The organism is Occultella gossypii (genome assembly GCF_019947135.1).
GTDB classification, from domain to species: domain Bacteria; phylum Actinomycetota; class Actinomycetes; order Actinomycetales; family Beutenbergiaceae; genus Occultella; species Occultella gossypii.
This window is the reverse complement of the sequence record NZ_JAGSHT010000017.1, coordinates 1-57,671: the sequence shown is the minus strand read 5'-3', so window position 1 is coordinate 57,671 and position 57,671 is coordinate 1. Positions and strand designations below refer to the sequence as shown.

The following is a 57,671-nucleotide window of genomic DNA, read 5'->3' as shown; positions in this document are numbered from 1 at the left end:
CGCCCTGGCCGCCGAAGGGCTCCGCAAGGCGCTGGACGGCGCCGGTGCGGCAGCGCTCCCCGGTGGTCGCCTGACCCTCGAGGACGCCTACGCCTGGTCCAAGTTCACCCGCGTGGCGCTGGGCACCAACGACGTCGACTTCCGGGCCCGGGTGCACTCGGCGGAGGAGGCGGACTTCCTTGCCAGCCGCGTCGCCGGCGCCGGCATGGACGTGATCTTCGGCGACCTCGAGCGCGCGCCCCGGGTGCTGCTCGTCGGGCTCGAGCCCGAGGAGGAGGCCGGCACGATCTTCCTGCGGCTGCGCAAGGGCATGCTGGCCGGCCGCGTGCGGGTCACCACGATCGCGCCGCTCGCGACCCGCGGCTCCACCAAGCTGCGCGCCGAGGTCGTCCGCACCGCACCGGGTGACGAGCCCGCCGTCCTGGACGCCCTCGCCGGCCTGACCGACGCTGCCGGTACGTCCTCCGGTGACCTCTCTGAACTCAAGGCTGCGCTGGCCGAGCCCGGCACCGTGGTGCTTGCGGGTGAACGGCTCGCGGGTGTGCCCGGGGCCCTGTCCGCGTTGGACCGGCTGCTCACCGCGACCGGCGCCCGGTTCGCCTGGGTGCCGCGCCGCGCCGGCGACCGCGGCGCCGTCGAGGTCGGTCTCCTCCCGGGCCTGCTGCCCGGCGGACGCCCGACGGCGGAGGCTGAGGCCCGCGTCGACGTCGCCGGAGTCTGGGGTGTGGGCACGCTGCCCGCCGCACCGGGCCGTGACCTGACCGGGATCCTGGACGCCACCACGAGCGGAGAGATCGACGCCCTCCTCGTGGGTGGCATCGACCTCGCGGACCTGCCCTCGCCGGCGGACGCCGAGGTGGCGCTCGCCGCGGCCGGCTTCGTGGTCCAGTTGGAGGTGCGCCGGTCCGCGGTGACCCAGCACGCCGATGTGGTGCTGCCGATCGCGCCGTCCGCGCACAAGTCGGGCACCTTCCTGAACTGGGAGGGCCGTCCGCGCCCGTTCGGCCAGGTGTTCACCACCAGCGCGCTCACCGACTCACGGGTGCTCGGCATGCTCGCCGACGCCCTCGAGGTCGACCTGGGCACCCGCACCCTCGAGGAGATCCACCGCGAGCTCGCCGAGTTCGACGGCTGGGAGGGCCCGCGCACCGCCGCCCCGTCGGTCCCCGCGGCGCCCGCTCCAGCGCTCGAGGCCGGCCAGGCGCGGCTTGCGACCTGGCGCCTGATGCTCGACTCGGGTCGCGGCCAGGACGGCGAGCCCCACCTCGCCGGGACCGCGTACCGTCCCGTCGCGCTGCTCTCGCCGGCCACGGCCACCGCGCTCGGCATCGCCGAGGGCGGTCGGGTGCGGGTCAGCGGAGCAGAGGGTGACATCGTCCTGCCGGTCCTGCCGACGCCGATGGGCGACGACGTGGTCTGGTTGCCGCAGCACTCCCCGGGTTCGTCCGTGTACCGGACGCTCGGGGTCACGGCCGGTGCCGCGGTGCGCCTGGCCGCCGTCGACGCGGAGGTCGCCCGATGAACACCAACCTCGCTCCCATCCTGGCCCGGAGCACCGGGGCCGCGGACTTCAGCAACGACACGATCTGGGTGTCGGTGCTCAAGGCCGTCGCGATCCTGCTGTTCCTGCTGCTGTCGGTGCTGTTCGCGCTGTGGTTCGAGCGCCGCATCATCGCCCGGTTCCAGCAGCGCCTCGGCCCGAACGTGCGCGGCCCGTTCGGGCTGGTGCAGTCCATCCCGGACGCCTTGAAGCTGATCCTCAAGGAGGACATCACCGTCAAGGCCGCGGACAAGGTGATCTACGTGATCGCCCCGGTCATCTCGGTGTTCTGCGCGTTCATGATCTATGCGGTCATCCCGTTCGGCCCGGAGGTGACGATCCCGTTCACGGACTTCGTCACCCCGCTGCAGCTGACCGACCTGCCCGTCTCGATCCTCTACATCCTCGGGATCACCGGGCTCGGCGTGTACGGCATCGTGCTCGGTGGCTGGTCCTCGGGCTCGACCTATCCGCTGCTCGGCGCGGTGCGTTCCACGGCTCAGATCATCTCCTACGAGCTCGGGATGAGCCTGGCCCTGGTCAGCGTGCTGCTGGTGGCCGGCTCGATGTCCACCTCCGAGATCGTGAACTCCCAGGAGAACCTGTGGTGGGCGTTCGCGCTGCTGCCGGCGTTCGTGGTCTATCTGATCTCCGCGTTCGGTGAGGTGAACCGGCTGCCGTTCGACCTCCCGGAGGCCGAGGGCGAGCTCGTCGCCGGCTACCAGACCGAGTACTCCTCGATGAAGTTCGCCTGGTTCTACCTGGCCGAGTACATCAACATGCTGAACGTGGCCGCCGTCGCGACCACCGTCTTCCTGGGTGGTTGGCGGGCACCTTGGCCGCTCGTGACGCTGTTCGGCGAGGGCGTCGACCAGGGCTGGTGGGGCTTCCTCTGGTTCATCCTGAAGATCTGGCTGTTCATGTTCCTGTTCGTCTGGGTGCGCGCCACGCTGCTGCGCTTCCGTTACGACCAGTTCATGGCGTTCGGCTGGAAGGTGCTGATCCCGGTCGCGCTGGTCTGGCTCGGCCTGGTCGCCGCCTTCCAGGGCGTGCGTCACTTCACCTCCTTCGACCCCACTGCGATCGACGTCGGCGGGCTGTCCCTGCGCACCGTGCTGTTCGGCATAGCCGGGATACTCATCATCGTCACGATCGTCATGTACCTGATCCCGGACCGGGAGGCCAAGCCCGCCGTGGAAGGCAAGGCGGCCACGGGCACGGCCGGCACCGACACCACGACCGACGAGCCGTTCGACGCGTTCGCCGGCGGCTTCCCGGTGCCGCCGCTGCCGGGTCAGAAGCTGCCACCGTCCAAGCGGCGCGCCCGGGTGACCACCCCGGCCGCGCCCGCCGAGGACGAGACCACCGACGAGGAGAAGACCGATGGCTGAGCAGGGCAAGGGCAAGAAGCCCGCGCCGGGCAAGGGCCGTGGACAGGGTCGGCCGGCCCAGCCGAAGCGACCCGCCGCCGGCCGCACGCCCGCGCGGACAGCTGGGACCAGTACCGGCAAGGCGCCGGCGAAGGCCGCCCGGCCCCGCGTCGAGAAGTTCGACGTGGATTCCGATGTCTCCAAGAGTGGCCTCGCGCAGTTCTTCGCCCCGGTGGCGGGCTTCGGCGTGACGATGTCCACGCTGTTCCGCCCGGTCGTGACCGAGCAGTACCCGTTCGAGAAGAAGCCGACCGCGCCGCGCTACCACGGCCGTCACCAGCTCAACCGGCACCCGGACGGGCTGGAGAGGTGCATCGGCTGTGAGCTGTGCGCGTGGGCCTGCCCCGCGGACGCCATCTACGTCGAGGCCGGCAACAACACCCCGGAGGCGCAGTACTCGCCGGGGGAGCGGTACGGCAAGGTGTACCAGATCAACTACCTGCGTTGTATCTTCTGCGGGCTCTGCATCGAGGCCTGCCCCACCCGGGCGCTGACGATGACGAACGACTTCGAGCTCGCGGGCACCACGCGGGAGGGGATGATCTTCGACAAGGACACCCTCCTGGCCCCGATCCGGTCGGGGATGCTCGCTGCCCCGCACCCGATGGTCGCCGGTCTGAGCGACGCCGACTACTACCGAGGTGACGTGACCGGACCCACCACCGAGCAGGTGGCCTGGGTCTCCGACCGTCGCCCCGACGACGAGAGCCTCGAGTCGGCCGCAGCCGCAGCGGCGCGAGGTGCCACGGGAGACGGGAAATGAGCCCCTTGGAGATCTCGACCGGTGAGGCGGTCCTGTTCTGGGTGCTGGCACCGCTGATGGTGGCGGGTGCGCTGAGCCTGCTGTTCGCCAAGCGTCCCGTGCACATCGCGGTGAGCATGGCCGGGGTGATGATCGGCCTCGCGATCATGTACATCATGTTGGAGGCGCCGTTCCTCGGCGTCGCCCAGATCGTCGTCTACACCGGCGCCGTCATGATGCTGTTCCTGTTCGTGATCATGCTTGCCGGTGTCGACTCCTCCGAGTCCCTGGTCGAGACGATCAAGGGGCAGCGCTGGATCGCGGTGGTCGGAATGCTGGGCCTGTTGGTCCTCGTCATCGCTGTGGTCACCCGGGCCACTCTGCCGCCCGCCGTCGGGCTGGCGGAGGCCAACGCGGACACGAACCCTGTGGGCGTCGCCCGACTCATCTTCGGTGACTACATCTTCGCGTTCGAGCTCACCGCGGCACTGCTGATCACCGCCGCCGTCGGCGCCCTGGTGCTCAGCCACCGCCGCCGGCTCAGCCCGAAGATCGGCCAGAAGGAACTCGCCGAGGCGAAGTTGGCGGCCTACGGCAAGGGTGGTTCGGCCGAGGGTGTCACCCCGCCGGCCGGCCCCGGTGTGTACGCCCGCCACAACAGCGCCGACATGCCCGCCCTCGACGCCGCCGGGATCCCGATCGACAGCTCGGTCGTCACCGTGCTGCGGGTCCGCGGGCAGGAGGCCGAGGCGGCCGACCTGGACTCCGACCGGGTCGCCCGGATCGCCACCGGTGAGCCGATGGTGCCCGAGATCGCACCCGCGACCGAGACCACGAAGGAGAACGAGGAATGAGCCTGGTCAACTACCTGGTGCTCTCGGGGATCCTGTTCTCGATCGGGTCGATCGCGGTGCTGACGCGTCGCAACGCGATCGTCGCGTTCATGGGCGTCGAGCTCATGCTGAACGCCGCGAACCTCACCCTGGTCACCTTCGGGCGGCTGCACGGCGACCTGCACGGCCAGGTGATCGCCTTCTTCGTCATGGTGGTCGCGGCCGCCGAGGTGGTCATCGGGCTCGCCATCATCGTGTCCATCTTCCGAACCCGCGGGTCTGCGTCGATCGATGACGCCAACCTGCTGAAGAGCTGAGGGGCCCACGTGGACACCTTGAACCTGGCATGGCTGCTCATTGCCATCCCGCTGGTGAGCTCAGCAGTCCTGCTCCTGCTCGGCCGCGCCTCCGACTCCTGGGGGCACTGGCTGGGGGTGCTCGCCTCGGCGGCCGCCGCCGTCCTCGCGATCGTCATCCTGGTGCAGCTGCTCGGACTGGCCGCCGATGACCGGGTCGCCAATGTGCACCTCTTCGACTGGATCACGGCCGGGGACCTGACCGTCTCGGCGGGTCTGCTCGTGGACCCGCTCTCGGTGACGTTCGCCCTCCTGATCACGTTCGTGGGCACCCTGATCCACATCTACGCGGTCGCCTACATGTCCCACGACGCCGACCGCCGCCGCTTCTTCGCCTACCTGAACCTGTTCATCGCGGCGATGCTGGTGCTGGTCCTCGCGGACTCCTACGCGCTGCTCTTCCTCGGCTGGGAGGGCGTGGGCCTCGCGTCCTACCTGCTCATCGGGTTCTGGAACCAGAACACGGAGTACGCGGTCGCGGCGAAGAAGGCGTTCGTCATGAACCGGGTCGGTGACATGGGGATGCTGGTCGCGATGATGGCGATGTTCGCCACCTTCGGCGCCGTCGACTTCGAGACCGTCTTCGGTGCCGCGAGCGGCGCCGGCCAGGGTGCGATGACGCTGATCGGCCTGATGCTGGTCCTCGCCGCCTGCGGTAAGTCCGCGCAGTTCCCACTGCAGGCCTGGCTCGGCGACGCGATGGCGGGCCCGACCCCGGTCTCCGCGCTCATCCACGCCGCCACCATGGTCACCGCCGGTGTCTACCTGATCGTCCGCTCCGGTCCGATCTTCGAGCACACCCCGACGGCGCAGCTCGTCGCGGCCATCATCGGTGCGGTCACGCTGTTGTTCGGTGCGATCGTCGGTTGCGCGAAGGACGACATCAAGAAGGTCCTCGCGGCCTCCACGATGTCCCAGATCGGGTACATGATGCTCGCCGCGGGCCTGGGCCCGATCGGCTACGCGTTCGCGATCTTCCACCTCATCACGCACGGCTTCTTCAAGGCCGGCATGTTCCTCGGGGCCGGCTCGGTGATGCACGGCATGGGCGACGAGGTGAACATGCGTGGCTTCGGGAACCTCAGCAAGTACATGAAGGTCACCTGGATCACGTTCATGGCGGGCTGGCTCGCCATCATCGGGATCCCGCCGTTCTCCGGGTTCTGGAGCAAGGACAAGATCATCGAGTCCGCGTTCGTGGGCGAGGGCTGGCAGCCCTGGGTGTTCGGCACGGTCGCCCTCGTCGGCGCCGGGATCACCGCGTTCTACATGTCCCGCCTGTTCTTCATGACGTTCCACGGCAAGGCCCGCTGGAACGACGGCTCGAACGAGGCGCCCGGCCCGGAGCGGCACCCGCACGAGTCGCCGGCGCTGATGACCGTGCCGATGATCGTGCTCGCCGTCGGAGCCATCGCCCTCGGTGGCGTGCTCTCCATCGGGGACACGTTCGTGTCCTGGCTCGAGCCGGTGACCGGTCACGTCGAGCACCACGAGCCGGTGCTGCCGGTGCCCGTGATCATGGCGAGCACGATCGTCCTGGTCCTCATCGGGGCCTTCCTCGCCTGGCGCCAGTACGCGGCCTCCGCGGTCCCGGTGACGCCCCCGGCCGGGACGGTGCTCACCCGCGCCGCCCGCGTGGACCTCTACCAGGACGCGGTCAACGAGGGCGTGTTCATGCGCCCCGGCCAGCACCTGACCCGCACCCTGGTCTACACCGACACCGCCGTCGTCGACGGCGCGGTCAACGGACTCGGGTCCGGAACCCTTGGCTGGGGAGAAAGACTGCGTCGGCTGCAGAACGGCTTCGTCCGTAGTTACGCCGCGGTGATGCTGATCGGTGTCATCGGTGCCCTTGTCGTCGTCCTCGCCTCGCGAGTCTGAGTCGGAGAGAAACTGATGCCTACTCAATTCGCGGACCTGCCCTGGCTGACCATCCTGATCGTGGCGCCGACCGTCGTGGCCGCGCTGATCTGGTTGGTCAAGCCGCTGCGCCGGGCCGCCCGCCCGATCGGGCTCGTCACGAGCGTCCTGGTCCTTATCGGTGTGGCCCTGATGGCTAGCGCGTTCGACGCCTCCGATGCCGCAACCGTCCAGTTCACGCAGACCCACGACTGGATCGCGCCGCTCGGCGCGAGCTACGCCGTCGGGGTCGACGGGATGGGGCTGACCCTGGTCGCCCTCGCCGCGCTCCTGGTGCCGGTGGTGCTGATTGCCGGCTGGAACGAGGTCAAGCTGCCCAGCGGCATCGCCTCGGACCGTGCCGACAACGCGCTCGCCTACCGGCAGGCCGGCTTCGTCGCGCTGATCCTCGTGCTCGAGTCGCTCATGATCGCGGTCTTCGCCGCCCGGGACCTGTTCCTGTTCTACGTGATCTTCGAAGCCATGCTGATCCCGGTGTACTTCCTCATCGGGGTCTACGGCGGGCCGAACCGCCGCGCCGCGGCGCTGAAGTTCCTGCTCTACTCCCTCGCGGGCGGGCTCGTCATGCTGGCCGGCGTCATCGCCGTCTACTTCCAGACCGACGGCGGCCCCGGCACCTACCTGCTGGCGAACCTCACCGACATCGCCGCAGACAACCCCACGCTGCAGATGTGGCTGTTCCTGTCCTTCTTCATCGCGTTCGCGGTGAAGGCGCCGATGTTCCCGGTGCACACCTGGCTGCCGGATGCCGCCGCACAGGCCACGCCCGGGACGTCCACCCTGCTCGTCGGGGTGCTGGACAAGGTCGGTACGTTCGGAATGATCGTGATCTGCCTGCCGCTGTTCCCGGGGGCGGCCGCCGCGGCCGCGCCGGTGATCATCGTGCTGGCGATCATCTCGATCATCTACGGCGGCCTCGTGGCCATCGGCCAGAACGACCTGATGCGGATGATCGCGTTCTCCTCGGTGTCCCACTTCGGGTTCATCGTGATGGGCGTGTTCGTCGGCACGCAGACCGCACTGGTCGGCGCGATGCTGTACATGGTCGCCCACGGGGTCACCATCGCCGCCCTGTTCCTGATCTCCGGGTTCCTCACCCAGCGCGGTGGCAGCCAGGACATGCGCACCTACTCGGGGATGCAGCGCGTCACCCGCGTGCTCGCGGGCACCTGGCTCTTCGCCGGCCTCGCCTCGCTCGCACTGCCGGGCCTGAGCGGCTTCGTGCCGGAGTACCTCGTGCTCCTCGGCAGCTTCGAGGCGCACTGGGCGTACGGCGCGTTCGCCGTGATCGGCGTGGTGCTCTCCGCCCTGTACATCCTCCTTGCCTACCAGCGGGTGTTCACCGGCCCGGTGCCCGAGGCGGGGGCACCGGTCGAGCTGGCCGGTGCGGCCCTCGACGTACCGGAGCGCGCAGGTCTGAAGGACCTGACCGGGCGGGAGAAGTGGGCCGTGGTCCCACTCGCCCTCGCCGTCCTCTTCCTCGGTCTCTACCCGGCCCCCGTGCTGGAACTCCTCTCCGGAGTCGCTGACCAGTTCGCCGCGATCCTTGGGAGCGCCTCATGAACCAGTTCGTCCCGCCCGAGATCGACTGGGCCGCCCTGAGCCCGGTCCTGATCGTGCTCGGCATCGCCGTGATCGGGGTGCTCGTCGAGGCGTTCGTCCCGGCCCGGGTCCGGCGCGCCACCCAGGTCGTGCTCGCCGTGGTGGGTGTGGGTGGCGCCCTGGTGGCCGTGGCGTGGCGCTGGGTGGTCGTCCAGGCGGACGGCCCGACGGCGTTGGTCGCCGGCGCACTCCGGGAGGACGCTCCGGCGCTGCTCGCCCAGGCGATCCTGCTCGTGTGCGCGTTCGTGGGTCTGCTCGTGATCGCGGACCGGTCCTCCGGTGAGGACGCGTTCGCGCCATCGGGGGCCGCGATCCCCGGCTCGGCCTACGAGGCGGAGGCCCGCAGGGCCGGCCTGGTACAGACCGAGGTCTTCCCGCTGACCATGTTCGCCATCGGCGGCATGCTCGTGTTCCCGGCCGCCGCGGACCTGCTCACCCTGTTCATCGCGCTCGAGGTGCTCTCCCTCCCGCTGTACCTGCTCGCCGGACTGGCCCGCCGCCGTCGGCTCCTCTCGCAGGAGGCGTCGCTGAAGTACTTCCTGCTCGGCGCGTTCTCCTCGGCGTTCTTCCTGATGGGTCTGGCGCTGCTGTACGGGTACTCCGGTTCGGTGCGGTTCGACGCGGTCGCCACCGCGGTTCCGGCCACCTCCGGCATGGACGGCATGCTGCTCGCCGGCGTGCTGCTGGTGATCGTCGGGCTGCTGTTCAAGGTGGGCGCCGTGCCGTTCCACTCCTGGGTGCCGGACGTCTACCAGGGCGCCCCCACCCCGGTCACCGGCTTCATGGCCGCCTGCACGAAGATCGCCGCATTCGCCGCGCTGCTGCGGTTCTTCTACGTGGTCGCCCCAGGGCTGCAATGGGACCTGACCGTGGTGCTCTGGATCGTCGCGATCATCACCATGGTCGTCGGCACCGTGCTCGCGGTGGTGCAGACGGACATGAAGCGGATGCTCGCGTACTCCTCGGTGGCACACGCCGGGTTCGTGCTTCTCGGCGTCATCGCGCTGGTGCCGAGCGGGATCTCCTCGGTCCTGTTCTACCTGCTCGCCTACGGCCTGGCCACGGTCGGTGCGTTCGGCCTGCTCACGCTGGTGCGGGAGCGGGACGCCGACGGCAACGTCACGGGCGAGGCTCTGCACCTGTCCCAGTGGGCCGGTCTGGGCCGGCGCCACCCGGTGCTGGCGGTGAGTTTCACGCTGTTCCTCATCTCGTTCGCCGGTATCCCGCTGACGGGTGGCTTCATCGGGAAGTTCGCGGTCTTCGGCGCGGCCATCGAGGGTGGCGCCTGGCCGCTCGTGGTGGTCGCCGTGCTCGCCAGCGCGGCCGCGGCGTTCTTCTACGTGCGGGTCATCGTGCTCATGTTCTTCACCGAGCCCACCGGCACCGACGCCGACCCCGGCACCACCGTGGTCCGCACCGAGGGCCTGACCGCCGTGGCCGTCGTGGTGTGCGCGATCGGCACCGTTGTGCTGGGTGTGGTGCCCGGCCCGATTCTCGACCTTGCGGCGAATGCCACTAAGTTCATGCTGTGACCTCTTCGATGCTCCCGCTCGGTGACCCCGAGCTGGAGACCCAGATCGCAAGCGAGCTCGACGAGATCGAGCGACGCCTGGTGGCGGCCGCCCGCACCGCGGACGCCTTGGTCTCCGCACCCGCGAACCACCTGCTCGCAGCCGGTGGCAAGCGGCTGCGGCCGGTCCTGGTGCTGCTCACCTCGCAGTTCGGGTCCGGCGTGGACGACGCGGTCCGGCAGGCCGCCGTCGCCACCGAGCTGACGCATCTGGCCACGCTCTACCACGACGACGTGATGGATTCCGCCCCGCTGCGCCGCGGCGCCCCGAGCGCCCACGAGGTGTGGGGCAACTCGGTCGCCATCCTCACCGGGGACCTACTGTTCGCGCGAGCCTCCCAGCTGGTCTCCGAGCTCGGACCGGTGGCCGTGCGGATCCAGGCGGACGCCTTCGAACGGCTGGTCCTCGGTCAGCTGCACGAGACCCTCGGCCCCGCACCGGACGAGGACCCGGTGGCCCACTACATCAGCGTGCTCGCGGACAAGACCGGATCGCTGATCGCCGCCGCCGCGCACTACGGGACCCTCTTCGCCGGGGCGGGCGACGACGTCCGCGCGGCCACCGTCGCCTACGCCGAGAAGGTCGGGGTCGCCTTCCAGCTCGCGGACGACGTCATCGACCTCGCCTCCGATGCCGAGACCACCGGTAAGGCCCCAGGCACGGACCTGCGCGAGGGGGTGCCCACAATGCCGGTGCTGCTGCTCCGGGCGCGTGCCGCGGCGGGCACGCTCGACCCGGAGGGACGGCGCCTGCTCGCCGATCTCGACGGCGACCTCGGCTCCGACGAGGTCCTCGCCGACGTGCTGGCGCGCCTGCGCGCACACGACGTGGTCACGGAGGCCCGCGCGCTTGCCCGGACCTGGTCCGCCGACGCCGTCGCCGAGCTCGATCCGCTGCCCGAGTCCAAGGCCAGGTCCGCGCTCCAGGCGTTCGCCGGCCTCCTGGTCGACCGCCTCGCCTGAGCCCGACGCGGCTCTGTGCCTGGGCCCGACGCGGCTCTGTGCCTGGGCCCGACGTGACGGCTGCCTGGGCCCGACGCGGCCCGTGCCTGCGCCCGCGCCCCTCGTGCCCCGCGTTTGGCCCGACGCTGCGCTGAGCTCGCACCTCCCGACCCTGAGGTAGCACACACCGATGTGCGATTTCGGCACTGCTGGTACGGGGTCGATCACCCGGCGCGCTCAGGTGGTCGGCCTCATCAGGGTCGGTGGGGCGCGCTCAGGTGGTCGACGGGGAGTCGGCCAGCTGCACAACCTGCAGGCCGTGCTCGCGGCTGACGAACTGACCACGCCCGGGCTCGCTCGGGCTCGGCTTCGCGGTTCCGACGAGGGCACCCTCGTCCTTGCTGCCGGACAGCACCAGGCCCGGCGCGGCCAGGTCCCGCAGCGCCTGCAGCACGGGCTCGTACATGGCCCGGCCGGCCCCGCCGGTGCGCCGGGTGATGTTCAGGTGCAACCCGACGTCGCCCGCCTGGGCGAGCAACGGGATCAGCGGGCTGATCGGGTTCCCGGTGGACGTGGCGACCAGGTCGTAGTCGTCGACCAGCACGAACACCTCGGCGCCGCTCCACCAGGACCGAGCCCGCAGCTGCTGCGGGGTCACGTCGGGTCCGGGTAGCCGGCTGCGCAGGTACTCGGCGATGCCCGCGATCTCGCCGGCAGCCTGGTCGGCGGTCGTGAAGTAGCCGGCCAGGTACTCCTCGGGGATCTCGGCCAGCAGGGACCGGCGGTAGTCGACCACGAAGATCTGGGCCTGCTTCGGTGTGTACAGGCGCTGCACCTCGCGGGCGATCCCGCGCAGCAGCCCGGACTTGCCGGAGCCGGAGTCACCGAACGCGTAGAAGTGCGCGTCCTGGCGGGGGTTGAGGCCCACCGGACCCAGCGCGGACTCGTTGATGCCGAGCAGGATCTGGTCGGCGACGGGCGTGCCAGCCGCCAGGTCGCGGACCTCCTCGAGGGTGATCAGCTCCGGCAGCAGACGCAGCTTCGGGGGCGGTGGTCCGGTCCAGGCCGCGTTGACGGTCTCGATCAGGTGCTCCACGCCGCTGCCGAGGGTGTTCGCCGAGCCGTCGCCGTCGATCCGGGGCAGGGACGTGAGCACGTGGTGTCGGGAGACGACGAGGCCGCGTCCGGGCCGGTCCTTGGGCACGTTCGCGGCGACCTTACGGTCGATGTCGGAGTCCATCGGGTCGCCGAGCCGTAGCTCCAGCTTGGTGCCGAAGACGTCCTTGACCTGGGTGCGGAAGTCGATCCAGCGGTTCGTCGTGGCGATCAGGTGCATCCCGAACGTCAGGCCGCGCCCGGCGAGCGCCTGGATCTCCATCTCCATGCCGTCGAACTCGGCGCGCAGGGTCGACCAGCCGTCGACGATCAGGAACACGTCCCCGTAGCCGTCGTCCGCGCGGCCCTCGAGGCGGCGCTGCCGGTAGGTCTCGATGGAGTCGATGCCCTGCTCGCGGAAGTACACCTCGCGGGCGTTCACGATGCCCTCGAGTTCGGCGAGGATCCGCCGCACCACATCGGGTTCGCTGCGGGTCGCGACCCCGGCCACGTGTGCCAGGGAGGCCATCGGCGAGAACGTGCCGCCGCCGAAGTCCATCACGTAGAACTGCACCTCGAGCGGGCTCTGCGTCAGGGACAGGCCGGTCACCACAGACCGGGCCACGGTCGACTTGCCGGACCGCGGTCCGCCGACGATCGCCATGTGCCCGCCGGCGCCGGACAGGCTCAGACGCAGGGTGTCGCGGCGCTGTTCCAGCGGTCGGTCGACGATGCCCAGCGGGAACGTGAGCGCGCTCGCGCCCCGCCAGGCCGCGGAGATCAGGCCGAGCGCCGGGTCGGCGGCCAGGTCCGGCATCATCTGGTCGTAGGTGAACGGCACCTCCAACGGCGGCAACCACACCTGGTGGGCCGCCGGACCCTTGCCCCTCATCCGGTCGACGGCGATGTCGAAGGTGACCCGCTTCTCCTCGGGCTCGTTGGTCGACGGTGCGAGATCCGGTTCGTCGTCGCTGTCGAGGGAGAGCACCGGGGCGGCCGTGAACGCCTCGATCCTCGCCTCGGCGACGGACCCGGACGGGCCGCCCACGGATCGCCGTCGGGCCTTCGGCGGAGCCGAGACGTACGCCGCGCGGAACTGGATGAGCGTGGACGCGTCCGACTTCAGGAACCCGTGACCACCGCCGCCCGGGAGCTCGAACGCATCCGGCACGCCGATGACCGCCCGGGAGTCCGCACCGGAGAATGTCTTCAGGCCGACCCGGTAGCTCAGGTGGGACTCCAGGCCGCGCAGCTTGCCCTCCTCGAGCCGCTGGGTGGACAACAGCATGTGGATCTGGAGCGAGCGCCCCAGCCGCCCGATCGCGACGAACAGGTCGGCGAACTCGGGCTTGGCCGAGAGGAGCTCGGAGAACTCGTCCGCGACGATGAGCAGCGCGGGCAGCGGCGCGAGGTCGCTGCGACCACCCTTGCGGGCCTTCTCGTAGTCGGCCACGTTGGCGAAGTTCCCACTGGCCCGGAGCAGCTCCTGGCGACGCACCATCTCGCCCTTGAGGGCGTCCTGCATGCGGTCCACCAGGGTCAGTTCCTCGCCCAGGTTCGTGATGATCGCCGAGACGTGCGGCATGTCCGCCATCCCGGCGAACGTGGCACCACCCTTGAAGTCGACCAGCACGAAGTTCAGGTCCTCGGAGGAGTGCGTCAGCGCCATGGCGAGCACGAGGGTGCGAAGCACCTCGGACTTGCCGGACCCGGTCGCACCGATCAGCAGGCCGTGCGGGCCCATGCCCTGCTGCGCGGACTCCTTGATGTCCAGCGCGAGCGGCTGGCCCTGCGAGGTCAGTCCGATCGGTACCCGGAGCCGGTCCCGGGGCAGGCGCGGCGCCCAGGCGACGGCAGGGTCGAAGTCGCGCACGTCCGGCAGGCCGAGCAGGTCGGTCAGCTCCGCCGAGACCGTCGCCTTCGGGGCACCACCCTCGTCGGATCCCTCCACGAGCAGCGGTGCCAGCCGGCGCGCGGTGGCCTCCGCCTCCGCGATGCTCATCTGGTCGGCCATGCCGCGCTGAGGCGGGAATCCGCGCTGGAGCACCTGCATCGGGGTCAGGCCGGCCTCGGCGCCGGCACGGATCGTGGCGTACAGCTGGACCCGCATCGTGTTGCGGCTGGACAACTCCTCCCAGGTCTCCGGGAGGTCCAGGACGGTGACGCCCATGACACCTTCGGGGCTGACCAGCGGGTTGCCGCCGGGGATGTGCCCGCCGTCGACCACGACCAGCACGTGCGGCCCGTCGAACTCGCCGTTGCGCTGGAACCGGCCGCGCTCGTGGATGCCCTTCGGGAGCAGGGCCTCGATGTCGGCGTAGGTCTCGCCGATCATCCGGGCCGGCCCGACGGCGTCCCGTTCGTGGGTGGAGTGGGCATGGGGCAGCCACTTCACCCATTCCCACTGCGGCAGTGCGTCCGGTGCGGCCACCACGGCGATCTGGAGCAGTTCGGGGGCCACGAATGTGGCCAGGTGGCTGATCATGGCTCGGGCCAGGGACTGGGACGGCTCGGCCGATCCCGCGAGCTCCACCCGGGCGACCGTGCGGATGTCGACGCCGAGGGGGAGCGAGGGCTGGTTCGCGTGGGTGACCAGGAACCGGTGCGCGGCGGACGCGGAGACCGGGTCGAGCTGGGCCAGCGGGGACGTCTGCGGCGGCTCGAGGGTCAAGGACAGGGGTTGCGTGGACCGTCCGATCCGGGTGCGCAGCAGATTCTGCTCGCCGCCCAGCCGCTCCCAGACCCGGGCGCCCTCCTCGGCCACCACCGGCAGCGCCGCCGGGTCCGGCATGAGCCACTGGGTGTGGTGCCGCTGACGCTTCGCAGCCCCGCGGACCGTGGTGCGCATCTCGGACAGGTAGGCCAGGTACTCACGCCGGGCCGAGACCACGTCCGCGGTGTGTTGGGACTTCTGGCGCCAGATGTTCATTCCGACCATGGAGAGCGCCATGAACAGGAACATCCCACCCATGAGGAAGGTTCGGCCGCTCGGGCCGCCCTGGCTGAAGGTCAGGACCGCGATGGACCCCATCGACCCCAGCATCGGCAGGGCGGTGGTGAGGGTGTTGCTGGCGCCCTCCGGCTTGATCAGCTCCGGTGGTGGCTGCAGCGGCAGTTGACCGGTGGGAACCTTCGGCGGCGCAAGGCGTGAGGCCGGGCCTGCGGACATGCATGACTCCTCGGGTGCTGGTGGCCGGTCCAGCCTACTGGGCCGATCCCGGAGCGCGGCGGGCGGGACCCGGGGACACCCGGCGCCCCGATGGGCACATCAGCCCATTCCGGGACGTCGGAAGGGTGGTCGGCGGGCGAACCGATGGAGCGAGGTGGCTACTATGGCGGGAGTCAGCAGGCACCGGTGGACCCTGCCACCAGGCCCACCGATCGGAGCGCACCGGGGGGACAGTGAGCACCACCGCACCGGCTCGCCTCTTCCTCGCGGTCGTCGACGGCGACGAACGGGCGGACATCTCCGTCTCACCGGACGCGCTCGTCGGTGAGGTGCTGCGCGCGCGGGGTGCGGACCCGGACCGGGTGCTGGCGGTGTCCTCCTCGGGCGCCGTCCTCGATCCCGACCACGCCATCGGGCGACATCTCGGCAACGGCAGCGTGCTCTGGTTGGTGACCGGCGATGCCGCCGGGTCCACCGACGGGCCCGACGGGCCCACCCGGAAGAGGAAGCAGGCGATGCGGCGGCGCACGCCCGCCGGCAGCGCGGGCTGGCTGGCGTGCATCGCGGTCACCGCGGCGTGCGCCGTCCTGGTCGTGACCCACTCCATCTCCGTCGGATCGGGCGCCGGTGTGCTCACCGACCCGTTCCGGTACGCCGTCGCCGCACTGCTCGGAGCCGGTGCAGTGGCGCTCGCGGTACGCCGCAGCGGAGATCAGGGTGGGACCACGGTGGCCGGCTCACACCTGGTCGACGAGACGATCCTCGGCCCGATCCTCGCGTTCACGGCCGGCTTCCTGCTCGCGCCACCGGACGCGTTCGCGGTGCTACGGCTGGCCGTCGTGATCGGCCTGGTGGCAGGTGCCTCGATGGCCGCGCTCAGGCTTGCGGTGAGCACCTACCACCAGGACCCATCTACGTCCGTGGCGTCGGTGCTCACGATGGCCTGGGTGGTGCTCGCCGTGCTGTTCGGGCTGGCCCTCATCCTCGACCTGCCCGTGCACGTGGCCCCCGCCCTGATCCTCGGCGTGGTGCCCCTGATGCTGCGCGCCATGCCGAGCGCGTCGATCGCCGTCCCCGACGAGCAGTTGCTGGATCTGTCCTTCGTGGCCCGCACCGCCGCGTCGGTGCGCGGGCGGGCACCGCGGCCACCGGGGCGGGTGCAGTGGCTGCAGGTCGAGCGCACGGTGCGGTACGCGGAACGTCGCAAGGCAGCCGGGCTCGCGGTGGCGAGTGCACTCGTGATGGTCATGGCGCCGCCCGTGCTTGCGGCGTACGAACCGGGCACCATCACCGGTTGGGCCACGCTCGCGCTGTTCGCGTTCCTGGTGATCACGCTCGGCCTCGGTCCCCGCTCCTACCGTGGTGTCATCGAGAAGTCCGCCCCACGGTTCGCGCTGCTGGTGCTGCTCATCGAGATCGCGCTCGCGGCCCGGGTGACACCGGACGCGGGCCTGTGGTCCCTGGTCGGGATCGGCGGGGGCCTCGGCATCGCGTTGCTGACCATGGCCATCGTGACCGGCTGGCGCTCGGTGAAGTGGTCGCGTGCCGGTGACATCGTCGAAGGGATCGCGATCATCTTCGTGATGCCTGCGGCGCTGCTCGCCGCCGGGGTCATCGAAGGTCTTCAGACCGTGGCCGCCGGATAGACTGCCGCGGGCAGGCAAGCGGATTGAGGGGACGTTGATGTCGGTCGAGGTAACCGAACGCCCGACCTGGGCGGTCCAGAACGGCGCTGGCGGGTCCGCGCCGGATCCGGCACGCGAACCATCCGGCCGGCGGGTGGCGTCCGGGGTGCTCCGACGCCTCGCCGCGTACGCGGTGGACCTGGCTGCCGTCGCCGCGCTCGTCGCGGCCGTCTACCTGCCCACCCGCAGCCTCGTGCTCGGCGGCATCGTCGGAGCCGAGGCGATCGGTGCCCTGGTGCTCTGGGAGGCGCGGACCGGGCGCACGCTGGGCAAGAGTCTCCTCGGGATCAGGGCCGCGCGGTCCGACGGCCCGTACGCGCCCGGACTGGGCCGGGAACTGATCCGGGCCGCCCTGCTCGGGGTCGCACACCTGGTGGCGTTCGTGGGTCAGTTCGTGCTGATCGCGACCGCCGCCGCGGACCGGTCCGGTCGCGGCCAGGCGCTGCACGACCGGGTCGCCCGCACCGCCGTCCTGGACCTGCGTCCCGACGCGGTCGGCAAGCCGGCCCCGGTGCCAGGGCTCGCGCCGATGCCCTCGACGCAGGCATTGCCGGGCGGGATGGCCGGCGGCCGCGATGGCGGCGCCCAGGGCGCGGCGCCGACCGGTGTGCCGGCGTGGGCCGCGCAGGGCGCCCCGACTGCCACTCCCGCCGGGTACGCCCCCGGCAGCGCCGCGGCGTCCGCCCAGGGCACGCTGGGCGCCGGCCCCCTTGCGGCACCACACCAGCAGGCTCCGCCCGCGGCGCCCGGCCCCGCCCCGGTGGCACCGTGGGAACGGCCACGGGGACCGGTGCCCGCCCAGGCAGGTCCGCCGGTCCAGGCAGGGCCGTCGGCCGGGCACGGGCCGTCGGCCGGTGGCCCGTCGGTGCCGTCGTCGCAGCCGCCGCGACCAATGGCCCAGGGCGGATCGGCGTCGGGGGCCCCATGGGCGGCCGCGCCGCCGCAGTACGGGCAGCAGGCGCAGCAGGGCGCCCCTCGCCCACAGGCGGGGCCCGGTGCCCCGCACGGCCAACCTCCGCAGCGGCCGACGCCGCAGGGCCGGGCGCCGCAGCAGGGCCAGCCCACTCAGCAGGGGCACGGGGCTCAGCACGGCCAGGCGCCGCAGCACGGTCAGGCGCCGCAGCACGGCCAGGCGCCACCCCAGCAGTACGGTCGGCCCGCCGGTTCGGAGCAGCGGAGCCCGGCCGGGGGAGCAGCGGCGGGCGCCGGGTACGCACCCGCGCAGGGCCGGCCGGCCCAGCCGGAGCCCGAGAGCCGTCGGGCCCGCCGGGTCGCCGAGGCGGCGGCGCCGGAGGCTCCCGGCCAGCCGGGCGCGGCAGCCGCGGCGTCCGCGCAACTGCCGGAGCACACGTTCTATCCGCGCGCCGTCGAGCCGGCCCGAGTCCCGGGCCTCACCGACGCACCCGCACCCGGTGGGGGTCCCGAGCGGCGTGGCGGTGCGCCGTCCGCGGTGTACGTCCTCACCATGGACGACGGCGCGACCGTCACCGTGACGGGGCCCGGCCTGCTCGGGCGCCGTCCGCAGGCGCCGGCGGGGGAGCGGTACGACCACCTCGTCGCCATCGATGACCCGGGCCGCTCGCTCTCCCGAACCCACGCCCGGATCGGGATCGAGGACGGCGAGCTGTGGGTGGAGGACCGCGGCTCGGCGAACGGCACGTTGGTCGTGGCCGCTGACGGCACCCAGACGCGGGCGTTCCCCGGCAAGCGGGTCATGGTCCCGGAGGACGGATCGATCGAGCTCGGTGAGCGCGTCATCACCGTCGCCCGCTGGGAGAGCTGAGCCACCAGCGACAGGCCGGTTCCGATCGGCCGGTTTCCGGGACCCCCCGCCCACCCGTCGGCGCCGATGATCGGCGTGGCGTCGCCGTGCCGCCGAACCCGTGGGGGAGCAGGGTGACGCCTCCGCGACGGCAGCAGCCGCAGCGGAGGGCGTGTCGGGTACCGACACCCCTCGGGACGGACACCGGGATCCGCGCGACGGGTGCCGCATCACTCCTGGCCGCATAGGCAGCCTTCGCGGAGGCGGGGCCCCCGACGACAGCCGAACGCCCCGACGACCAGTGGTCGTCGGGGCGTTCGGTGTGGTCGGAGGCGCTCAGCCGCGCTGATCGCCTCGGCGGCTCACCACTTGGGGTCGAAGTCCTCCTCCGGAGGCAGCTCCGGGAGCTGGGCATCCCGGGAGCCGGCGTTCGCCGCGGCGCCGAGGTCGGGCGTGACGCCTTCGTCCTCGAGCTCCTCGGCGACGAGGCCGAGCCCCTGGCCGTTCTTGCGCTTCTTGTCCTTGCCGCCGCCGGCTCCGGCGCCGCCCATCATGCCGGCGCCGGCTCCGCCACGGCCACCAGCTCCGCCGCCGACGTTGGTTCCCGAGCGGCCACCGGGGGCGCCGCGACCGCCGGCTCCGCCTGCGCCGCGGCCGCTACGACCGCCGGCTCCGCCCGCGCCACCGCCCAGCGGCACGCCGCCGATGCCGCCGGCACCGCCCGCGCCACCGGCGAGACGGCCGGCCGCGCCGGCCGCACCGGCACCGAGCGCACCACCGACACCGAGGCCACCACCGACACCGCCGCCGACGCCACCGCCGGGACCGCCGATCGCGCCGGGCCCGAGGCCCCCACCGATGCCGCCGCCGGGACCGCCGATGGCGCCCGGCCCGAGGCCGCCGCCGAGGCCGCCGTCGGCGGACGTGTCATCGTCGCCGGGGTTCCAGCCGGGGTCGTCAGGGTTCCAGCCCGGATCGTCCGGTCCGCCGGGCCCACCGGGGTAGTCGGGGCCGCCGGGGCCGCCGGGGTAGTCGGGCCCGCCGGGGTAGTCGGGGCCGCCAGGCCCACCGGGGCCGCCGGGGTAGTCGGGCCCGCCGGGGCCGCCGGGACCGCCGGGGTAGTCGGGGCCGCCGGGGATGTCTCCGGGACCGCCGGGGATGTCTCCGGGACCACCGGGCCCGCCCGGTCCGGGCACATTGCCAGGCCCGGACGGACCGCCCGGGACCGCCGTCGGGTTCGTCGTGGACGGCGGAGTGTGTGTACCGGGCGGGACTTGCGGGGTCGACGTCCGCCGTTCACCGGGGTTGAACTCCTCCTGGTCGTTGCTGGCCAGGTAGGTGCTGTTCAGGGAGGTGTCGAGGTTCGTCATCGCCTGGGTGGCGGCTTCCTCGCGGGCCTCGTCCCAGCCCTCCAGCCAGTGGTGCGTCGCGGTGGCCGCCGTCACGGCACCCAGCCCACCGAGCACGATCATGCCGCCGGTGGCCGCTGCGGCCTCGATGGCCCGCTTCTGCCACCAGTTCAGCTCCTCCGGTGGGAGGTTGTTGTAGGCCTCGCGGGCGGCGTCGATCGCGTCGAGCGCGTAGGAGGTGCTGGACTTGGCGGTGGTGAGGTCGGACGCGGTCTGGTTCAGGTTGGACGCCAGCGAGATCATCTGGGTCCATGCCGCCATGCCGGTCTCGCCCTCGGTGCCGCTGTCGGCGCCGATGTTCTGCACGCTCTGGGACGCCTCGGTCAGCGAGGTGGAGTGTGTCCCAAGCGTTTCCAGGTCGGTCCTGGCGGTGGTGAGCTTCTCCGCAGGAATCTGACTGATCTGTTCCAGATTGTCGGTGTTCGCACCCATGTCACATTCCTCCATGCTGGGTCGGTGGTGGCTGTCGTGGTGGTGTCTGTGCTGGCCCGGCCTGCTGGCCAGGCGGCGGGTAGGGCTGTTGGCCCGGTGGCGGGTACGGCTGCTGACCGGGCGGCCCCGGGATGGGCTGGTTCTTTCGCTTCCCCCGCGTGGCACCGATGATCAGGCCGACGATCAGGAGGAGTACCAGCACCCCGGCGACGCCGACGATGACCGGGACCAGGCTGGACGGCCCGTCGGTGTCGCTGCCCTCCGCCGTGGCGCCCGGTTCCGGGTCGGTGGGGTTCTCGCCGGTGCCGTCGATCTGCGCGGCACTGGGCACCGCGTCCGGATCGTCGCGGATCAGCGGGTTCACGTCCTCGAACGTGGTCGGATCCGTCGCCATCAGGGCCGGCACCGAGATCAAGCCGAAGCCGGTGTCGTCGCTGCGGGCAGGCTCATGCGCGGTGCCGCCGGTGGTCCGGATCAGCGACTGGATGAGCTGGTTGCCCGTCGCCTCCGGATAGGCGGACTTGACCAGGGCCAGGGCGCCCGACGTGAACGCGGTGGCCTCCGAGGTCCCCGACGAGAGCCACTGGGCGTTCCAGGCGCCGCCCTCCCACCCGGTGCGGACGATCTCGGTCCCAGGGGAGACCACGGTGAGCAGCGGGCTCACCACCGGGTTCTCCAGGATCTCGGAGTTGATGTCATGGGCCTCGACGGTCACGATCCCGTTCGCCGTCGCCGGCCAGCCGAGTTCGCTCGGCGGGTCGTTCGGCATCGCGTTCACGATCACCACACCGGCGCGGAGCGCCTCGGCGATCGCCTCGCCGTTGTCTTCGGTGAATGCACCGCTGAACGACATGCTGATGATGTCGGCCCCGGCTGCCACGGCGGCCCGGATGGACTCATCGACCCGGCCGGTGCAGCCCCGGTCGTTGATGACCGTCACGTAACTGAGGATCGTGGCATCGGGGGCGACCCCCTGCGAGCTCGGGAACCCGCCCACCTCCGCGCCGTTGCCGACCAGAAGCTCCGCCATCGCGGTGCCGTGCTCGGCCTCCTCCCCGGAGCTCGTGCCCGGGAACGCCGTGCCCTCGTCGGGGCACACGTAGTCCGGCTGGGTGCGGATGTCCGCGCCGGCCAGCGTGGGGACGTCGAGGTTCACCGGGCTGTCGAGCAGCGCGATCGTCACGCCCGCGCCGGTCGCGGTCTGGTGCGCCTGCGCCACGCCGGTCTCGCTGTAGTACCAGAGGCCACCGAGGCTCGTGTCCCAGTCCGCCGACGCCGAAGGTGCAGCGAGACCGACCAGGAGCACTGCCGTCGCGGTGGAGGCCAGCGCCGCGCGGGTTCCGCTCAGCTTCATCAGGCCGCGTCGAGCGCAGTCTTGATGGCCTGCAGCCGCGCGGTGACGTTCTCGTCGAGGTCCTTCATGTCCTTGGCGTAGGCGGTGAGTTCCTCGTGCATCGTCACCATGGTCGCGACCGACGTGTCCAGGTTGGTCTCCATGGTGGTGAGCGTCTGGCGCAGCTTGGTCGAGTACGAGCTCGGCGACTGGACCGCGGACCAGGTCTGCGTGTCCTGTCGGTTGCGGATCTCGACGACGTCCGGTCGAAGTTTGCTCACCTCGTCCACGAGCGTCTCCAACTGCCCGAGCCGGTGTGTGAGGACCTCAGGGGTGATCTCGGTCTGTCCCATGACGGTGATCGTCTCTCTGTGTCGTGATCGGTGGTTCTGTCGGCGTGTCGCCAAGAAGGGCGGCGCACGCCGAAGCCTGTCGGGGCTTCGGCGCGACCGTCAAGCGTGGCGTCGGCTCACTGGAAGCGAGCGGCGTTCTGGTTCTCGGTGGACTGGTAGTCCTGCCCGCCCTGACCCACGGCGGTACCGATCTCGGTCAGCAGCGCCTTCATGTCCGTGATCGCGGTGGTCCACTGGGACTTCGCCGTCTGGTACGACTCGGCGGCCGCACCGGTCCAGTCCGCGCGGAGCGGCTGGAGCTGTGAGTCCATGTCGGCGAGCTGCTGCTCGAGCTTGTTCGCGCCGCCGACGATGTCGGCGCCTGCGGTGGCGATGCCCTCGAAATTGGCCTTGAACGTCATATCTGTTCCTCAGTTCCTAGTGAGAGAGCGTCAGCCGAGACGGCCCTGGAGGCGGGACATGGCCGAGCTGGCCTGCTCGTCGGAGGCGGTGTAGCTGCTCTGCGACGACTGCAGGTTCTGCTCGAACGTGTCGAGGCTGCTGATGATCTTGCGGGCGTCCGTGCGCCAGCGCTCCATGAGCGAAGCGAACGCGGTGGCGGCCTGACCCTGCCACTGGGCGCCGATGCCGGAGAGGCGACCCTCGAGCGAGGAGAGCTCACCGTTCAGCGTGATCTTCGATTCGGCGACGATCCTCGCGCCGCGCGCCAGTGCACCGTCTGCTGCGGAGACTTCCTGTCCCACAGTCACCTCCAAGTTCATGGGCCCCTCGGCCCGTGTGTGTGAACCGCCGGTTGGCAGTCCATCACCGAATACCCCCGGTGAATGACTTCACCTTACGAAACGCCACGGGGTGCGTCGATGGGGAGAGGTCCCCGCGCAGGTGCCCCATGAACCGCCGGCGGTGCGGCCGGAGCCGCTTCGGTCGTGGCTATGCTGAACCGGGCCACCAGTAGGTAGAGGGATATCGATGACCGAACTTTCCAGCGACGAGCGCGCGCTCGGCCAACTCCTGCGCGTCTCAGTGGTCGCCGGCGATCGTCGTCTCGACCTCGCAGCGCCCGGGGGCGTCCCGGTCGCCGAGCTCGTGCCCGGGCTCGCCCGCAACCTGAACCTCCTCGACGCCGCGACCGTGTTCGGCGGATATCGCCTGGTGCGGCAGCAGGGTGGGGCGCTGGAGGGCGCCCGGAGCCTGCAGGCCCAGGGTGTCCAGGACGGTGACGTGCTCACCCTGACCTCCGGCGCGGACATCGACGAGCATCGCGTCTACGACGACCTCGTCGAGGCGGTCGCGGATGTCGTGGAGAGTGACGACAAGCCGTGGACGCCGAAGGACGCGGCCACGACGGCGGTCCTCGCGGCCGTCGCGCTGCTCGTCACCGGCGCGATCCTGCTCTTCGGCGCCGGCCCCGGCTCGGGCGCCAGCACCGTCTTCGTCCCGGTGACGGCGGCCCTGGCCGCGGTGCTGCTGCTGGTCAGCGCCCTCGTCGTGGAACGGGTCGGCGGCCCGCCCGCGGCGCCCGTCGCACTGGTCCAGGTCGCAGCGGTCTACGGCGCGCTCGCGGGCTTCAGCGCCCTCGGCTCGACCGACCCCTGGGGCGCGGGTGCTGCGGGCGCCGGCGGCGGCGCGCTCGTCGCCGGCCTGCTCGGCCTGATCGCCCTGCGCGAGCGACGTGAGTACTCGATCGTCCCGGTCGCCGTCGGAGCCGTGATCGGCGTGGCGGGCACCGTCATGTGGTTCTTCGACACGACGCCGGGCACGGCGTTCGCCGTCGCCGTCGCGGTGGCTGGGGTCGCCGGGATCGGGGTGCCCTGGGTGGCGCTGGCGACCACCCCACTGCAGATCGTGAGCGCACGCGACGACTCCGAGATCCTGGCCGACCCCGGCGAGATCGACAGGGCCCAGGTCTCCCGCGAGTACGCGCGTGGCCACCGGTACCAGGTCGGCCTGCGGATCGCCGTCGGTGTGGTGATGCTGATCGCGGCGCCGGTGGTGGTGGGCACGGGTCTGCTCGGAACCCTGCTCATGGTCGTGGCGTTCGGCGGCATGATCCTGAGCGTCCGGGAGACCTACTCCCGGTCGGACATCGTCGCGGTCATGACGATCGCTATCGTCGGAGTGGTCATCACCGGGGTGTCGGCCGCCGTGCTGCACGCCGAGTGGCGCACCGGCCTGACCGTGGCGGTCGGGGTGGTCGCCGCGGCGGTGGTCGGTCTGACGCTGATCTCGCCGAAGCCGCGCCTGTGGCTCGGCCGGCTCGCCGATGGTGCCGAGCTCGGTTGCCTGGCCGCGCTGCTGCCGCTGGCCGCGCTCGCCTCCGGATTGGCGTGATCGCGTGGCCACCAAGAAGGAACTGATCGCTGCCCAGAACTTCAGCCGACGGCGGCTGCTCACCGCGTTCGTCAGCGGCGCCCCGGGTGGACGCGAGCTCGAGCCGGCCAAGCCGCTCGTCGGCGTCGTCGCCGGGGCCGTGCTCAGTGTGCTGGTCGTGGTCGGGTCCCTGATCGCAGGCTTCTTCACGGGCAGCCTCCCGGACGGCTGGGAGGACAGCTCGCTTGTCGTCGTGGACACCGGTGCCCGGTACGTCGCCCGCGGGGGCACCCTCTACCCGGTCGCCAACATCACCAGCGCCCAGCTGCTCGCCACCGGTGAGGACGGGGAGCTGCTCGTGGTGCAGGCCAGCGAGGACGACCTCGCCGGGCTGCCGCGCAGCTCGGTCATGGTCGGCATCGAGGGCGCGCCCGATGCGCTGCCCACGCCCGACTCCCTCATCAACGTCGGCTGGTGGGCGTGCGCGCTGGACGTCGAGCGCACCTGGGTGGACCTGGACTCCGCGCACGCGCAGGTCGAGGACCCGCGCGGCGCCCTCGTCGTCGTCGACGGCTCCTACTACTACGTCAGTGGCGGCTTCCGGTACCTGGTCGCCGAGGAGGACCTCACCGCGCTCAGCCTGTTCCTCGGGTTCTCCGCGACCGGCGCCTACGAGGTCTCCGCCCGGTGGCTCAACCTGTTCACGGAGGGCACCCCGATCGAGCGGCTGAGTGTGCCCGGGGCGGGCGATCCGCTACCCGGTCCGGCCGCTCAGATCGGCGGCGAGCTCGAGGTGGGCAGCGTCGTGCGGTTGCGCAGCGCCAGCGGCGACACCGGCGCCGTGCACGTGTTCACCGAGGCCGGCGCCCTCGTCGAACTGAGTGCGGTGGCCCTCGAGCTGTACTACATGGGCACCGGGCTCACCCCGGACGACGTCGTCACCCTCGACAACTCCGAGGTGCAGCAGGTACCGATCGAGGACTCCGCCGGACTTGTGCCGGCGGACTGGCCCACGGAGCCGTTGCCCGCGGTGGAGGGGGAACTGCAGCCGTGCGCCCAGCTCGTGGCCGAGGACGACCCGGCCGCGGCGGGTGCTCCGAGCAATGTCGCGCTCGTGGCTGCGCCAGCGCCTGAGGACGGCGGGGCCGAGGTGACCGTCGCGCCCGGCGCGGGGGCGCTCATCCAGCTGGACGGCGGTGGGACCCAGGGCGGCTACGCCCTGATCGACGAGCGTGGCCGGATGTACCCGATCCCGGTGACCAGCACCGACGTGATCCTGCTGCTCGGCTACGGCGAGGTTGAGATCCCGCGGATCTCCCAGTTCTGGGCAGCGCTCTTCCCCGCCGGTCCCACGCTCACCGTGGAGGCCGCCAGTGAGGGCATGAGCGCCGCCGGGCCGTCGTGAGCGCCTCCTGGTTCCGCCGTGGGCTCGCCGCCGCGGCCGGCCTGACACTGGGCGGGACCCTGCTGATCGCTGCGCCGGTCGCGCCCGTGTACGCCACCAGCTCCAGTGAGAACTGTTCCACCGACTCGCCGGCGCTCGTGGCCGCGTCGCCGCCGGCGTTCGACGCACTCGGGGTGCGTGAGGCCTGGGAACTGGCCACCGGCGCCGGCGTGGTCGTGGCGGTCGTCGACTCGGGCGTCAACGTGGCCAACGTCCACCTCCGGGAGGGGGTGCTGCCCGGCGTGAACCTGGTCGTCGGCACGGACCCGGCGACCACCGACGCCGAGGGGCACGGCACCGTGGCTGCCAGCATCATCGCGGCCCGAGGGGTCGAGGGCTCGGGGCTGGTGGGCGTGGCCCCCGAGTCCGAGATCCTGCCGGTCCGGGTCTACTACGCCTCCAGTGAGGAGGCCCAGGAACAAGGGGTGTCGCTCACCGCGGACCGGATCGCCGCCGGGATCCGGTGGGCGGCCGAGAACGGTGCCGATGTCATCAACGTCTCATTGAGCACCACGGAGAACATCCCAGCGCTGGAGGAGGCGGTGGAGGTGGCGACAGCGAACGGGGCCCTGGTCGTGGCGAGCGCGGGCAATCGGGAGACGAGCTCGGTGTCCGAGGACGTGCCCCGGTATCCGGCGGCCTACCCGGGGGTGCTCGGCGTCAGCGCGGTCGACGTGAACGGGGCCTGGGTGGCGGGAGCGTCGTTCGCCGGGGGGTGGGTGGACGTGGTCACCACCGGCCAGCAGGTCCCGTCCGCCTTCCACTGGGCCGGTGACTGTGTGCAGGCGCCCGGGGATGCGCTGCCCTCGTCGAGCTGGGCCACGGCCTACGCCGCCGGCACGGCCGCCCTCGTCGCGCAGGCACACCCCGACGAGACGCCCGCGCAGTGGGCGCACCGGCTGATGGTGACGGCGTCCCGGCCGCAGCCCGCCGGCCGCGATGACCAGATCGGTTGGGGCCTGGTCCAGCCGGTCGCCGCCATCGAGTTCATCGACGACGGCTCGGCCCCCGGCCCGCCCTCACCCATCCACCCGGCGCCCGAGCCGGCACCCGCGCCCACCTCCGGGATCGACCTCAGCCCCATCGAGGACCCGATGGCACCCACCCGGCAGATCGCGCTGTGGTGGCTGATCGGTGGCGTCGCGTTCGGGGCCCTGGTGGTCCTCATCGCTCGCCTCGGGACCGCCCGCCGGCCCGGCCGTCGCTAGGGCGCACGGGTGAGCCGGGTCATCTTCATGTGCGGCCCGGCCGGCTCCGGCAAGTCGACGCTGGCCCGGGCCCTCGAGGCACGTGGTCTGGTGCGGCTGTCGTTCGACCAGACCGCCTGGGACCGCGGGTTCCACGCCATGCCGTTGCCGGAGCAGGTGCACCGGGAGATCGAGGCGCAGTTGCGCGAACGCCTCGTCACCGTGGTGACCGGTGGCGAGGACGTGGTCCTGGACTTCTCGTTCTGGTCACGCCGGATGCGAGCGGACTACCGGGCGCTGGTGCGCCCGCTCGGCGTGGAGCCGGTGACGATCCACGTGGCCACGGACCGGGCCACCGCGTTGCAGCGGGTCGCCGGCCGCGCGACGGGTCACGGCGACGACTTCCGCCTGCCGGAGCGCTTGGCGGCCACCTACTTCGACCACTTCGAGCCCCCGACGCCCGACGAGGGACCGCTCGTGATCACGGCCGGCGACGACCCGCCGGCGCGGCAGCTCGCCGCGATCGAGGCGGTCATCGGCCCGGTGCCGGGGTCAGCGGGGCGCGCGCGGCCGCGGGTTGTTGCTCCGGGCGAGCCGTAACCCGTCCGTGGTGAGGATCACCAGCGCGACCCAGACGAGCGCGAACCCGGCCCACCGGCTCGGGGCCATCTCCTCCCCGAACAGCAGCACCCCGGTCAGGAACTGCATCGTCGGGGTGATGTACTGCAGCAGACCCAGCGTCGCCAGCGGCAGCCGGCGGGCCGCGGCGGCGAACAGGAGCAGCGGGACCGTCGTCGCGACGCCCGAGGCGACCAACAGCGCGACGTGCCCGGCAGGAGAGACGCGACCTCCGCCGTCGGCCCCGAAAGTACTCGCCCCGGTCACCGTCAGGTACACCAGATAGCCGAGGGCGGGCGCCGTGAGGGCGAGGGTCTCGACGCCGAGGCCAGGCAGCGCGGGAACCTTCGCCCCGACGGTTTTCTTCACCAGGCCGTAGCCGGCGAAACTCAGCGCCAGGACGGTCGCGATCCAGGGGAAGGAGCCCAGCCCGACAGCGATCACGACCACGCCGGCTCCGGCGACGCCGACGGCAGCCCACTGGGCCGGACGTGGTCGCTCGCGCAACACGAGAACGGCCAGCAGCACGGTGATGATCGGGTTCACGTAATAGCCCAGGGCTGCGTCCACCACCCGGTCGGTGAGCACCCCGACCAGGAAGGTGATCCAGTTCACGGCGAGCAGGACCGCTGCGAGGGTCAGCCGGCCGGCGACGCGAGGGTCCCGGAGCAGGGTCGTGAAGGTGCGCCACTGGCCCAGGGCCGCCAGCAGGAGCAGGCACAGCAGCATCGACCAGACCACCCGATGGGCCGTGATCTCAAACGCTCCCGCCGATGCGAGGAGGCTGAAGTAGATCGGCAGCACGCCCCAGAGGAAGTAGCCGCAGGCCCCGGCGATCAGGCCGCGGCGGTGCTCGGAGGTCGCGACGCCCTCCGGCGTGGGCTGGGCGGTCGGCACACGGCGAACCTATCCCAGTCCGTGGCTCACCCCGGGCACGGGTGAGGCGAGCCTTACACTGGAGGGGTCTGTGCTGCGCGCGTGAGCGTGGCAGCCCCCAATCCGTTGAAAGAGGCGTCTCACCCGTGCCCAGCAACACCAGGCTGCGTGTCGCCATCGTGGGAGCCGGCCCCGCCGGGATCTACGCGGCCGACATCCTCTCCAAGACCGACCTCGACGTCGACATCGACCTGTTCGAGCGGTTGCCCGCTCCGTTCGGTCTGGTGCGCTACGGCGTTGCCCCGGATCACCCCAGGATCAAGGCCATCATCGTGGCCCTGTACAAGGTGCTGCAGCGTGGGGACATCCGCCTGATCGGCAACGTTGACTTCGGAGCGGACGTCGACCTCGCGGAGCTGCGCGAGTACTACGACGCGATCATCTTCTCCACCGGGGCCATCAAGGACGCGGACCTGCCGATCCCGGGTGTCGAGCTGGACGGCAGTTACGGCGCAGCGGACTTCGTGTCCTGGTACGACGGGCACCCGGACGTGCCCCGGACGTGGCCGCTGGAAGCCGAGAAGGTCGCCGTGCTCGGCGTCGGGAACGTGGCGCTCGACGTCGCCCGGATCCTGGCCAAGCACGTCGAGGACCTGATGCCCACCGAGGTGCCGGACAACGTCGTCGAGGGTCTGCGGGCGAGCCCGGTCACCGACGTGCACGTGTTCGGGCGGCGCGGGCCCGCGCAGGTGAAGTTCACCCCGCTGGAACTGCGCGAACTCGGCCACGTGCCGGACGTGGACATCGTGGTCTACCCGGAGGACTTCGACTTCGACGACGGTTCGGAGGAGGCGATCCGGTCCTCGAACCAGACCAAGCAGGTCGTCAAGACCCTCACCGACTGGACCCTGCGCGAGGAGTCGGAACTGACCGCGTCCCGGCGGATCCACCTGCACTTCCTGCACCGGCCCGCCGAGATCCTCGGCGCCGACGGGAAGGTCACCGGCATCCGCACCGAGCGCACCGAGCTCACCGGTGACGGCTCCGTGCGCGGCACCGGGGAGTTCGCGGAGTTCGACGTGCAGGCCGTCTATCGCGCGGTAGGGTACTTCGGCTCCCCGCTGGCCGGGCTGCCGTTCGATGAGGTGGCCGGGGTGATCCCGAACGATGGTGGCCGGGTCCTCGACAACCACGGCCGGCACATCCCCGGCACGTACGCGACGGGTTGGATCAAGCGCGGCCCGGTCGGGCTGATCGGGCACACGAAGTCCGACGCCAACGAGACCATCCGGCACCTCGTCGACGACGTCGCCGCCGGTGCCGTGCCGAGCGCCCCGAAGCGTGACCCCCGGGCCATCCTCGACCGCCTCGAGGCGGACGGCGTGCCCTTCACGACGTGGCAGGGCTGGGAACTGCTCGACGCGTACGAGCGTTCTCTGGGTGAGGGGCAGGGCCGGGAACGGATCAAGGTCGTCCCGCGCGAGCACATGACCGAGATCTCCCGCCGGGCCCACGCTCGCGCCTGACGCTGCCCGGGACCGGTGGCGCCGCTGGGCTGACCCGGTCCCGAGTCGAGAGAAGGGGAGCGCCACAGGTGATGGGCCACCGGTACTTGAACGGCGTCAAGACCGTGGCGCTGTTCGGCCTGCTCTGGGTCGTGATCCTTGGTGTCGGGGCGATCGTCGCCGCGGGCACCCGCCGACCGGGTGTGATCTGGCTGTTCGCGGGCCTCGGGCTGGTGATGACGTTCGTGAGCTACTGGAACTCGGACAAGATCGCCATCCGCGCCATGGCCGCACGGCCGGTCTCCGAGGCGGAGGCGCCGGCGATGTACGCGATCGTCCGCGACCTGTCATCGAAGGCGCGGCAGCCGATGCCGCGGCTGTACATCTCGCCGACCGAGGCCCCGAACGCGTTCGCCACCGGGCGGAACCCGCGTAACGCGGCGGTCTGCTGCACGGTGGGGATCCTGAGGATCCTCAACGAACGAGAACTGCGGGGCGTGCTCGCCCACGAGCTCTCCCACGTCTACAACCGGGACATCCTGACGTCCTCGATCGCCGCCGCGATGGCCGGGCTGATCACCTCCGCCGCGCAGTTCCTGCTGTTCTTCGGCGGGGGACGCAACCGCGACGCCGGACCGCTGGCTCTGGTCGGCTCCCTCGCCATGGCGCTGCTCGCACCGTTCGCCGGATCGTTGATCAAGCTGGCCATCTCCCGCACCCGTGAGTACGACGCGGACTCCGACGGCGCCAAGCTCACCGGCGATCCGCTCGCCCTCGCCAGCGCCCTGCGCAAACTGGAGCAGGGGACCGCCGCGGCGCCGCTGCGAGCCGAGGGCGAGGTGGCCGACGTGTCCCACCTGATGATCGCCAACCCGTTCCGGGCGGGATCGGTCAAGAAGATGTTCAACACCCACCCGCCGATGGCCGAGCGGATCGCCCGACTGGAAGGCATGGCCGGCAGCACCGGGCTCAGCGACCCCAGCACCTGGTGAGGGCCGACCGGCCCGCGCCCGCCGCTACCGGTAGTTCACGAACTGCAGCGCGGCGTCGATGTCCTCGGCGCCCTTGAGGAGCGCGATGACGGTCTGCAGGTCGTCGCGGTTCTTAGAGGAGACCCGGACCTCGTCGCCGGTGATCTGGGTCTTGACGCCCTTGGGACCCTCGTCCCGGATCAGCTTCGTGATCTTCTTCGCGTTCTCGCTGGACAGGCCCTCCTTGAGGGTGCCGGCGAGGCGGTACTCCTTGCCGGACAGCTGCGGCTCCTTCTCGTCGGTGTCGAACGCCTTCAGGGAGACGCCACGGCGGATGAGTTTGCTCTGGAACACGTCGAGCACGGCGAGCACCCGCTCCTCGGAGTTGGCGACCATCACGATGACCTCCTCGCCGCTCCAGGTGATGGAGGCGCCGACGTTCTTGAAGTCGTACCGCTGGGAGAGTTCCTTGGCGGCCTGGTTCAACGCGTTGTCCACCTCCTGGCGGTCGACCTTGCTGACGATGTCGAACGAGGAATCGCTGGCCACAGGGGGCTCCTTCTGGAGTGTGCTTGACCACACCGCGGCCGCGGGCGGGCTCGCGATGGTCACGGGACGGTCCCGGACTTGGTATTGTTCCATCCGGTCCTTCGACCATACGGCGGGTTGCCCGAGCGGCCAAAGGGAGCTGACTGTAAATCAGCCGCGTTACGCTTCGCAGGTTCGAATCCTGCACCCGCCACCAGCGCCTGGGGCGCCTCCCACCGGAGGCGCCCTTTCGCCTGTGTCGGCACCGGCCGGGCACCGAGGCGTCGGCTGTGTGATGTTCGCCATGTTGGGGCCGATCCGGCCCGCATGCGGCTCGTGTGAGCAGGACCTCGCGCTAGGATTTCGTCTGCAGGCGTACGAGCATGTAACCTCGTTCCCGCTGCCCCGATAGCTCAGTCGGTAGAGCGTCTCCATGGTAAGGAGAAGGTCTAGGGTTCGATTCCCTATCGGGGCTCTGCTCCACAGGTTGCCCGCCGCCCCCGGCGGCGGGCGGTCCGTGGGTCGAGGCGGGGTAGCTCAGCTGGTCAGAGCGCACGACTCATAATCGTGAGGTCGCGGGTTCGAGCCCCGCCCCCGCTACCGCATTCGAGAAGCAAACATCCGCACCAGCGCGGGTGCCAACGTGAGGAAGACCAGTGGCCAGCAAGTCTGCGGATGTCCGCCCCAAGATCACCCTTGCCTGCGAAGTGTGCAAGGAGCGCAACTACATCACCAAGAAGAACCGTCGGAACAACCCCGACCGGCTCGAACTGGGCAAGTACTGCCCCCGCTGCAACGCCAAGACGACGCACCGCGAAACGCGCTGATCGCGGCGACTAGCATGACCGGCATGACTGAAGTCAATGCCGACCTCGTGGGGCGGGTGTTCTCCGGAACCCCGCCCTACGTCGTGTCCGCCGTCAAGATCGCCGAGTTCGCCGAGGCCGTGGGTGCCCGATCACCCCTGCACCACGACACCGCCGCCGCTCGGGCAGCCGGTCACGCCGATGTGATCGCCCCGGTCACCTTCGCTGTCGTGATCGCCCAGCGCGCCGAGGCCGAGTACATCGACTCGCCGGAGGCGGGTATCGACTTCTCCCGTGTGGTGCACGCCAACGAGTCCTTCACCGCGCACCGGCCGATCGTTGCGGGGGACCGGCTGCACACGGCCGTCCACGTGGACTCGGTCACCGAGCGTGCCGGGATCGCGATGGTCGGCACCCGATGCGAGATCACCGACGACGGCGGGGCAACCGTGGTGTCGGTGTCCTCCACCCTCGCAGTGCGGGGGGCGGACGCGTGAGCGCCCTCACCGCCGACGCCGGCGTCGGCACCGAACTGTTCTCCGTCACCCGCAGCGTCGACCGGGCCACCCTGGTGCGGTATGCGGGCGCCAGTGGCGACTTCAACCCGATCCACTGGAACGAGCGGTTCGCTCTCGAGGTGGGTCTGCCCGGCGTCATCGCGCACGGGATGCTCACCATGGGCGTCGCCGGGTCCGCGCTGACCGACTGGCTCGGCGACCCCACCGACGTGCTCTCCTATGGCGTGCGGTTCACCCGCCCGGTGCCGGTGCCGGACCCGGGCGCGGCGGAGCTCCTGATCGTGGCCACCATCGGCGCCGTCGATGCGGACGCGGGTACCGCCCGCGTGGACCTGCGCGTCTCCGTCGAGGACAAGACCGTGCTCGGCAAGGCACAGGCACAGGTGCGGCTGCACTGAGCGCCGCTGCACGGCCCGACGGCGGCCGCTCGCCCGTTCGCGGACGGACGGCTCAGGCGGGGGCCGGGCCCGTCGTGGTGCCCGGCCGCAACTCGACCTCAAGGACGGCCGAGCGCGCGCGCTCGCCGGCGGCGAGCGCGATCGCGGCCGCCGCGGCCAGGCGGCCCTTCTCCTGGATGGGCTGCGTCACCGTGGTGAGCACGTCCTCACCGAGCCAGGGCAGGTCCACGCCGTCGAACCCGGCGATCGAGACGTCCTGCGGCACCCGCAGCCCGCGTTCGCGGGCGGCGAGCAACAGGCCGGCGGCGAGCAGGTCACTGAACCCGACCAACGCCGTCGGGCGGGGCATGGCGTCGAGCAGGGCATGCCCGGCGCGGATGCCCTCCTCCACCCAGGACCCGCGGGCCACCTGGGCCGCCACGGGCAGCACCCCGCCCTCGAGCAGGCCCGCCCACCGGGCCGCGGTGTACGGAACGGAGGAGCGGCCCGGCCGGGCCGGGTCCAGCGGGCCGGGCTCGACGTGCGGCCCCCAGGGCAGCGTGACCACACCGACGGCGCTGTGGCCGAGCCCGCGCAGGTGCTCGGCGACGGCCCGCATGCCCGCGGCGTCGGTGACCCGGATCGAGACCGAGCCGCGCACTGCCGTGTCCACGTGCACGGCCGGGACCGCGCGATCGCGCAGCACCCGCACCGAAGGTGCGCCGGCGGCGGCCCCGTTGAGGAGGATCGCGGCGTCCATCGCCGCGTGCCGGAGTAGCTCCGGGGCCTGGCCGGACGCGTCGTCGGTGGGCACGAGCAGCATGCCCAGATCCGACTCGCCGAGCGTGGTGGCGACGCCGTCGAGCGTTTGGATGGCCACGGGGTCACGGAAGTTCTGACGCAGATCCTTGCGAACCACGACGCCGATCACGCCGCTGCGGCCCCGCCGCAGCGACCGGGCCACCGGGTTCGGCCCGGAGTAGCCCAGGTCCGCGGCTGCCGCGAGCACCTTGGCCTTGGTGGCCGCGGAGATCGGTCCCGCGCCGGAGAACGCGAGCGACGCCGTCGAGATCGAGACGCCCGCGGCGCGGGCCACGTCGGTCAGTGTGGCGCGAGTGGTCACGGACGCCCTTCCTCCTCGACGACATCGGCCGTCCTGCTCCGCCGGCGGACGCGGCCGGGCTCCGTAGGGCCGGACGGCACACGATAGCCTAGGCCGGTCGAAACGTTGCGACCCCCGTACCGTCCCGAGAGTGACTATGACCCCCTCCGAGCCAGGCACCGCGGTGTCAGTCCAGTCAACGCATGCCCGCCGCGGCGCTGCGGCCGTGTTCGCCACGTTCGTCCTCAACGGCTTCACGTTCGCGAACTGGCTGGCGCGGATCCCGACCATCAGGGACGAGCTCGGTCTGCGGCCCGAGCAGCTCGGCCTGATCATCCTGCTGGGCTCACTCGGGTCGCTGACCGCGCTGCCGGTCACCGGCCGGATCCTGTCCCAGATCGGGGCCGTGCGGACCGTCATCGCGGCCTCCGTGGTGGCGGCCGCCGGCCTGGTCGTGGCCGTGACCGGGGTGGCTCAGATCAGCCCGCTGTTGGTTGGGGCCGGCCTGTTCCTGTCGACGATGGGAATCGGGGCCTGGGACGTCGGCATGAACTTCGAGGGGGCCCGGGTGGAACAAGCGCTCGGGCGGGCGATCATGCCGTGGTTCCACGGGGGCTTCTCGATCGGCACCGTGCTCGGCGCCGCGGTCGGTGGGCTGGCAATCCGCTGGAGCGTGCCGGTTCCGACCCACATGCTCGTGGTGGTCGGGGTCGCCGTCCTGCTGGTCGTGGTGATGACCCGCGGGTACCTCCCGGAGACCGCCGAGCAGCGCCGGGCCGCGGCACTCCAGGGCGAGCACCACGGCACCCGCTCCTACCTCCGATTCTGGCTCGAGCCGAGGACGCTGATGGTGGGCCTGGTGGTGCTCGCGGCGGCGCTGACCGAGGGGGCGGCCAACGACTGGCTCGCGCTCGCGGTCATCGACGGCTTCGACACCCCGAACGAGACGGGCGCGTTCGGGCTCACCGTGTTCCTGACCGCGATGACCGTGATGCGTTTCCTCGGCACGTTCCTGCTGGACCGGTTCGGGCGGGTGGTCGTGCTGCGGCTGTGCACCGGTCTGGCCATCGTGGGTCTGCTCGTGTTCACCCTCTCGCCCACGCTGCCCCTCGCCCTCGTCGGTGCGGTGCTCTGGGGGATGGGTGCGGCGCTCGGCTTCCCGGTCGGGATGAGCGCGGCGTCCGACGACCCGGTGAAGGCCGCGGGACGGCTGTCCGTGGTGGCCACGATCGGCTACACCGCGTTCCTGGTGGGGCCGGGACTGCTCGGCCTGCTCGCCAGCCACGTCGGCTACCGGCATGCCCTGCTGGCGATCCTGGTCCCGCTCGTCGTCGGCCTGCTCGTGATCCCCGCGGCCCGGCCGCCGGCGCACACCGCCGAAGGCCCCGACGGCGCAGCGAAGGCCGCGTAGGTCGCTCCCGGCGGGCGGTACGCACCCGGGCTCGGCCGCTGCCGCGGCGTAGATTGGGGGGATGACGACCGCGGCCCAGTCCAACTCCCTGCGCACCCCCGTCCCGGCGCCGCTCGCCGACGCCACCACGCTGCGCGTGGGCGGACCGGCCCGCCGCGAGGTCGAGGCCGCGACCGAGGCGGAGTTCATCGACGCGATCTCCGCCGCGGACGACGCCGGTGAGCCGCTTCTGGTGCTCGGCGGCGGTTCCAACGTGTTGATCGCGGACGACGGCTTCGACGGCGTGGTCGTGCGGGACACCCGGCGCGGCGTGGTCGTGGAGAGTGAGGACACCTGCGGCGGCAGTTCTGCCCGGGTCCCGGCCGGACACCCCTGGGACGAGTTCGTGGTGCGGGCGATCGAGGAAGGCTGGATGGGCGTCGAGGCGCTCTCCGGGATCCCTGGCTCCACCGGCGCCACGCCGGTCCAGAACGTGGGTGCCTACGGCCAGGAGGTCAGCGACGTGATCTCCTCCGTGCGCACCTGGGACCGTGCGGAGCGCCGGGTCCGCACCCTGGCCCGGGTGGACCTGAGGTTCGGCTACCGCGACTCGCTGCTCAAGCGGACCCTGCACACCCCGTCCGCGGACCGGATCTGGGGGCCCACGCCGCGGTACGTGGTCCTGGACGTCGGCTTCCAGATGGTGCTCGCCACGCGCTCGGCCCCGATCCGCTACTCCGAGCTCGCCGCGGCACTCGGCGTGGAACTCGGCCAGCGGGCCCCCTCGGTCGAGGTCCGCGAGGCGGTGCTGGGCCTGCGCCGGCGCAAGGGCATGGTCCTCGACGCCGACGATCACGACACCTGGAGCGCCGGCTCGTTCTTCACGAACCCGATCCTGGACGCCGACGTCGCGGCCCGGCTGCCCGAGGGTGCGCCTCGCTTCGACGCGGGCGACGGTCGGGTCAAGACGAGCGCCGCATGGCTGATCGACCGCTCCGGCTTCGGCAAGGGCTACGGCCTGCCCGGGCCGGCAGCACTGTCCACCAAGCACGTGCTCGCAGTGACCAACCGGGGCGGGGCGAGTGCCGCGGACCTCGTGGCGTTGGCGCGGGAGGTCCGGGCCGGGGTGCAGGCGGCGCACGGCATCACCCTGGTCCCGGAGCCGGTCCTGGTGGGACTGACCCTCTGAGGCACCGCGATCCCTTGCGGAATCCGGTGCACGCGGGACATCAGGTGTCGTAGTCGGCGACGGCGGCGACGATCGTGTCCTGGACCCGGGCGTCCCCGAGGATGCGGAAGTGGCCGCTGGCCGGAACCCGGATGTTGCGCGCCCCGGGCAGTGCGCTACCGGCCGGGATGTGCGGGTCCCAGGAGGCGTGCACCGAGGTGATCGCGGCGTCGACGGCGCGCTGCCGGCCGAGCCTGCGCACACCTGCGGGGGAGAGGGCGCGCACGGCCGCGACCGGCAGGTATCGCGCGTAGGACGAGCCCGCGAACGGCGTGTTCACGGCCACCATGCCGAGCACCCGGGGTGCGCCGGCCAGCCCGGCCGTCGCGACGCCGTCGAGCATCACCTGTTTGCCGATCAGGCCGCCCTTGCTGTGCGCCACCAGCACCACGGCGGGCAGCGCCAGGGTCGCGAGGTGCCTCGCGACGACGTCGGCACCGCTCCGCACGTCCGCATGGTTGAGTCCGAGCTCACGCACCACATGGACGGGGTGCCCGGCGTCGAGCAGGCGCCCGGCCAGCGGTTCCAGGAACCGCCAGGACTCGTACACGCCGGGCACCAGGACCACGGGTATGCCGGCCCCGGGTCGCGGCGTGCGCGCCCACCGGGGCTCGCGCGTGACCAGCGTGTGCGCGATCCGGCCGACGGCGTAGGCGTAGTCGGCGGCCCAGGCCGCCGCCCGGCGCGCCGCAAGACGGAGGCGCCTCACGCCGTGCCCGGGGCGTCGCTCCCGGCAGCGTGACCGGCGGCTTCCGGTGCGGCCAGCCACGCGTCCACGTCGGCGAGCATCGTGCGCTTCGAGGAATCGGCGGCGCGGGAGGCCCGGATCGAACCGCGTGCGAGCTCGGCCACCTCGGCGTCGTCGAAGCCGTGCACCGTCCGGGCGCTCTCGTACTGGGCCAGCAGCCGGGAGCCGAACAGCAACGGGTCGTCCGCACCGAGGGCGATCGTCGCGCCGGCGTCGACGAGGGTGCGCAGCGGTACCTCGTCCGGGGTCGCGTACACCCCGAGGGAGACGTTCGAGGCCGGGCACACCTCGAAGGCGATGTCGTCGGCGACGACCTTCTCGAGCAGGGCCGGGTCCTCGCTGACCCGGACCCCGTGACCGAGGCGGTCCGGGTGCAGGTGGGCCACGACCTGAGCGGCATGCTCGGGGCCGAGGAGCTCACCGCCGTGGGGGACCAGGGCCAGGCCCGCTCGGGCCGCGATGTGGAAGGCCGCGGCGAATTCCGACGTCTCCCCGCGGCGCTCATCGTTGCTGAGGCCGAAGCCGATCACCCCGCCGGGACCGTCGTCGGCGTGCCGTGCCGCGAGCCTGGCCAAGGTCCTGGCCTCCAACGGGTGCCTCATCCGCGAGCACGCGATGATGATCGCGACCTCGACCCCGGTCGCCGCGCTCGCGGCCGCGGCCTCGTCGGTGACGATCTCCAGGGCGGGCGTGATGCCGCCGACGAACGGGGCATAGGAGGTCGGGTCCACCTGGATCTCGAGGCGCCTGGATCCCTCGGCGGCATCGGCGGTGGCCGCGTCCCGGACGATCCGCCGCATCGCTGCCTCGCTGCGGACCACGGCCCGGGCGGCGTCGTACATGCGCTGGAACCGGAACCAGCCGCGCTCGTTGGCCGGCAGCCGGAGCGGGTCACCGGCGACGGTCTCCCGCAGTGTCTCCGGCAGCCGCATCCGACGCTCCGCGGCGAGCTCGGTGAGGGCCTCCGGGCTCATCGAGCCGGTGAAGTGCAGGTGCAGGTGCGCCTTGGGCAGGAGGCGGAGGTCACGGGGCACGTTCGTCACTCTAGGACGACGATGAGAGTTCTCTCATGCGGACCTCACGCCGACGTCGATCGGGAGGTGGTGAGATGGGCGGCATGGAGACGTCGGAGCCGAGCACGGCCGCACGCGAGTCACGCGATCTCGAGGAGCTCACCGGCCCGGGTCGCGTCGACATCGTGCGGGCGGCCCTGCTCGGCATCACCCCCGCCGAGGGCGCGGCACCCGTAGCGGCGCAGCTGCACCTGTCCGTGGAGGTCGACCGGGTCCACCACCGTCCGGGCGCCGGGGTCTCGGTCGGCTACCGCGTCGGCTACGACGGCGGCGGTGGACGGGTCAACGAGTACCTCGTCGCGAGCACGGCGCCGCGGCTGCCCGAGTCCGATCAGGTGGCCCTGCTCGAGGACGGTGACCGGCAGGTGCGCGTCTGGCGCCACCCGCATGACCCCGCCCTGCCTGGCCTTGCCCCGGCCTGCGACGCCGGGACCGTCGGGGGCTGGCTCGCCGACATCGGACGCCCGCCGGCCGGGCCGGTCCGGCTCGATCTGGTCAGCTACCGGCCCAGCCGCCGCGCGGTGCTGCGGGCGGGTGCCGGCACCGACGCCGTGTTCGTGAAGGTGCTGGCGCCGCGCCGGGTCGACGCGCTGCGTCGCCGCCACGAGGTGCTGGCCGAGGCCGGTGTGTCCGCGCCCCGGGTCCTGGCCCAACCCGGACCGGGTGTACTCGTCACCGAGCGGGCGCGGGGACACGCCCTGGCCGAGGCGATCGCCGCCGCGCTGACCAACCCGGCGGGACTGCCCGGACCCGAGGTGCTGGAGTCCTGGCTGGACTCGCTCCCGGCCGCGGTCGTGGACCTTCCGGCCCGCCCTTCCTGGGCGGATCGGATCGACTTCCACGCCGAGGCCGCCCGGGCCGCGCTGCCGGCCGAGGCGGACCGGATCACCCGCCTCGAGGCCGGCATCGCCGAGCTCCTCGCGCGCAGCCCGGACCGGCCACCGGTGCCCACGCACGGCGACTTCTACGAGGCGAACGTGTTCACGGCCGACGGCGAGGTCACCGCCGTCATCGACGTGGACTCGCTCGGCCCCGGGCGCCGGGAGGACGACCTGGGTACCCTGCTCGGTCACGTGGCCGTGCTGCCCGCGCTCGCACCGCGCGTCTACGCGCACGTGCCCGGGGTCCTCGGGGAGTGGACGGCCTACTTCGAGACCCGGGTGGATCCGGTGGAGTTGCGGGCGCGCACCGCGGCCGTGGTGCTCTCGCTCGCGGCCGGGACCTCCCCGGAACAGGGCATGGCGCGGCTCGCGGTCGCCGAGCAATGGCGTGCCGAAGCACAGCAGCGGACATGAGAGTTCTCTCATCCGGAGCTTCGAAAGCTCTCATCCTCGCGTGCCAGGATGGCGTCGGCCGACGAGGACTGCGAGGTGACGACGCATGCGCAAGCGAGCTGCATGGATGGTGACCGGGGCCCTGGGCCTCGCCGGGGTGGCCGGAGGATCGATCGCGTTCGTCTGGGACCCGATCGGGGAGGAGTCGCTGCCGGGGGTGGGCATCACCGCGCCGGACCAGGCCCATGCGGTGACGGGTGACGTTGCCACCCCGGCGTCGCAGGACCCGACGACCGTGGCCCCGGCGAGCGCCGTGACCGCGGTCACCGCCGCCTCGGCGTCCGATCCGGCAGCCACCGACGACGAGTCGTCCGCACCGTCGCCGGTGGCTCAGGCCTCGCCCGTCTCGGCCCAGACCCCGGCCTCGGTCGAGACTGCCCGGTCCGCAGACTCAGCCGACTGACCCACATCGACCCGCCCTGCGGAGGCGACGAACCCGAACGCCCGACGGCGTCTGCCGTCGGGCGTTCGTCATCCACAGGTGAGAGAGCTTTCATGTTCGTCTCCTTGTGGCCTCATCGGCGGGGGGAATTCTTATGAGTGTCAGCAAGAGACTCGGAGGTTCGCCGCTCGGCGGGATCGGATGGTGGAGGAACGTCATGAACAAGCGCACTGCATGGATCGTCACGGGAACGCTGGGTGTTGTGGCGGTGGTCGGTGGGGCGGTCGCTGCGACGGCCGACTCGATGGACCCGGCTCCGGCTCCGGGGCAGTCGACGACGCAGACCACCTCGGCGGCCTCGCCGGCTCCTTCGGCGGCCTCGCCCGCGGGGCCGACGGCTCCCGCGGCGCCGGCCGCCGCGGACCCGGCGACGGTGGACCCGGGTAGTGCGGTCTCGGCCGTGACCGCGATCAGCGCGGTGTCGGCCCAGTCGGCCCAGTCGGCCCAGTCGGCGCCGGCGAGCCCGGTCTCGGCTGCGTCGCCGCAGTCGGCAGCCAGCCCGGTCGCGAGCCCGGTGTCCGCGCCGTCCCCGGTCGCGAGCCCCGCGTCGGCGCCGAGCCCGGTGTCCGCGCAGAGCCCGGCCAGCGCGGCCAGCGCCCCGTCGGCCGGCTCCGGCGACTGACCCCGGCGCGCCGGCCATCCCGCCGGCGCATGGCTGGACCGAAACCGCGAACGCCCGACGGCACCCACGCCGTCGGGCGTTGGCGTGTTCGGGGTGCCGTACGGAGCAGAAGATGAGAGTTCTCTCATCATCTGTTCCTCAACGTCTCATCAACCGACCCCACACTGGATGCAGTCGAGAGCCGCCGATCGCGGCGCACACACGAGGAGCGAAGAGTTGAACAAGCGAACCGCATGGATGGTCACCGGGGCCCTGGGCGTCGTTGGTGTGGCTGGTGCGTCGATCGCTGCGGCGGCGGACAACGGCACCGGGGACGACCTGCCCGGCGTGAGCATCACGGTGCCGAGCCAATCGCCCTCACCCGTCGAGACAGCGACCCCCGCGCCCGCCCCCACGGACCCCGCAACGGTGGACCCTGGCAGCGCCGTGACCGTGGTCAGCGCGCCCAGCCCTGCGGCACCGACACCGGCCCCCGCTCCGGCACCCGCGCCGGCACCGGCCCCGACCCAGTCCGCGCCGTCGCCCGTCGCCCAGGCCTCACCGGTGTCCGCAGTGTCTGCAGCATCTCCGGTCTCGGCCGTCTCCGCCGACTCGGGGGACTGAGGTTCATCACGACGTCGGGTGGCCGCCCGTTGAGGCCACCCGACGTTCGTGTGCCCGGAGCCGGCCGGCCCCAGGCCCAGCTCCGCGTTCGTGGGTGAGAGAGGTTTCATCTTCGTCTCCTTGTGGCCTCATCGGCGGGGGGAATTCTAATGAGTGTCAGCAAGAGACTCGGAGGTTTCGCCGCTCGGCGGGATCGGATAGTGGAGGAACATCATGAACAAGCGCACCGCATGGATCGTCACGGGAACGCTGGGTGTTGTGGCCGTGGCCGGTGGGGCGGTCGCTGCGACGGCCGACTCGATGGACCCGGCTCCGGCTCCGGAGCAGTCGACGACGCAGACCACCTCGGCGGCCTCGCCCGCGGCGCCCGCGACTCCCGCGGCGCCGGCCGCGACGGATCCGGCGACGGTGGACCCGGGTAGTGCGGTCTCGGCCGTGACCGCGATCAGCGCGGTGTCGGCCCAGTCGGCCCAGTCTGCGCAGTCTGCGCCGGCGAGCCCGGTCTCGGCTCCGTCGCCGCAGTCGGCAGCCAGCCCGGTCGCGAGCCCGGTGTCCGCGCCGTCCCCGGTCGCGAGCCCCGCGTCGGCGCCGAGCCCGGTGTCCGCGCAGAGCCCGGCCAGCGCGGCCAGCGCCCCGTCGGCCGGCTCCGGCGACTGACCCCGGCGCGCCGGCCATCGCGCCGGCGCACGGCTGGACCGAAACCGCGAACGCCCGACGGCACCCACGCCGTCGGGCGTTCGGCATTTGCCTACGCGGCCCGCACGCAGTCGGGCCTTCCCGCATGGATGTGATCGGCACCGACGCCGTCGGGCCCCTCCGCGTGGTGCGCCCTACGGCACGGACGCCATCGGCCGGCTCGCGTTGACCGACGGCACTCGGCTGTCGGCTGGCTCCCGCGCCGCGGGTCCCGCCGCGGGACTCAGCGCAGCCGGTAGCCCATCCCGCGCACGGTCTCGAAACGCTCCGCGCCGAGCTTCTTGCGCAGGTAGCGCACGTACACGTCCACGACGTTCGAGCCGGGATCGAAGTCGTAGCCCCAGACCCGCGACAGCAGTTGCTCGCGGGTCAACACCTGGCCCGGATTGCGCAGGAACGTCTCGGCCAGCGTGAATTCGCGTGCCGAGAGGTCCACCTCGGTGTCCCCGGCGCGGGCTCGACGGGTGCGCAGGTCCAAGGAGAGGTCGCCGTGCACGAGCGTCGTCGGCTCGGCGGCACCGCCCTCCGACCGCAGCCGAAGGCGGACCCGGGCGAGGAGCTCCTCGAACCGGAACGGCTTGGCCATGTAGTCGTCGGCGCCGCCCTCCAGGCCCGCCACGGTGTCGGTGACCGAGTTCCGTGCGGTCAGGATGATCACCGGGAAGGTGATGTTCATCGCGCGGACCTGGCGCAGCACCGCGAACCCGTCCATGTCGGGCAGCCCGAGGTCGAGGATCATGAGATCGAAGTCGCCGGTGCTCGCGAGGTCCACCGCCTCCCGCCCGGTGGTGACGGCGGTCGGCGCGTACCCGGCGGATCGCAGCCCCTTCGCGACGAACGACGAGATCCGGATCTCGTCCTCAGCGATCAGGATCTGGCTCATCGGCGCTCCAGGGCGGTGGTGCTCGGCGCGTCGCCGGCGGGGGAGGTGGTCTCGGTCGGGTCGTCGGCGGCTTCGGAGTCGGTCGGCTCGGAGTCGGCCTTCTCGGACTCTGCCATGAGGGGCAGGTAGATGCTCACCGTGGTGCCGTTACCGAGCCTGGACTCGACCGTGGCGCGGCCACCGTGCGCGACGGCGATCGAGCGCACGATGGTCAGTCCGAGACCGGAGCCCTCGGCGGGGCTGCCGGCGCGCTCGAACCGATCAAAGATCTTGTCCAGGTGTTGCTCGGCGATCCCGGCGCCTTCGTCGCGGACCCAGAGCCGGACCTCGGTGCTCGTCGCCGAGCTACCCAGGGCGATCGTGGACCCCGGTTCGGAGAACTTCACCGCATTCTGGACGAGCTGGAGCAGTGCCTGGGTGATCCGGCGGGGGTCGACGTCGGCGGTGACGTCGGCCAGTCCGTCGAGGACCCAGCGTCGGTCCCCCAGCGGGCGGGCCTTGGTGAGGACCTCGTCGGTGAGGAGCGCTATGTCCGTGGGCTCGGCGATGACGAAGTCGGGTCGGCTGGCCTTCGCCAGCGTGACCAGGTCCTCCACCAGACCGTTCATCCGGTCGAGCTCGTCCAGGACGAGTTCCTTGGTGCTCGCAGCGTCCGTGGGGTCCGCGGGATCCATCAGTTCGAGGTGACCACGGACGATGGTGAGCGGCGTGCGCAGTTCGTGGCCGACGTCGTCGAGCAGTTGACGCTGGGATCCGAACGCGTCCTCAAGGCGTGCCAGCATCCCGTTCACGGTCTCGGTCAGCACGGCGAGGTCGTCGTTGCCGACCACTGCGATCCGCCGGGACAGGTCGCTGGAGCTGGAGATCTCGCCGGCAGTGGTGCGCAGGAGTTTGATCGGCTCGAGCAGGCTACCGACCACGAACCAGCCGATGATGGCCATCCAGACGATGGCTCCGAGCGCCACCAGGGCGTAGGTGCGGAACGTTGTTCCCAGTTCGGCGTGCTCCGCGTCGAGATTCCAGGCGAGCACGAGCGCGCCGGGGACGCCGCCCGGCTCCGGCGTGACCGGCACGGCTGCCACGTAGTAGTTCCGCGCGTCGGTGGTGACCTGCCAGAACCGAGACCTCTCCAAGCTGGCTGAACTGGCGACCGCGGCGACGAGTTCAGGGTCCTCGTCCAGCCACTGCTGCGTCGGGCCGGCGCCGGCTTCGAGTGCTACCTCGGTTCCCAGCATTCCGAACATCGCCTCGTTCGGCTGCACCACCATTCGGCTCAAGGCCGTGCGCAGCAGGGCATCCGCGCTCGCGAAGGCCGCGCCGGTGGCGGGGTCGATGCCCTGCTGCGCGAGTTTCGTGAACTCGGCCACCGAATCCCTCAGGACGGCTTCGATGCGGTCGTCGATGCGTTGGGACTCGAGGATGTAGGCCGTCGTGCCGGCGAGGGCGACCGTGACGGTCGTGAGCAGCACGAGCGCGACCAGGACCCGGGTACGCACCGAGGCGCGCAGACGGAATCGACGGGTGGCCATCGGTCGATTATCGCGTAGTCGCGAGGCGGGCGCTCCGGGAGGGGGAGTGAGCCGCTGCACACGAGTTCGACCCATGGCGCGGACTCCCGTACACTCATCCGAGGTGGTTGACGCCCGCCATGATGGAACACGCCCGCGAGGGGTCGTGGTCCGCGGTTCGGGCGGCACTCATCGCAAAGGGTAGTGGCGCAATTGGTAGCGCACCGGTCTCCAAAACCGGCGGTTGAGGGTTCGAGTCCCTCCTGCCCTGCACAGTCAGTCGATCGCCGGTCGATCCGTCACACACGAACGAGTTGGGGAATATCTGTGAGCACTCCCACGAACCCGGAGTCGGGCGAACCCGACAGCGGCGAACGTGGCGACGTCACCGACCCCACGGAGGGCGTCACCCCAGGTGATGCCATCGGCTCGGCGGACGCGGACGAGGAATCGCTGGACGAGGCGGGTGACGCCGAGGTGCCTGCCGAGGACGCCGATGCGAGCGCCGACGAGGCCTCGACCGAGCAGTCCGCGGCCATCTCGAGCCGCGGCAGCCGGTCCAAGCGCACCGCATCGGACTCCGCCGAGAGCACGACGACCAGGTCCGGGTCGTCGAAGTCGTCGGCTCGCTCCTCCTCGAGCAAGGCCGTGGCCGCGTCGGCAGGTGCCGGCAAGGGCCGAGCGACGCGCAGCCGTGCGGAGGCCGAGCGTGAGGTCCGGCCGAACGTGTTCGCGAGGATCGCGCTCTTCGTCCGCCAGGTCATCGCCGAACTCAAGAAGGTCGTCACCCCGACCCGGTCGGAACTACTGACGTTCATCGCCGTTGTCGTGGTGTTCGTGCTGATCGTCATGGCATACGTCGGTGTGCTGGACTTCGCGATCGGCAAGCTGGTGCTCTGGGCGTTCGGCGCCTAGCGCAACGGCCCCCCGGTTGCCCGGAGACCACTCCGGGACGGCTCCGGTATGGCGTCGGCGGTACGAAGCGGGACAATGGCGAGGTCGGGACGGTTCCGATCTCGACGAAGCATGCAGGATCAACGAGCAGGACAAGACGAGGGAAGCAGGTCAGGACGTGTCTGAAGAGACCCGCGACGTGGACGAGACGGTCGACGTCGTCGAGGAGGTCGGCGCCGAGGGCGTGGACTCCGCCGACGGTGCGGACTCCGCGGACATCGCCGAGGACTCGGCCGTGTCCGACGGCGATGCCGACGCAATGGACGAGGCCGATGCAGTTGACGAGGCCGCCGTCGAGGACGAGGCCGCTGTCGAGGACGAGGACCCCCTGGTCGCGTTCCGCCGCGAGCTGCGCTCGCTCCCCGGTGACTGGTACGTGATCCACTCCTACGCCGGCTACGAGAACCGTGTGAAGGTCAACCTCGAGTCCCGGATCCAGTCCCTCAACATGGAGGACTACATCTTCCAGGTCGAGGTGCCCATGGAGGAGGTCGTCGAGATCAAGAACTCCGTCCGCAAGGTGGTCCGCCGGGTGCGGATCCCCAGTTACGTGCTGGTGCGGATGGATCTGACCGACGAGTCCTGGGGCGCCGTCCGGCACACTCCGGGTGTCACCGGCTTCGTGGGCCACACCCACTCCCCGGTCCCGCTGAGTCTTGACGAGGTCATGTCGATGCTCGCCACGACCGTGGAGCAGAAGGCGCCGGCAACGACCGGTGGACGCGCCACCGCCGCTACCCCCGCCGTGCAGGTCGACTTCACTGTCGGCGAGTCGGTCACCGTCACCGACGGTCCGTTCGACACGCTGCCGGCCACCATCTCCGAGATCAACGCCGAGGGCCAGAAGCTCAAGGTGCTGGTCTCGATCTTCGGCCGCGAGACGCCCGTCGAGCTGTCGTTCAACCAGGTCGCCAAGATCTGACCCGCTCACCCGAGCAGGGGCCCGCCACGGTGGGTCCTGACCGCAAGGTCGTGCAACCGGGTCATCGCCCAAGGCGTCGGCCCACCAACAGGAAGCAGTAGAGCATGCCCCCCAAGAAGAAGGTCACCGGCCTCATCAAGCTCCAGATCCAGGCCGGCGCAGCCAACCCCGCGCCGCCGATCGGCCCCGCGCTCGGTCAGCACGGCGTGAACATCATGGAGTTCTGCAAGGCCTACAACGCGGCCACGGAGTCGCAGCGCGGCAACGTGATCCCGGTCGAGATCACCGTGTACGAGGACCGTTCGTTCACGTTCATCACGAAGACGCCGCCGGCTGCGGAGCTCATCAAGAAGGCCGCCGGCGTGGCCAAGGGCTCCGGCACCCCGCACACCACCAAGGTCGGTTCGCTGACCAAGGACCAGGTCCGCGAGATCGCTCAGACGAAGTTCGACGACCTCAACGCCAACGATCTCGACGCCGCGTCGCTGATCATCGCCGGCACCGCCCGTTCCATGGGCATCAGCGTCAAGGACTGAACCCGTCCCTGATCCACCCCCGCGGTGAGCATCATGCGCACCGCACAGTGGAAGGGCCCGCGCGGGCCCGCACCACGACTGCTCACATGAAGGAGAAGCAGATGACTACGCGCAGCAAGGATTACCGCAAGGCCGCCGAACTCGTGCAGGCCGATCACGTCTATGCCCCGGCGGAGGCCATCGAGGTCGCCCGCAAGGGTGCCGCGACGAAGTTCGACTCGACCGTCGAGGTCGTGTTCCGGCTCGGCGTCGACCCCCGCAAGGCCGACCAGATGGTTCGCGGCACCGTGAACCTCCCGCACGGCACCGGCAAGACCGCCCGGGTCCTGGTGTTCGCCACCGGTGACCGCGCGGAGCAGGCCATCGCGGCCGGCGCCGACGAGGTCGGCGGCGACGACCTGATCGAGAAGGTCGCCGGCGGCTACACCGACTTCGACGCGGCCGTGGCCACGCCGGACCTGATGGGCAAGGTCGGTCGTCTGGGCCGCGTGCTCGGGCCCCGTGGCCTGATGCCGAACCCGAAGACCGGAACCGTCACCATGGACGTCGCCAAGGCCGTGACCGACATCAAGGGCGGCAAGATCGACTTCCGAGTGGACAAGCACGGGAACCTGCACTTCATCATCGGCAAGGTCTCGTTCGACCAGGAGAAGCTGCTGGCGAACTACACGGCCGCCTTCGAAGAGGTCATGCGCCTCAAGCCGGCGTCCTCCAAGGGCCGCTACATCACCAAGGCCGTGCTGAGCACGACCATGGGCCCCGGCATCGCGATCGACCCGGCGAAGCTTGCGGTAGAGACCGCCTGAGTCCGATCGCCTGATCCGCTGGTCGGATCCCGGCAGCATCTCGCACGCCCGGTCCGGTCCCTCCATCGGAGGGGCCGGACCGACTGCGTTCGGGGCGCCGGACGACCGGGGCGGGTCAGTGGCACATCACACAGGCCCTGGGATTTGGTCAGGCACCAGCGGCTGTGTACAGTGGAACTTGCCCAAGACCGCCGGTCGCCCGTCACACGACGGGGCCAAGTCCGCAGATGCGGAGCCAGCGTAGGTGGACGAGTTCGATCAAGTGCCGGAGCGTCAGCGTTCCGAATCCGAACCCCGTGCATCTGCGCGGGGTTCTTTCCGTATGTGCGCCCTCGACCTTCGCGGCACATCTCGGAAGGAGGGCCCATGGCACGGCCTGACAAGGCGGCAGCAGTTGCCGAACTGACGGAGAAGTTCCGCCAGTCCACGGCCGCTGTGCTGACCGAGTACCGCGGGCTCACGGTGGCCCAGCTCAAGGCGCTGCGCACCGATCTCGGCGGTACCACCAGCTTCGCCGTGGTGAAGAACACGCTCACCGGCATTGCGGCCAAGGAAGCCGGCATCGACGCGTTCGATGGCGAGCTCACCGGGCCGTCGGCCATCGCCTTCATCTCCGGTGATCCGGTCGAGGCGGCGAAGAGCCTGCGTGACTTCGCCAAGGCGAACCCCAAGCTGGTTATCAAGGGTGGTGTCCTCGACGGGCGCGCCCTGACGTCCGCGGACGTCACCAAGCTCGCGGACCTCGAGTCCCGCGAGGTGCTCCTGGCCAAGGCGGCCGGCGCGTTCAAGGCGAAGCTGCACCAGGCGGCCTACGTCTTCAACGCTCCCGCTGCCAAGGCGGTGCGCACCATCGAAGCCCTGCGTGAGAAGCAGGCGACGGAGTCCGCGGCCTGAGGCCCGGTCTTCGACCAACCACACACTGCTTCTCCGCAAGCAGGACCAACAGGAAGGAACGCCATCATGGCGAAGCTCAGCACCGACGAGCTCATTGACGCTTTCAAGGAGCTCACCCTGATCGAGCTCTCCGAGTTCGTGAAGCAGTTCGAGGAGACCTTCGAGGTCACCGCCGCCGCTCCGGCCGCCGTTGCGGTCGCCGCCGGCCCCGCCGCCGGTGGTGGCGACGACGAGGCCGAGGAGCAGACCGAGTTCGACGTCATCCTCGACTCCGTCGGCGACAAGAAGATCCAGGTCATCAAGGAGGTGCGCGCCCTCACGAGCCTCGGCCTGAAGGAGGCCAAGGACCTCGTTGACAGCGCCCCCAAGGCGATCGTCGAAGGCGTGGCGAAGGACGTCGCCGACAAGGCGAAGGAAACCCTCGAAGGCGCCGGCGCCACCGTCACCGTCAAGTGATCTGACGGCGGGTGGTCAGTTCCGCCGGTTCACGCCGCAAGGCGATGACACCGGGCGCTCGGAGCCGGGCAGCCCGCCGGCATTACCCGGCCACGCCAATAACGAGGCCACAATGACGAGGCCCGCACCGATTCCGGTGCGGGCCTCGTCGCCACTGGACAGACGTAGCCAAAGTGGCTATGCTGTCGCTTTGCGCTGTCTTCTGCCCCCAGCACACGCTTCCCGAACCGGGTCCATCACACACGTCCGCGTGCGCGATGTCTGGCCCGGGCGAAGTTCGGGCGGGGTTTGTTTGGGGTGGTCCGGCGCGCGTGCACACAATTCGTAGGGAAGGACCCCTCTTGGCTGCCTCGCGCACCCCTTCTGCTCCGACCACCGACGCCATCGCCCAACGTACCGCCTCTCGCCGGGTCTCCTTCGCAAAGATCCACGAGCCTCTCCAGGCACCCGACCTTCTCGGGCTGCAGACCGACAGCTTCGACTGGCTGCTCGGTAACGAGGACTGGCAGGCGCGGGTTCAGGCTGCCGTCGACTCGGGCAACAACGACGTCACCATGACCTCCGGTCTCGAGGAGATCTTCGAGGAGATCTCGCCGATCGAGGACTTCGGGGCGACGATGTCGCTGTCGTTCCGGGACCACCGGTTCGAGCCGCCGAAGTACACCGCCGACGAATGCAAGGAGAAGGACTTCACCTACTCCGCGCCGCTGTTCGTCACGGCGGAGTTCGTCAACTACACGACCGGCGAGATCAAGTCGCAGACGGTCTTCATGGGCGAGTTCCCGCTGATGACCGAGCGCGGCACGTTCATCATCAACGGTACCGAGCGGGTCGTCGTCTCCCAGCTCGTCCGTTCGCCCGGTGTGTACTTCGAGCGCACCCCGGACAAGACGTCCGACAAGGACATCTTCACCACCAAGGTGATCCCGTCCCGTGGCGCGTGGCTCGAGTTCGAGATCGACAAGCGTGACGCAGTCGGCGTCCGCGTCGACCGGAAGCGGAAGCAGTCGGTCACGGTCTTCCTCAAGGCCCTCGGCATGACCGAGAGCGAGATCCGCGAGTCGTTCGCCGAGTACCCGTCCGTGCTGGAGACGCTCGAGAAGGACAGTGTCCACACGCAGGACGAGGCGCTCCTCGACATCTACCGCAAGATTCGCCCGGGCGAGCCGCCCACGGTCGAGGCCGGCACGGCGCTCCTCGACAACTTCTACTTCAACGCCAAGCGCTACGACCTGGCGAAGGTCGGCCGCTACAAGGTGAACAAGAAGCTCGGCGTCGATGCTGCGATCGACGACTCGGTCCTCTCCCGCGATGACATCGTCGGCACGATCAAGTACCTCGCCGCCCTGCACAAGGGCGAGGCCGAGATCCCCGGCCTGAAGGACGGCAAGGAGGTGGCCGTTCGCGTCGAGACCGACGACATCGACCACTTCGGCAACCGTCGCATCCGCGCCGTCGGTGAGCTGATCCAGAACCAGGTGCGTACCGGGCTGTCCCGGATGGAGCGCGTGGTCCGCGAGCGGATGACGACTCAGGACGTCGAGGCGATCACGCCGCAGACCCTGATCAACATCCGTCCCGTGGTGGCCTCCATCAAGGAGTTCTTCGGGACCAGCCAGCTGTCGCAGTTCATGGACCAGAACAACCCGCTCGCGGGTCTGACGCACAAGCGTCGCCTGTCCGCGCTCGGCCCGGGTGGTCTGTCCCGTGACCGCGCCGGCATGGAGGTCCGTGACGTTCACCCGTCGCACTACGGCCGGATGTGCCCGATCGAGACCCCTGAGGGTCCGAACATCGGTCTGATCGGTTCGCTGGCGACGTACGCCCGCATCAACCCGTTCGGTTTCGTCGAGACCCCGTACCGCAAGGTCATCAAGGGTCGCGTCACCGACGATGTGGACTACCTCACCGCCGATGACGAGGACCGGTACGTCATCGCGCAGGCCAACGCCCCACTCACCGAGGACGGCCACTTCGCCGAGTCCGACGTGCTGGTCCGGGTCCGCGGCGGGGACACGTTGGACATCGCAGCGGAGAACGTGGACTACATGGACGTCTCCGCGCGTCAGATGGTCTCCGTCGCCACCGCGATGATCCCGTTCCTCGAGCACGACGACGCGAACCGTGCCCTCATGGGTGCGAACATGCAGCGCCAGGCCGTGCCGCTGGTCCGCAGCGAGGCCCCGCTCGTGGGTACCGGTATGGAGCGCCGTGCGGCGGTCGACGCCGGTGACGTGATCGTGGCCACCAAGCCGGGTGTCGTGCAGGAGGTCTCCGCGGACGCGATCGTCGTGGCCCAGGACGACGCCTCCACGTTCACCTACCGGGTGGCCAAGTTCCGTCGCTCCAACCAGGGCACCTCCTACAACCAGCGTGTGCTGGTCGAAGAGGGAGCCCGGGTCGAGGTCGGTTCGGTGCTCGCGGACGGCCCGGCCACGGATGAGGGTGAACTCGCACTCGGGCGCAACCTGCTGGTCGCGTTCATGTCGTGGGAGGGTCACAACTACGAGGACGCGATCATCCTCTCCCAGCGCCTGGTCCAGGACGACGTCCTCTCCTCGATCCACATCGAGGAGCACGAGGTCGACGCCCGCGACACGAAGCTGGGGCCGGAGGAGATCACCCGGGACATCCCGAACGTCTCCGACGAGGTCCTCGCGGACCTCGACGAGCGCGGCATCATCCGTATCGGTGCCGAGGTCGGCGCCGGTGACGTGCTGGTCGGCAAGGTCACGCCGAAGGGTGAGACCGAGCTGACTCCGGAGGAGCGCCTGCTGCGCGCCATCTTCGGTGAGAAGGCGCGTGAAGTGCGCGACACCTCGCTGAAGGTGCCCCACGGTGAGTCCGGCACGGTGATCGAGGTGCGTGAGTTCAACCGCGAGGACGGCGACGAGCTGCCCCCGGGTGTGAACCAGCTGGTGCGTGTCTACATCGCGCAGCGACGCAAGATCACCGACGGCGACAAGCTCGCCGGCCGCCACGGCAACAAGGGTGTCATCTCAAAGATCCTGCCCATCGAGGACATGCCGTTCCTTGAGGACGGCACCCCTGTGGACATCATCCTGAACCCGCTCGGCGTGCCCGGCCGGATGAACGTCGGCCAGGTCCTCGAGACCCACCTCGGGTGGGTCGCGAAGCAGGGCTGGGAGGCCGGCATCGAGGATGCCAAGAACGGGAAGGTCCCGGCGTGGGCGAAGAACCTCGCCCCGGAGGCGCTCAAGGGCGCACCCGGAACCCCCGTGGCGTCGCCGGTGTTCGACGGTCTGCACGAGGACGAGTTGACGGGCCTGTTGGACTCCACGACCCCCACCCGGGACGGGGACCGGCTCGTGGATGCGTCCGGCAAGGCGCGGCTGTTCGACGGCCGCTCCGGCGAGCCGTTCCCGGAGCCGATCGCTGTCGGCTACATGTACATCCTGAAGCTGCACCACTTGGTGGACGACAAGATCCACGCGCGTTCGACGGGTCCGTACTCGATGATCACGCAGCAGCCGCTGGGTGGTAAGGCGCAGTTCGGTGGTCAGCGGTTCGGCGAGATGGAGGTGTGGGCCCTTGAGGCCTACGGCGCCGCCTACGCGCTGCAGGAGCTGCTCACCATCAAGTCCGACGATGTCCCCGGCCGCGTGAAGGTCTACGAGGCCATCGTCAAGGGCGAGAACATCCCCGAGCCGGGCATCCCCGAGTCCTTCAAGGTGCTCATCAAGGAGATGCAGTCGCTGTGCCTGAACGTCGAGGTGCTCAACTCCGACGGGACCTCGATCGAGATGCGTGACACCGACGAGGAGGTGTACCGGGCCGCTGAGGAGCTCGGTATCGACCTCTCCCGTCGTCCCGACGCGAGCAGCGTCGAAGAGATCTGAGCGGCCCCGTCAGCGGTCGGGTCCACGTGACCCGACCGCTGACGCCCCCCTCATCCTGATTGGTTCCACACGGTGTTTCACCGAAGGAAGTAGGAAAATTGCTCGACGTCAACGTCTTCGACGAGCTACGTATCGGTCTCGCGACCGCGGACGAGGTCCGCGCCTGGTCGCACGGTGAGGTCAAGAAGCCGGAGACCATCAATTACCGCACCCTGAAGCCCGAGAAGGACGGCCTCTTCTGCGAGAAGATCTTCGGCCCCACCCGGGACTGGGAGTGCTACTGCGGCAAGTACAAGCGCGTGCGCTTCAAGGGCATCATCTGTGAGCGCTGCGGCGTCGAGGTGACCCGCTCCAAGGTCCGACGCGAGCGGATGGGCCACATCGAGCTCGCCGCCCCGGTCACGCACATCTGGTACTTCAAGGGTGTTCCGTCCCGTCTGGGCTACCTGCTCGACCTGGCGCCGAAGGACCTCGAGAAGGTCATCTACTTCGCGGCCTACATGATCACCTCGGTCGACACCGATGGCCGTCACGAGGACCTGCCGAGTCTGCAGAACGAGATCGACCTGGAGAAGGCCGACATCTCGAAGCGTCGCGACCTCGACGTCGCCAACCGCAGCGAGCGCCTCGAGGCCGACCTGGCCGAGCTCGAGGCCGAGGGTGCCAAGGCCGACGCGCGCCGTAAGGTCAAGGACTCCGCCGAGCGCGAGATGGCTCAGATCCGCAAGCGTGCGGACAACGAGCTGGACCGCCTCGAGCAGGTCTGGGACCGGTTCAAGAACCTCAAGGTCGCCGACCTCGAGGGCGACGAGATGCTGTACCGCCAGCTGCAGGACCGCTACGGCAACTACTTCGAGGGTTCGATGGGTGCCGGCGCGATCCAGAAGCGCCTGGAGACCTTCGACCTCGAGGCGGAGTCCGATTCGCTGCGCGAGACGATCCGCACCGGAAAGGGCCAGCGCAAGACCCGTGCCCTGAAGCGGCTGAAGGTCGTCAACGCGTTCCTGACGACGAACAACTCTCCGCTGGGCATGGTGCTGGACTGCATCCCGGTGATCCCGCCGGACCTGCGTCCGATGGTGCAGCTCGACGGTGGCCGGTTCGCGACCAGCGACCTGAACGACCTCTACCGCCGCGTGATCAACCGCAACAACCGGTTGAAGCGACTGCTGGACCTCGGCGCACCCGAGATCATCGTCAACAACGAGAAGAGGATGCTCCAGGAGGCCGTCGACTCGCTGTTCGACAACGGCCGCCGTGGTCGTCCGGTGACCGGCCCGGGCAACCGCCCGCTCAAGTCGATCTCGGACATGCTCAAGGGCAAGCAGGGCCGGTTCCGTCAGAACCTGCTCGGCAAGCGCGTCGACTACTCCGGTCGAAGCGTCATCGTGGTCGGCCCGCAGCTCAAGCTGCACCAGTGCGGGCTGCCCAAGCAGATGGCCCTCGAGCTCTTCAAGCCGTTCGTCATGAAGCGGCTCGTGGACCTCAACCACGCGCAGAACATCAAGAGCGCCAAGCGCATGGTGGAGCGCGCGCGCTCCGTCGTGTGGGACGTGCTCGAAGAGGTCATCACCGAGCACCCCGTGCTGCTGAACCGGGCACCGACGCTGCACCGACTGGGCATCCAGGCCTTCGAGCCACAGCTGGTCGAGGGTAAGGCGATCCACCTGCACCCGTTGGTGTGTGGTGCGTTCAACGCCGACTTCGACGGTGACCAGATGGCCGTCCACCTGCCGCTCTCCTCGGAAGCGCAGGCCGAGGCCCGCATCCTGATGCTCTCGAGCAACAACATCCTCAAGCCGTCGGACGGTCGTCCGGTGACCATGCCCTCGCAGGACATGATCATCGGTCTGTTCCACCTGACGTCGGACCGTGAGGATGCGCTCGGCGAGGGCCGTGCCTTCACCTCCCCGGCGGAGGCCTTCATGGCCTTCGACGCGGGCGAGCTCGACCTGAACGCGAAGATCACCCTGCGGCTGACCGACTTGGTCCCGCCGGAGGGCTGGGAGGCGCCGGAGGGCTACTCCGAGGGCGACGCGATCCTGTTCGAGACCACGCTCGGCCGGTCCCTGTTCAACGAGGCCCTGCCGGTGGACTACCCGTTCATCAACACGATCGTGGACAAGAAGGTGCTGTCCGGGATCGTCAACGACCTCGCGGAGCGCTACCCCAAGGTGGTCGTCGCGGCCAGCCTGGACGCGCTCAAGGAGGCCGGCTTCAAGTGGGCGACCCGCTCGGGCGTGACCATCTCGATCTCCGACGTCGCGACACCGTCGAACAAGGCGCAGATCCTCGAGGGCTACGAGGCGAAGGCCGCCAAGGTCCAGGGCCAGTACGACCGCGGTCTGCTCACCGACGACGAGCGTCGTCAGGAGCTCGTGGAGATCTGGAACCAGGCCACCGACGAGGTCGCCGCAGCCATGCGGGCGAACTTCTCGAAGAACAACCCGGTGAACCGGATGGTCGGCTCGGGTGCCCGTGGTAACTGGATGCAGGTGCGTCAGATCGCCGGTATGCGCGGCCTGGTGGCCAACCCGAAGGGTGAGATCATCCCGCGGCCGATCAAGTCCAACTACCGCGAGGGTCTGTCGGTGGTCGAGTACTTCATCGCCACCCACGGTGCCCGTAAGGGTCTGGCCGACACCGCGCTGCGGACGGCCGACTCGGGCTACCTGACCCGTCGTCTCGTGGACGTGTCGCAGGACGTCATCATCCGTGAGGACGACTGCGGGACCGAGCGGGGTCTGACCCTGCCGATCCTGGAGCGCACGCCCAGCGGGCAGGCGCGCCGCGCGGACACCGTCGAGACCAGCGTCTACGGACGCAGCCTCGCGGGTTCGGTCTCGTCGCCCGACGGCGAGGTGCTCGGCGAGGGTGGTGACGACGTCGGGGACGTGCTCCTCGACAAGCTCATCGAGGCCGGCGTGGAGCAGCTCAAGGTCCGGTCGGTGCTCACGTGTGAGTCCCGCGTCGGTACCTGCGCCAAGTGCTACGGCCGCTCGCTGGCCACCGGCAAGCTGGTCGACATCGGTGAGGCCGTCGGCATCATCGCGGCCCAGTCCATCGGTGAGCCCGGCACCCAGCTGACGATGCGGACCTTCCACACCGGTGGTGTGGCGAGCGCCGAGGACATCACGCAGGGTCTGCCCCGTGTGACCGAGCTGTTCGAGGCCCGCACCCCCAAGGGTGAGGCCCCGATCGCGGAGATCGCCGGCCGCATCGCCATCGACGAGAGCGAGCGCTCGCGTCGCCTGGTGATCACGCCCGACGACGGCAGCGAGGAGATCGCCTACCCGGTCACCAAGCGGTCGCGGCTCCTGGTGCACGATGGCGACCACGTCGCCGTCGGCCAGCAGCTGGTCGCCGGTGCGGTTGACCCGAAGAAGGTGCTGCGGATCCTCGGTCCGCGCGCGGTGCAGAAGCACCTCGTGGACGAGGTCCAGGAGGTCTACCGCTCCCAGGGCGTGGACATCCACGACAAGCACATCGAGGTCATCGTCCGGCAGATGCTGCGTCGGGTCACGGTGCTCGACTCCGGTGAGTCCCGGCTGTTGCCGGGTGAGCTGGCCGAGCGTTCGCGGTTCGAGGACGAGAACCGTCGGGTCGTCTCCGAGGGTGCCCAGCCGGCTTCGGGTCGACCCGAGCTGATGGGGATCACGAAGGCCTCGCTGGCGACCGAGTCGTGGCTGTCCGCGGCGTCCTTCCAGGAGACCACGAAGGTGCTGACCGAGGCCGCGATGAGCGGACGCTCGGACTCCCTGCTGGGTCTGAAGGAGAACGTCATCCTCGGTAAGCTCATCCCGGCCGGGACCGGCCTGCCGCGCTACCGCAACGTGCGCGTCGAGCCGACCGAGGCCGCGAAGGCCGAGATCTACCCGAGCTTCGGCTACGACGAGATCGACTACACGCCGGTCTCCGAGGGCTCCGGCGAGGCGATCGCGCTCGAGGAGCTCGACCTGGGCCGCGGCTTCGAGGCGGACTTCCGCTGAGTCGCACGACCTGATCGACCACTGAATGGTCCGGCATCCCGCGAGGGGTGCCGGACCATTCGTGTGTCCGGCACCGGATCGGTGGCCGCCGGCCCGGGCGGACGCGGTGCGTGGTCGCGGTGAGGCCAGTCACATCTGGCGAAGAGGGGAATGTTATTGAAAGTTCACCTATTGAGAGGTGCATGACTTCTCACAAGATCGGCATCGTCGTCAGCTCCTCCCGTCCGACCCGGATCGGCACCAAGGTCGCCCAGTGGGTCGGCGCCCAGGCGCCGAACGACACCGAGATCGACATCATCGACCTTGCCGAGG

General features: G+C 70.7%; 48 protein-coding genes and 4 tRNA genes (1 of these 52 running past the window's edge). 37 read left to right on the top strand and 15 right to left on the bottom strand.

The annotated features are described in order from the left end of the window. The 9 genes in view from KCQ71_RS17910 to KCQ71_RS17870 are tightly spaced (at most 15 nt apart) and all read left to right on the top strand, a layout consistent with a single transcriptional unit that may run on beyond the window. Window positions 1-1,522, top strand: the 3' portion of a protein-coding gene (locus tag KCQ71_RS17910) for an NADH-quinone oxidoreductase subunit G (protein WP_223408421.1). The gene continues 1,145 nt to the left of window position 1, outside the view; only the last 1,522 of its 2,667 coding nucleotides appear in the window; its start codon lies beyond the left edge, outside the window; its stop codon occupies window positions 1,520-1,522. Beyond that, window positions 1,519-2,931, top strand: coding sequence for an NADH-quinone oxidoreductase subunit NuoH (gene nuoH / locus KCQ71_RS17905; RefSeq protein WP_223408419.1), 1,413 nt, complete (start codon window positions 1,519-1,521; stop codon window positions 2,929-2,931). Before KCQ71_RS17910 ends, nuoH begins: the two co-directional genes overlap by 4 nt. Continuing rightward, a complete protein-coding gene (nuoI, locus tag KCQ71_RS17900) occupies window positions 2,924-3,733 on the top strand; it encodes an NADH-quinone oxidoreductase subunit NuoI (RefSeq protein ID WP_223408417.1) in 810 nt (269 codons plus the stop codon). The genes nuoH and nuoI overlap by 8 nt, the downstream gene beginning before the upstream one ends. Continuing rightward, window positions 3,730-4,566, top strand: coding sequence for an NADH-quinone oxidoreductase subunit J (locus KCQ71_RS17895; protein WP_223408415.1), 837 nt, complete (start codon window positions 3,730-3,732; stop codon window positions 4,564-4,566). Before nuoI ends, KCQ71_RS17895 begins: the two co-directional genes overlap by 4 nt. After that, window positions 4,563-4,862, top strand: coding sequence for an NADH-quinone oxidoreductase subunit NuoK (gene nuoK / locus KCQ71_RS17890; RefSeq protein WP_156741505.1), 300 nt, complete (start codon window positions 4,563-4,565; stop codon window positions 4,860-4,862). Before KCQ71_RS17895 ends, nuoK begins: the two co-directional genes overlap by 4 nt. Window positions 4,863-4,871: 9 nt before the next feature. Then, window positions 4,872-6,782 (top strand): NADH-quinone oxidoreductase subunit L, encoded by a 1,911-nt coding sequence (nuoL, locus tag KCQ71_RS17885; RefSeq protein WP_223408413.1) that lies wholly within the window; start codon window positions 4,872-4,874, stop codon window positions 6,780-6,782. Window positions 6,783-6,797: 15 nt separating this feature from the next. Further along, on the top strand, window positions 6,798-8,384 hold the full coding sequence (locus KCQ71_RS17880; protein ID WP_223408411.1) for an NADH-quinone oxidoreductase subunit M: 1,587 nt from the start codon (window positions 6,798-6,800) through the stop codon (window positions 8,382-8,384). After that, window positions 8,381-9,955 carry an NADH-quinone oxidoreductase subunit NuoN gene (gene nuoN / locus KCQ71_RS17875; RefSeq protein ID WP_223408409.1) on the top strand — a complete coding sequence of 525 codons (1,575 nt, stop codon included), beginning with the start codon at window positions 8,381-8,383 and terminating at the stop codon, window positions 9,953-9,955. Before KCQ71_RS17880 ends, nuoN begins: the two co-directional genes overlap by 4 nt. A gap of 8 nt (window positions 9,956-9,963) precedes the next feature. Further along, entirely contained in the window at window positions 9,964-10,956 is a 993-nt protein-coding gene (locus KCQ71_RS17870; protein WP_223408774.1) for a polyprenyl synthetase family protein, read from the top strand. A gap of 253 nt (window positions 10,957-11,209) precedes the next feature. On the opposite strand, the gene eccCa is transcribed toward KCQ71_RS17870, so the two are convergent. After that, window positions 11,210-15,199, bottom strand: coding sequence for a type VII secretion protein EccCa (gene eccCa, locus KCQ71_RS17865; RefSeq protein ID WP_223408407.1), 3,990 nt, complete (start codon window positions 15,197-15,199; stop codon window positions 11,210-11,212). A gap of 233 nt (window positions 15,200-15,432) precedes the next feature. Here eccCa and KCQ71_RS17860 point away from each other — a divergent pair, with 233 nt between their 5' ends. Then, a complete protein-coding gene (locus KCQ71_RS17860; protein ID WP_223408405.1) occupies window positions 15,433-16,845 on the top strand; it encodes a hypothetical protein in 1,413 nt (470 codons plus the stop codon). 37 nt (window positions 16,846-16,882) lie between these two features. Beyond that, window positions 16,883-18,667 (top strand): RDD family protein, encoded by a 1,785-nt coding sequence (locus tag KCQ71_RS17855; RefSeq protein ID WP_223408403.1) that lies wholly within the window; start codon window positions 16,883-16,885, stop codon window positions 18,665-18,667. A 341-nt stretch (window positions 18,668-19,008) separates the two neighbouring features. On the opposite strand, the gene KCQ71_RS17850 is transcribed toward KCQ71_RS17855, so the two are convergent. The 5 genes from KCQ71_RS17850 to KCQ71_RS17830 all read right to left on the bottom strand — a co-directional run bounded on the left by KCQ71_RS17850 (window position 19,009) and on the right by KCQ71_RS17830 (window position 22,916). Further along, window positions 19,009-20,487, bottom strand: coding sequence for a hypothetical protein (locus KCQ71_RS17850; protein WP_223408401.1), 1,479 nt, complete (start codon window positions 20,485-20,487; stop codon window positions 19,009-19,011). 1 nt (window position 20,488) lies between these two features. Next, entirely contained in the window at window positions 20,489-21,841 is a 1,353-nt protein-coding gene (locus tag KCQ71_RS17845; RefSeq protein ID WP_223408399.1) for a S8 family peptidase, read from the bottom strand. Then, window positions 21,841-22,173, bottom strand: coding sequence for a hypothetical protein (locus tag KCQ71_RS17840; RefSeq protein WP_223408397.1), 333 nt, complete (start codon window positions 22,171-22,173; stop codon window positions 21,841-21,843). Before KCQ71_RS17840 ends, KCQ71_RS17845 begins: the two co-directional genes overlap by 1 nt. A 116-nt stretch (window positions 22,174-22,289) precedes the next feature. Beyond that, complete coding sequence (locus KCQ71_RS17835; RefSeq protein ID WP_156740957.1) at window positions 22,290-22,574, bottom strand: WXG100 family type VII secretion target; 285 nt, start codon at window positions 22,572-22,574, stop codon at window positions 22,290-22,292. A 30-nt stretch (window positions 22,575-22,604) separates the two neighbouring features. Next, complete coding sequence (locus KCQ71_RS17830) at window positions 22,605-22,916, bottom strand: WXG100 family type VII secretion target (RefSeq protein ID WP_223408396.1); 312 nt, start codon at window positions 22,914-22,916, stop codon at window positions 22,605-22,607. A gap of 226 nt (window positions 22,917-23,142) precedes the next feature. Here KCQ71_RS17830 and eccD point away from each other — a divergent pair, with 226 nt between their 5' ends. From eccD to KCQ71_RS17810, 4 genes are read left to right on the top strand one after another with little or no spacing between them, the layout of a single operon-like run. Continuing rightward, a complete protein-coding gene (eccD, locus tag KCQ71_RS17825; protein WP_223408394.1) occupies window positions 23,143-24,504 on the top strand; it encodes a type VII secretion integral membrane protein EccD in 1,362 nt (453 codons plus the stop codon). Window positions 24,505-24,508: 4 nt separating this feature from the next. Next, the gene (gene eccB, locus KCQ71_RS17820) at window positions 24,509-25,888 is read left to right on the top strand and encodes a type VII secretion protein EccB (RefSeq protein WP_223408392.1); all 1,380 of its coding nucleotides are present in this window, start codon (window positions 24,509-24,511) and stop codon (window positions 25,886-25,888) included. Continuing rightward, on the top strand, window positions 25,885-27,135 hold the full coding sequence (locus KCQ71_RS17815) for a S8 family serine peptidase (protein ID WP_223408390.1): 1,251 nt from the start codon (window positions 25,885-25,887) through the stop codon (window positions 27,133-27,135). The genes eccB and KCQ71_RS17815 overlap by 4 nt, the downstream gene beginning before the upstream one ends. A 9-nt stretch (window positions 27,136-27,144) precedes the next feature. Then, window positions 27,145-27,714 carry a P-loop nucleotide/nucleoside kinase family protein gene (locus KCQ71_RS17810; protein WP_223408388.1) on the top strand — a complete coding sequence of 190 codons (570 nt, stop codon included), beginning with the start codon at window positions 27,145-27,147 and terminating at the stop codon, window positions 27,712-27,714. Here the strand turns inward: KCQ71_RS17810 and rarD are convergent. After that, window positions 27,667-28,629 (bottom strand): EamA family transporter RarD, encoded by a 963-nt coding sequence (gene rarD / locus KCQ71_RS17805; protein WP_223408386.1) that lies wholly within the window; start codon window positions 28,627-28,629, stop codon window positions 27,667-27,669. The two genes, KCQ71_RS17810 and rarD, sit on opposite strands and share 48 nt — an antisense overlap. A 125-nt stretch (window positions 28,630-28,754) precedes the next feature. Between rarD and KCQ71_RS17800 the strand changes: the two genes are divergently transcribed. Together KCQ71_RS17800 and htpX are read left to right on the top strand one after the other, a co-directional pair. After that, on the top strand, window positions 28,755-30,134 hold the full coding sequence (locus tag KCQ71_RS17800) for an FAD-dependent oxidoreductase (protein WP_223408384.1): 1,380 nt from the start codon (window positions 28,755-28,757) through the stop codon (window positions 30,132-30,134). 71 nt (window positions 30,135-30,205) lie between these two features. Next, entirely contained in the window at window positions 30,206-31,105 is a 900-nt protein-coding gene (gene htpX / locus KCQ71_RS17795; RefSeq protein ID WP_223408382.1) for a zinc metalloprotease HtpX, read from the top strand. Between the two features lie 24 nt (window positions 31,106-31,129). On the opposite strand, the gene KCQ71_RS17790 is transcribed toward htpX, so the two are convergent. Next, window positions 31,130-31,633, bottom strand: coding sequence for a YajQ family cyclic di-GMP-binding protein (locus KCQ71_RS17790; RefSeq protein ID WP_223408380.1), 504 nt, complete (start codon window positions 31,631-31,633; stop codon window positions 31,130-31,132). Window positions 31,634-31,744: 111 nt separating this feature from the next. Here KCQ71_RS17790 and KCQ71_RS17785 point away from each other — a divergent pair. The 6 genes from KCQ71_RS17785 (at window position 31,745) to KCQ71_RS17760 (ending at window position 33,334) form a co-directional block, all read left to right on the top strand. After that, window positions 31,745-31,829, top strand: a tRNA-Tyr gene (locus KCQ71_RS17785). Between the two features lie 185 nt (window positions 31,830-32,014). Continuing rightward, a tRNA-Thr gene (locus tag KCQ71_RS17780) sits at window positions 32,015-32,087 on the top strand. A 51-nt stretch (window positions 32,088-32,138) separates the two neighbouring features. Continuing rightward, a tRNA-Met gene (locus tag KCQ71_RS17775) sits at window positions 32,139-32,212 on the top strand. A 56-nt stretch (window positions 32,213-32,268) separates the two neighbouring features. Further along, window positions 32,269-32,439, top strand: a complete 171-nt coding sequence (rpmG, locus tag KCQ71_RS17770; RefSeq protein WP_156740964.1) for a 50S ribosomal protein L33 — start codon at window positions 32,269-32,271, stop codon at window positions 32,437-32,439. A gap of 23 nt (window positions 32,440-32,462) precedes the next feature. After that, window positions 32,463-32,915: an FAS1-like dehydratase domain-containing protein gene (locus KCQ71_RS17765; protein ID WP_223408378.1), complete on the top strand. Its 453-nt coding sequence runs from the start codon at window positions 32,463-32,465 to the stop codon at window positions 32,913-32,915. After that, window positions 32,912-33,334, top strand: coding sequence for a MaoC family dehydratase (locus KCQ71_RS17760; protein ID WP_223408376.1), 423 nt, complete (start codon window positions 32,912-32,914; stop codon window positions 33,332-33,334). Before KCQ71_RS17765 ends, KCQ71_RS17760 begins: the two co-directional genes overlap by 4 nt. A gap of 52 nt (window positions 33,335-33,386) precedes the next feature. Here the strand turns inward: KCQ71_RS17760 and KCQ71_RS17755 are convergent, their stop codons facing one another. After that, window positions 33,387-34,436 (bottom strand): LacI family DNA-binding transcriptional regulator, encoded by a 1,050-nt coding sequence (locus KCQ71_RS17755; RefSeq protein WP_223408371.1) that lies wholly within the window; start codon window positions 34,434-34,436, stop codon window positions 33,387-33,389. 136 nt (window positions 34,437-34,572) lie between these two features. Between KCQ71_RS17755 and KCQ71_RS17750 the strand changes: the two genes are divergently transcribed. After that, window positions 34,573-35,826, top strand: a complete 1,254-nt coding sequence (locus KCQ71_RS17750; protein WP_223408772.1) for an MFS transporter — start codon at window positions 34,573-34,575, stop codon at window positions 35,824-35,826. Window positions 35,827-35,887: 61 nt separating this feature from the next. Further along, on the top strand, window positions 35,888-36,994 hold the full coding sequence (locus KCQ71_RS17745) for a UDP-N-acetylmuramate dehydrogenase (protein ID WP_223408369.1): 1,107 nt from the start codon (window positions 35,888-35,890) through the stop codon (window positions 36,992-36,994). Window positions 36,995-37,034: 40 nt separating this feature from the next. Here KCQ71_RS17745 and KCQ71_RS17740 read toward each other — a convergent pair whose 3' ends face one another. Together KCQ71_RS17740 and KCQ71_RS17735 are read right to left on the bottom strand one after the other, a co-directional pair. Beyond that, complete coding sequence (locus tag KCQ71_RS17740) at window positions 37,035-37,742, bottom strand: esterase/lipase family protein (protein WP_223408367.1); 708 nt, start codon at window positions 37,740-37,742, stop codon at window positions 37,035-37,037. Further along, entirely contained in the window at window positions 37,739-38,815 is a 1,077-nt protein-coding gene (locus KCQ71_RS17735) for an adenosine deaminase (protein ID WP_223408365.1), read from the bottom strand. The genes KCQ71_RS17740 and KCQ71_RS17735 overlap by 4 nt, the downstream gene beginning before the upstream one ends. Window positions 38,816-38,889: 74 nt before the next feature. On the opposite strand from KCQ71_RS17735, the gene KCQ71_RS17730 reads away from it, so the two are divergent. Together KCQ71_RS17730 and KCQ71_RS17725 are read left to right on the top strand one after the other, a co-directional pair. Continuing rightward, window positions 38,890-40,149 (top strand): phosphotransferase, encoded by a 1,260-nt coding sequence (locus tag KCQ71_RS17730; protein WP_223408363.1) that lies wholly within the window; start codon window positions 38,890-38,892, stop codon window positions 40,147-40,149. Window positions 40,150-40,234: 85 nt separating this feature from the next. Next, window positions 40,235-40,591, top strand: coding sequence for a DUF3844 domain-containing protein (locus KCQ71_RS17725; RefSeq protein WP_223408361.1), 357 nt, complete (start codon window positions 40,235-40,237; stop codon window positions 40,589-40,591). Window positions 40,592-40,681: 90 nt separating this feature from the next. Here the strand turns inward: KCQ71_RS17725 and KCQ71_RS17720 are convergent, their stop codons facing one another. Next, window positions 40,682-41,380, bottom strand: coding sequence for a hypothetical protein (locus KCQ71_RS17720; RefSeq protein WP_223408359.1), 699 nt, complete (start codon window positions 41,378-41,380; stop codon window positions 40,682-40,684). 88 nt (window positions 41,381-41,468) lie between these two features. On the opposite strand from KCQ71_RS17720, the gene KCQ71_RS17715 reads away from it, so the two are divergent. Further along, entirely contained in the window at window positions 41,469-41,855 is a 387-nt protein-coding gene (locus tag KCQ71_RS17715; protein ID WP_223408357.1) for a hypothetical protein, read from the top strand. Window positions 41,856-42,001: 146 nt separating this feature from the next. Here the strand turns inward: KCQ71_RS17715 and KCQ71_RS17710 are convergent, their stop codons facing one another. From KCQ71_RS17710 to KCQ71_RS17700, 3 genes are all read right to left on the bottom strand, one after another. Continuing rightward, the gene (locus KCQ71_RS17710; RefSeq protein ID WP_223408355.1) at window positions 42,002-42,580 is read right to left on the bottom strand and encodes a hypothetical protein; all 579 of its coding nucleotides are present in this window, start codon (window positions 42,578-42,580) and stop codon (window positions 42,002-42,004) included. Between the two features lie 194 nt (window positions 42,581-42,774). After that, a complete protein-coding gene (locus KCQ71_RS17705) occupies window positions 42,775-43,434 on the bottom strand; it encodes a response regulator transcription factor (RefSeq protein ID WP_223408353.1) in 660 nt (219 codons plus the stop codon). Beyond that, window positions 43,431-44,963, bottom strand: a complete 1,533-nt coding sequence (locus KCQ71_RS17700; RefSeq protein ID WP_223408351.1) for a sensor histidine kinase — start codon at window positions 44,961-44,963, stop codon at window positions 43,431-43,433. Before KCQ71_RS17700 ends, KCQ71_RS17705 begins: the two co-directional genes overlap by 4 nt. Window positions 44,964-45,140: 177 nt before the next feature. Here KCQ71_RS17700 and KCQ71_RS17695 point away from each other — a divergent pair. The 9 genes from KCQ71_RS17695 (at window position 45,141) to KCQ71_RS17655 (ending at window position 57,359) form a co-directional block, all read left to right on the top strand. Next, window positions 45,141-45,213, top strand: a tRNA-Trp gene (locus KCQ71_RS17695). 56 nt (window positions 45,214-45,269) lie between these two features. Next, window positions 45,270-45,857, top strand: a complete 588-nt coding sequence (gene secE, locus KCQ71_RS17690; RefSeq protein ID WP_223408348.1) for a preprotein translocase subunit SecE — start codon at window positions 45,270-45,272, stop codon at window positions 45,855-45,857. A gap of 157 nt (window positions 45,858-46,014) precedes the next feature. After that, entirely contained in the window at window positions 46,015-46,818 is an 804-nt protein-coding gene (gene nusG / locus KCQ71_RS17685) for a transcription termination/antitermination protein NusG (RefSeq protein WP_223408346.1), read from the top strand. Window positions 46,819-46,922: 104 nt separating this feature from the next. Further along, on the top strand, window positions 46,923-47,354 hold the full coding sequence (gene rplK, locus KCQ71_RS17680) for a 50S ribosomal protein L11 (RefSeq protein ID WP_223408344.1): 432 nt from the start codon (window positions 46,923-46,925) through the stop codon (window positions 47,352-47,354). Between the two features lie 101 nt (window positions 47,355-47,455). Next, window positions 47,456-48,160, top strand: coding sequence for a 50S ribosomal protein L1 (gene rplA, locus KCQ71_RS17675; protein ID WP_223408342.1), 705 nt, complete (start codon window positions 47,456-47,458; stop codon window positions 48,158-48,160). A gap of 366 nt (window positions 48,161-48,526) precedes the next feature. Further along, a complete protein-coding gene (rplJ, locus tag KCQ71_RS17670) occupies window positions 48,527-49,054 on the top strand; it encodes a 50S ribosomal protein L10 (protein WP_154792903.1) in 528 nt (175 codons plus the stop codon). Between the two features lie 66 nt (window positions 49,055-49,120). Continuing rightward, entirely contained in the window at window positions 49,121-49,510 is a 390-nt protein-coding gene (rplL, locus tag KCQ71_RS17665; RefSeq protein WP_223408340.1) for a 50S ribosomal protein L7/L12, read from the top strand. Between the two features lie 341 nt (window positions 49,511-49,851). Beyond that, window positions 49,852-53,370, top strand: a complete 3,519-nt coding sequence (gene rpoB, locus KCQ71_RS17660) for a DNA-directed RNA polymerase subunit beta (RefSeq protein ID WP_223408338.1) — start codon at window positions 49,852-49,854, stop codon at window positions 53,368-53,370. Between the two features lie 98 nt (window positions 53,371-53,468). Further along, a complete protein-coding gene (locus KCQ71_RS17655; RefSeq protein WP_223408336.1) occupies window positions 53,469-57,359 on the top strand; it encodes a DNA-directed RNA polymerase subunit beta' in 3,891 nt (1,296 codons plus the stop codon). Window positions 57,360-57,671 lie beyond the last annotated feature (312 nt).

Coding starts and splice junctions, on each gene's coding strand:
- nuoH (WP_223408419.1), top strand. CDS start 1,519: ATGAACACCAACCTCGCTCCCATCCTGGCCCGGAGCACCGGGGCCGCG.
- nuoI (WP_223408417.1), top strand. CDS start 2,924: ATGGCTGAGCAGGGCAAGGGCAAGAAGCCCGCGCCGGGCAAGGGCCGT.
- KCQ71_RS17895 (WP_223408415.1), top strand. CDS start 3,730: ATGAGCCCCTTGGAGATCTCGACCGGTGAGGCGGTCCTGTTCTGGGTG.
- nuoK (WP_156741505.1), top strand. CDS start 4,563: ATGAGCCTGGTCAACTACCTGGTGCTCTCGGGGATCCTGTTCTCGATC.
- KCQ71_RS17880 (WP_223408411.1), top strand. CDS start 6,798: ATGCCTACTCAATTCGCGGACCTGCCCTGGCTGACCATCCTGATCGTG.
- nuoN (WP_223408409.1), top strand. CDS start 8,381: ATGAACCAGTTCGTCCCGCCCGAGATCGACTGGGCCGCCCTGAGCCCG.
- KCQ71_RS17870 (WP_223408774.1), top strand. CDS start 9,964: ATGCTCCCGCTCGGTGACCCCGAGCTGGAGACCCAGATCGCAAGCGAG.
- eccCa (WP_223408407.1), bottom strand. CDS start 15,199: ATGTCCGCAGGCCCGGCCTCACGCCTTGCGCCGCCGAAGGTTCCCACC.
- KCQ71_RS17855 (WP_223408403.1), top strand. CDS start 16,883: ATGTCGGTCGAGGTAACCGAACGCCCGACCTGGGCGGTCCAGAACGGC.
- KCQ71_RS17850 (WP_223408401.1), bottom strand. CDS start 20,487: ATGGGTGCGAACACCGACAATCTGGAACAGATCAGTCAGATTCCTGCG.
- KCQ71_RS17845 (WP_223408399.1), bottom strand. CDS start 21,841: ATGAAGCTGAGCGGAACCCGCGCGGCGCTGGCCTCCACCGCGACGGCA.
- KCQ71_RS17840 (WP_223408397.1), bottom strand. CDS start 22,173: ATGGGACAGACCGAGATCACCCCTGAGGTCCTCACACACCGGCTCGGG.
- KCQ71_RS17835 (WP_156740957.1), bottom strand. CDS start 22,574: ATGACGTTCAAGGCCAATTTCGAGGGCATCGCCACCGCAGGCGCCGAC.
- eccD (WP_223408394.1), top strand. CDS start 23,143: ATGACCGAACTTTCCAGCGACGAGCGCGCGCTCGGCCAACTCCTGCGC.
- htpX (WP_223408382.1), top strand. CDS start 30,206: ATGGGCCACCGGTACTTGAACGGCGTCAAGACCGTGGCGCTGTTCGGC.
- KCQ71_RS17765 (WP_223408378.1), top strand. CDS start 32,463: ATGACTGAAGTCAATGCCGACCTCGTGGGGCGGGTGTTCTCCGGAACC.
- KCQ71_RS17750 (WP_223408772.1), top strand. CDS start 34,573: ATGACCCCCTCCGAGCCAGGCACCGCGGTGTCAGTCCAGTCAACGCAT.
- KCQ71_RS17745 (WP_223408369.1), top strand. CDS start 35,888: ATGACGACCGCGGCCCAGTCCAACTCCCTGCGCACCCCCGTCCCGGCG.
- KCQ71_RS17730 (WP_223408363.1), top strand. CDS start 38,890: ATGGGCGGCATGGAGACGTCGGAGCCGAGCACGGCCGCACGCGAGTCA.
- KCQ71_RS17725 (WP_223408361.1), top strand. CDS start 40,235: ATGCGCAAGCGAGCTGCATGGATGGTGACCGGGGCCCTGGGCCTCGCC.
- KCQ71_RS17720 (WP_223408359.1), bottom strand. CDS start 41,380: ATGAGAGAACTCTCATCTTCTGCTCCGTACGGCACCCCGAACACGCCA.
- KCQ71_RS17705 (WP_223408353.1), bottom strand. CDS start 43,434: ATGAGCCAGATCCTGATCGCTGAGGACGAGATCCGGATCTCGTCGTTC.
- KCQ71_RS17700 (WP_223408351.1), bottom strand. CDS start 44,963: ATGGCCACCCGTCGATTCCGTCTGCGCGCCTCGGTGCGTACCCGGGTC.
- rplK (WP_223408344.1), top strand. CDS start 46,923: ATGCCCCCCAAGAAGAAGGTCACCGGCCTCATCAAGCTCCAGATCCAG.
- rplA (WP_223408342.1), top strand. CDS start 47,456: ATGACTACGCGCAGCAAGGATTACCGCAAGGCCGCCGAACTCGTGCAG.
- rplJ (WP_154792903.1), top strand. CDS start 48,527: ATGGCACGGCCTGACAAGGCGGCAGCAGTTGCCGAACTGACGGAGAAG.
- rplL (WP_223408340.1), top strand. CDS start 49,121: ATGGCGAAGCTCAGCACCGACGAGCTCATTGACGCTTTCAAGGAGCTC.